Genomic DNA, 49,198 nt, shown 5'->3' with positions numbered 1-49,198 from the left:
CCCGCCGCCACCGGCACCGACACCGGCGGCTCGATCCGCCAGCCGGCGTCGCTGACCGGCATCACCGGCATCAAGCCGACCTATGGCCGCTGCTCGCGCTACGGCATGGTGGCGTTTGCCTCCAGCCTGGACCAGGCCGGCCCAATGGCGCGCAGCGCGCTCGACTGCGCGTTGCTGCTGTCCGCGATGGCCGGACCCGACCCCGACCGCGACTCGACCTCGCTGGACCTGCCCGCCGTGGATTACGCTACTGATTTAATAGCTAAAAACCCAGACGGGACAAGCGGAAAGCCGCTAAAAGGCTTGAGAATCGGTCTGCCCACGCAGTTTTTTGGCGCTGGCTGCGCGCCCGACGTGCTGGCCGCCGTCCGCGCTGCGCTGGCCGAGTTTGAAAAACTGGGCGCCACGCTGGTCGATGTCAGCCTGCCGCTGACGGAATTGTCGATTCCGGTCTACTACGTCATCGCCCCGGCCGAAGCCAGCAGCAACCTGAGCCGTTTTGACGGCGTGCGCTACGGCCACCGCGCGGCGCACTACACCGACCTGACCGACATGTACAAGAAGTCGCGCAGCGAAGGCTTTGGCGACGAGGCCACGCGCCGCATCATGATCGGCACCTATGTGCTGAGCCACGGCTACTACGATGCCTACTACCTGAAGGCGCAAAAGATCCGCCGCCTGATCGCGCAGGACTTCCAGACCGCCTTCACGCAATGCGACGTGATTGCCGGGCCGGTGTCGCCCACCGTGGCCTGGAAGATCGGCGAAAAATCAAGCGACCCGCTGGCCAGCTACCTGGCTGACATCTACACCCTGTCGTCCAGCCTGGCCGGCCTGCCGGGCATGAGCATACCGGCCGGTTTCGGCGCGGGTGGCATGCCCGTCGGTCTGCAGCTGATCGGCAACTATTTCAAGGAAGCGCAGCTGCTGGGCGCGGCGCACCAGTTCCAGCTGGCGACCGACTGGCACCAGAAAGCACCCGGAACCGCAGCATGAGCAAAACCACCCCCTCCCTGCTGGTGCAGGGCTACGAAGTCGTTATCGGCTTTGAAACCCACACCCAGTTGACCACGAAATCCAAGATTTTCAGCCGCGCCTCGACCTCGTTCGGTGCCGAGCCCAACACCAACGCGTCGGCCGTCGATTTCGCCCTGCCCGGCGCGCTGCCGGTGATGAACAAGGGCGCGGTCCAGCGCGCCATCGAGTTTGGCCTGGCCGTGAATGCGCACATTGCCGAAAGCAGCGTGTTCGCCCGCAAGAACTATTTCTACCCCGACCTGCCCAAGGGCTACCAGATCAGCCAGTTCGAGATTCCCGTGGTGCAGGGCGGCGTGGTCGATTTTTTCCTGGATGGCGAAAAGAAATCCGTTCGGCTGGTACGCGCCCACCTCGAAGAAGACGCTGGCAAGTCGCTGCATGAAGACTTCATCGGCCAGAGCGGCATCGACCTGAACCGCGCCGGCACGCCGCTGCTGGAGATCGTCACCGAGCCCGACATGCGCTCGACGGCCGAGGCCGTGGCCTATGCCAAAGAGTTGCACAAGATCGTCACCTGGATCGGCATCTGCGACGGCAACATGCAGGAAGGCAGCTTCCGCTGCGACGCCAACGTATCGGTGCGCAAGCCCGGCGAGCCGCTGGGCACGCGTCGCGAGATCAAGAACCTCAACAGCTTCAAGTTCATGCAGCAGGCCATGGACTACGAAGTGCGCTGGCAGATCGAGCAGATCGAGGACGGCCACGCCATCCAGCAGGCGACCGTGCTGTTCGACCCGGACACCGGCGAGACGCGCAGCATGCGCAGCAAGGAAGACGCCGCCGACTACCGCTATTTCCCCGACCCGGACTTGCCGCCGCTGGTGATTGGCCGGGACTGGGTGGAAAAGACCCGTGCGGAAATGTCGGAACTGCCGCGCGTGATGGCGGCGCGTTTTGTCGCCGACTATGGCCTGAGCGACTACGACGCAGGCCAATTGACGCAGAGCAAGGCGACGGCGGCTTACTTCGAGGCGGTGGCAACGGCCAGCAAGCAGCCGAAGCTGGCCAGCAACTGGGTCATGGGCGAGTTGTCGCGCCGCCTGAATGCAGAAGAAAAGTCGATTGAAGCGTCCAGCGTCAGCGCCGCCCAGCTGGCCGCGCTGATTGGCCGCATTGCCGACGGCACGGTTTCCAACAATGCCGCCCGGCAGGTGTTTGACGCCTTGTGGACCGGCGAAGGCCAGGACGTTGACACGCTGATCGACGCCAAAGGCCTCAAGCAGATGAGCGACACCGGTGAACTCGAAACCATCATCGACGGCGTGCTGGCGGCCAACGCCAAAAACGTCGAAGAGGTGCGCGCCGGCAACGCCAAAGCCTTCAATGCGCTGGTCGGCCAGGCCATGAAGGCGACCAAGGGCAAGGCCAACCCGGCGCAGGTGAATGAATTGCTGAAGAAAAAGCTGGCTTGAGGCCCTGCACTGCATGCATTAAAACGCTATTGAAATAATAGCTACTCATGCACGCCAGCATTGCGCAAACAGGCAATCTGGCTTCAAAAATTGAAGCTGCTCAGCTTGCAGAATGGAGTCCCTTCTTACTCCCTCTCCCTCTGGGAGAGGGCTGGGGTGAGGGCTCCCCGATGGCGTTTTTCGTGACTGACCCCACGCCTGCTGACCCCCATCCCGGCCTCTCCTGGAAGGGAAAGGCGTCATGCGGACTCGCGGCCATCTGTCACGGGAGATAGCTCAAAAGTTGCAAAAACTCAGTTCCTGACGGTCCGGGAACTGCCAGCGCTGCCAGGGGCAGGGGGACTGGCTGCCGGCCACAGCTGCCTGAGCTTGGCCAGCTCTTCATCAAAGCGCTGGTTGACGCGCTTTTTTTCCTGCTGCTGGTCGGCGATGAAGCGTTGCTGCACGGCGACGCTGCCCTCGTTTTCCTCCAGCCTGCGCTTGAGCGAAGCCGGCGCCCTGGACGGGTCCTTGGCATAAAACTCCAGTTCGCCGGCCAGGGACTTGCGCTGGTCAGCCAGCTCGCCGCGCCGCTTGCTTGACGCCTTGATGACTTCATCGATCTGCAGCAGCGCCGCCGAACGTTCGCGCGCATGCACTTCAGGCGTGGGATAGCGCAGCAGCAGCGCCTTGTCGCGGCGCCGCTCTTCGGCTTCGCGGGCACGCAGCTCGGCCGCCCGCCTGTCTTTTTCATCCTGCGCGGTCTGCTCATGTGCGGTCAGTGAGGGACCGATCTGGCGAGTGACGATGCCGGACGGCGACAGCGTGCGCTGGGTGCGGTCGGTGCATTCGGCAATCGGGCGGTCGGCGGTGAGGGTGCGGCCTTTCGCGTCCACGCAGGAGTAGATGTCCTGCGCCGCCGCAGCGCCGCCCAGAAGGAAGGCCAGACCGGCAAGACCGGGCGAGAGCAGTGAGGGCAGGCGCAATTTGGTTTCTTCAGTTGACGCCGTAGCGTTCGCGGTAAGCCAGGACAGCCTGGTAATGTTCCTTCAGGGGCGCTGCATCGGCGCTTTCGCCGCCGGTGGCGTCGCCGCTGTGCAAAGCCAGATACTGCAGCAAGTCGCTCAGGCGCGCAATGGCACAGACCTGCAAGCCAAGTTGCCGCGTGACGTATTGCACGGCGCTGTGGTCCACATCCAGCCCGTTCTCGGTGGCTTTTTCCTGCCGGTCCAGCGCAATCGCCACCGCATGCGGCGTGGCGCCGGCCGCCTGGATCAGCGCTATCGACTCGCGCACGGCGGTGCCGGCGGACATCACGTCATCGACGATCAGCACCCGCCCCTGGAGGGGTGCGCCGACCAGCGTGCCGCCCTCGCCGTGGTCCTTGGCTTCCTTGCGGTTGTAGGCAAACGGCAGGTTGCGCCCCAGCCGCGCGAGCTCGATGGCGACGGCGGCGGCCAGCGGAATGCCCTTGTAGGCCGGGCCGAAGATCATGTCGAAGGCCAGGCCACTGCGCTGCTCTTCGGCCAGCAGCTGGCGCGCATAAAATTGCGCCAGCCGGCCGAGCTTGGCGCCGTCGTCGAACAGGCCGGCGTTGAAAAAGTAGGGGCTCATGCGCCCGGCCTTGGTTTTGAACTGGCCAAAGCGCAGCACCCCCGATTCGACGGCGAACTGCACGAACTCCTGGGCCAGGCTGCCCTCCGGTGGCATGGCCTCGCCTTGATTGCCTGTCTGCCCTGTCGTCATATTCATTGAAAGTCCCATGTTCAAATTAACCAGCCTCAACCTCAACGGCATCCGTTCCGCCGCCACCAAGGGCCTTCAGGAATGGGTTGCCCAGTCGATGCCGGATTGTATTTGTGTCCAGGAACTCAAGGCACAGGCCACCGACATCAGTGGCAGGTTTGAAGAAATCGCCGGAAGCAAAGGCTATTTCCACTTTGCCGAGAAAAAAGGCTACTCGGGCGTGGGCATCTACACCCGCCACGAACCCAGCGACGTGATCGTGGGCTACGGCTCGACGGAGTTCGATGCCGAAGGCCGTTATGTCGAATTGCGCTTTGACCGGCCCGGACGCAGCCACAGCCCGAAACTGTCGATCATCAGTTGCTATTTTCCGAGCGGCTCGTCGGGCGAGGAGCGCCAGGCGGCCAAGTTCCGCTTCCTGGCCGAGATGCAACCGCGTCTGGCGGCGCTGAAGCAGTGCGACGGTACGCCTCGCGAGTTCGTGCTGTGCGGCGACATCAACATCGCACACCAGGAAATCGACTTGAAAAACTTCAAGGGCAACCGCAAGAACAGCGGTTTTCTGCCTGAGGAACGCGCCTGGATGACGGAACTGCTGGGCCAGGCCAGCATGGTCGATGTGTACCGCCGGCTACATCCGGAAACCACCGGCGACGCCTACACCTGGTGGAGCAACCGGGGCCAGGCCTATGCCAAAAACGTGGGCTGGCGGCTGGACTACCAAATAGCGACGCCGGACTTTGGCGCCACCGCCCACTCGGCAGCCATCCACAAGGCGCAGCGTTTCAGCGACCATGCGCCGCTGACGATCGATTACGACTGGAGGCTTTGAGCAGCGCCGACGCAAGCGGCGCATGTCCGCGCATGCTGCGCCGCTGCGCAATGGTCTGCACCAGCGCGTCAACTTCTGCATGGGCAAGCTCCCCGGCAAAGGGCTGACTCAACGGCACTCAGGAAAAGTGCGTGTTCGCCGCATCCGCCACCTTGGTGCGAAAAATCACTTCCCCGTCATGCACACGCACCACGCGCACCTCTTTTTGCACCGGCAATGTAATGCTTTTGGCGGCAATGGCCACGGCCAGCGAACTGTTGTCGTAGAGGTGGTCAAAGTTGATGGCCAGTAACAAATTACTGGCAAGCGTACCGCTGCTTTCAATTTTGTATTTGGGAGTGGACATGAAGAACCCTTGTCTTTAATAGTTATGCGCCTGAGACGTGGCGCCCAGGACTTTATCAGTCACCACTGATACGAAATCAACCAGCTGACACGGGGTGCTGCCACTACAGAAGAGACCGGCCGCCAGACGTGACAATTTTTAGAGAAATAGCCCCGCCGGCACATCCCCTCAACAAGGGATACAACGGCTTTACTTGGCAACAAACTGTAATATTCAACGCCACACCATCACCCGACTCCCTTGAAAAGGTTGCCGTCCGCGCCTTTGGGGAAAATGCATGGCCACCCACTGCGCAGGGGATGCGTGCGTTGTCTGCGTTGCCACGGCGCTGAAATTTTCCGCCTGGCTTCATCCACCGCGCTTTTGGAGATACTGCAGCGCATGCGCAGCGCTAAGGAATAAAACCATGCACATTCTCTGGACCTATCTGCGGCCACACCGCAGGCTCGCCGCCCTCGCCCTGCTGCTGGCCGCCATCAGCCAGGTGCTGGCGCTGGTCGACCCGATCATCTTCGGCCGGATCATCGACGACTACGCCATCGGGCGCGCCGGCAAATCCGAAGCCGAACTCGTGTCGGGCGTGCTGTCGCTGCTCGGGCTGGCGGTGGGGGTGGCCGTGCTGTCGCGGCTGGCCAGGACGCTGCAGGACTATGCGACGCGGCTGCTGGTGCAGAAATTCGGCACGCAGATCTTCAACGACGGGCTGCGCCAGGTGCTGCGGCTGAAATACCAGGAATTCGAGGACCTGCGCAGCGGCGAAACGCTGTCGCTGCTGCAAAAGGTGCGGGCCGACAGCGAGCGCTTCATCAACGCCTTCATCAACACCTTTTTCGCGGCCATCGTGGGCATTGCTTTCCTGAGCTGGTACTCAGTGACCAGGCACTGGATGCTGGTGCCGGTGTTTCTGGTCGGCGTGCTGCTGATGGGCGGGCTGACCGGGCTGCTCAGCCGCGAGATCAAGACGCAGCAGCGTTCCATCGTTCGCGAGACCAACCGCAACTCGGGCTTCATCACCGAGTCGCTGCGCAACATTGAACTGATCAAGAGCCTGGGCCTGACCTTTCCCGAGATACGCCGGCTGCAGGCGCAGACGATGAAGATCTTTGCGCTGGAAATGAAAAAGGTCAGGCGCATCCGCCTGCTGTCCTTCCTGCAGGGAACCACGCTGAGCCTGCTCAAGCTGGCGATCCTGTTTGCCCTGCTGTGGCTGATCTTTCGCGATGTGCTGAGCACCGGCGAGCTGATCGCCATGCAGTTCATCTCGGTGGCGATTTTTGCGCCGTTGCAGGAACTGGGCAATGTGATCGTGGCCTACCGGGAGGTCGAAACGTCGCTGTTGAACTTTGACGCGCTGATGAAAAAACCGGTCGAACGGCGGCCCGAGTCGCCGGTCAAGACCGGGCCGGTGACGTCGGTGCGCTTTAGCGATGTCAGCTTTCGCCACAAGGGGGCCGCCGACAACGCGCTGGAATCGCTGTCGTTTTCCGCCGGGCTGGGCGACACCATTGCGTTCGTGGGCCCGTCGGGCTCGGGCAAGTCCACGCTGGTCAAGCTGCTGGTCGGCCTGTATTCACCGGCCAGCGGCCAGGTGTCCTACAACGGCATTTCGACCCGCGACCTGCGCTACAACGAGGTCCGGCGGCAAATCGGCTTTGTGACGCAGGAAACGCACCTGTTCGCCGGCACGCTGCGCGAGAACCTGCAGTTCGTCAAACCCGACGCAACCGACGACGAAATCATTGCCGCGATGGAGCAGGCCGCGTGCGCCTACCTGCTGGCCAAGTCGCCCGAGGGGCTGGACCTGGTCATTGGCGAGATGGGCATGAAGCTGTCGGGCGGTGAAAAGCAGCGGCTGTCGATTGCCCGGGCCTTGATCCGCCAGCCGCGCCTCTTGATTTTTGACGAAGCCACGTCAGCGCTCGATTCGATCACCGAGGAACAGATCACCCGCACCGTGCGCCAGCTGTCGGCCAGCAGCAGCCGCATCACGCTCCTGATTGCCCACCGCCTCTCGACCATCATGCATGCCAACACCATCTTTGTGCTGGAAAAAGGCAGCATCGTGGAAAGCGGCAGCCATGCCGAACTGCTGGAAGCCAAGGGGCTGTACTACGCCATGTGGCGCCAGCAGATCGGCGAACGGCCGAGCCGGCATGCGCTGACGCTTGCCGCTTGATTGCTGTAGTTTCTGTTCTTGTTCTTGTTCTTGTTCTTTGGCTTTGGCTTTGGTGGGTTCTTCTGTGGATTGAGGGGTGAGCGCCTGCCCGGCGGGGGGTGACTTTCTTTTCTGGCAAAAAAGAAAGTAACCAAAGAAAGTTGCCCTGGGAGCGGGAGCGGATCAGAGCTGAACGCTCTGACGGGCCTTCGCTTCGCTGGGCCCTGGGCACCTGGAGGTTGGGGCTGGTAGCCATGCCAGTAGCTGGCTGGTTCTACCCTTCGTTCGCCAACAGCTTCACGCTCTGCTTGATCGGCTCGTTTGTGTTTCAAAGACTGCTGGTAGTTTCTCGCCCTGTCTGTTTCTTGGTTTGAACCTGCAGACAGCGGACAGGAAAAGGGCAATGGTGGCTCCACACCCGGCAGCTGAGAAACAAAAAATAGCGCAGCCGACAGCAAACATGAAACAGCCCAAAGCGACGCACGTAGCGCAAGCCAAGCAAGCCAAGCAGATAAAGCAGATAAAGCAGAGCGTGAAGCTGTTGGCGAACGAAGGGTAGAACCAGCAAGCTAAGCCATGGAATCCTGTCCAGCGATCAGAGAATCCAGGGCCCAGCGAAGCGATGGCCCGACAGAGCGTTCAGCTCTAACCCGCTCCCGCTCCCAAGGCAACTTTCTTTGGTGACTTTCTTTTTTGCCAGAAAAGAAAGTTACCCCCCGCCGGGAAGGCGCTCACCCCTCAATCCACAGAAGAACCCACCAAACCAAAGAACAGAAAAATAAACCGCAGCCATCAACGCCGGAAACCCCAGCAGTCACTTTTTAGCAATCAAATATGGCTTCCCCGCACATCCCGCAAGCGTAAACAGCTATTGATTCAGTAGCAAAGAGCTATCAGCTGACGTGTGCGCCTGGAAAAAAGCCAGGATGATGCCGCCGCCTCAGGACTGCGCCATGCGCACGCGGCGCGCGGCTTCCTCGGCGCTGGCGTCGTCGATCTCGCGCAGCACGCCGCCCAGGTCCACCGGCCCGGTCTTGCGCCGGAACTGGCCGGTCAGCACCGTGTCGGGGTACAGCACGCCGCGCTGGTACAAATCCCACATCTCGTTGCCGTAGTCGATCTTCAGCAGGTCGGGCGCGAAACGGCCAAAGAAATTGCGCAGGTTGGCTACGTCGCGCAGCAGCATGCGATTGGCGTGATTGTTGCCGGCGGCATCCACCGCCTGCGGCAGGTCGATGATGACCGGGCCGTCTTCGGCCAGCAGGATGTTGAACTCGGACAGGTCGCCGTGGACGACGCCGGCGCACAGCATGCGGATGACTTCGGTGGTCAAGCTGGCATGGTGCCGGCGCGCCTCTTCGGGCGTGAAATCGACATCGTTCAGGCGTGGCGCGGCGTCGCCGTTGGCGTCGGTCACCAGTTCCATCAGCAACACGCCGTCGCAGAAGTTGTACGGCTGCGGCACGCGCACGCCGGCATCGGCCAGCTTGTACAGGGCATCGACCTCGGCGCTTTGCCAGGCGGCTTCGCTGGCCTGCCGGCCAAACTTGGTGCCCTTGGCCATCGCGCGCGCCTGCCGGCTGTTCTTGACCTTGCGGTTTTCGGTGTAATCGACCGCCTGGCGAAAGCTGCGCTGGTCGGCTTCCTTGTAGATCTTGGCGCAACGCGTTTCGTCGCCGCAGCGAACCACATAGACCATCGCCTCCTTGCCACTCATGAGCTGGCGGACGACGGTATCGATCAGGCCCTCTTCAACGAGGGATTGGAGTCTTGGGGGTGCTTTCATGCCCGACATTGTGCCCGGCAACGCGAGCCGCTCATGGACAGCAGAAGACCTTACTAGACGACTGGTCTAATTTAAACGGTAAACTCCAGCCCATGAGCAACGAACACACGGATGTCAAGCAACACATCCTCGACACGGGACGCACCATCATTTTGGGCAAGGGCTTCTCGGCGGTCGGACTGAACGAAATCCTGGCCACGGCCCGCGTGCCCAAGGGCTCGTTCTACCACTACTTCAAATCGAAGGAAGCCTTCGGCGAAGCGCTGGTTGACAGCTACGTCAAGGATTACCTGGCGCATGTTGACCAGCAACTCCGGCCCGACGGAACGCCCGCTGCAGAGCGCCTGATGCGCTACTGGGAAAGCTGGGCCAGCACCGACGATGCGCAGGTCACTGAATGCAATTGTCTGGTGGTGAAGCTGAGCGGTGAGGTGTCTGACATGTCCGAAGCCATGCGCGTCGCCTTGCTGCGCGGCACCAACCTGATCATCGAGCGGCTGGGTCACTGCATTGCAGAAGGCTTGGCCGAGGGTTCGCTGGCCAGCGATTTCGATGCTAACCAGACGGCGCTGTCGCTGTACGAGTTGTGGCTGGGCGCCGCCTTGCTGACCAAAATACGACGAGATCGCAGTGCCATGGATGCTGCCATGACCGCAACTTTGGGCTTGCTGAAACTGCCACAACAGACAGCGGCCTGATCCTTTTTTTTATAACCATCCCGGCCCGCACGGCGCCCACCCTGCGAGCCATTTTTTTCAATAACTATTAGCCGACTGGTCTATTTCAGAAAGAAAGCATGCAGAGTTTTACGTTTTACAACCCCACCCAAATCATTTTCGGACGTGACAAGGTCGCCGAGCTGGCCCATCTGGTACCCGCCAGCGCCAAGGTGCTGATTCTGTACGGTGGCGCCAGTGCCGAGAAGACCGGCACGCTGGCTGAAGTCAGGGCCGCACTGGGCGACCGCGTGGTCCAGGAGTTTGGCGGCATCGAGCCGAACCCGACCTACGAAACACTGATGAAAGCGGTCGAGCAGGTTCAGCGCGAAAAGATCGACTTTTTGCTGGCCGTCGGCGGCGGCTCGGTGATTGATGGCACCAAGTTTGTCGCGGCAGCGGCTTGCTTTGAAGGCGACGCATGGGACATCTTGCTGCAGCACGGCAGCAACGTGACCCGCGCCCTGCCCTTCGGCACGGTGTTGACCTTGCCGGCCACCGGCTCGGAAATGAACAATGGCGCGGTGGTGACGCGCAAGGCGACACACACCAAGCTGGCCTTCATGAGCCGCCACGTGTTTCCGGTGTTCTCGGTGCTGGACCCGACCAAGACCTTCACGCTGCCGCCCAGGCAGATCGCCAATGGCATCGTCGATGCGTTTGTCCACACGGTAGAGCAGTACCTGACCTACCCGGTGCAGGGCCTGGCGCAAGACCGTTTCGCCGAAGGCCTGCTGCAAACGCTGATTGAAATTGCCCCCAAGGCGCTGGCCGAGCCCGAAGACTACGACACCCGCGCCAACCTGATGTGGACCGCCACGCTGGCGCTCAATGGCCTGATTGGCGCCGGTGTGCCGCAGGACTGGGCCTCGCACATGATCGGCCACGAACTGACGGCGCTGTATGGCATCGACCATGCGCGCACGCTGGCCATCGTGCTGCCGTCGCTGCTGAACGCGCAGCGCAACACCAAACGCGCCAAGCTGCTGCAATACGCCGAACGCGTCTGGCACCTCACCAGCGGCAGCGACGACGAGCGGATTGACGCGGCCATCGCCCGCACCCGCGCGTTTTTTGAAAGCCTGGGCATCAGCACCCGCCTGTCGGGCTACGACCTCGGAAGCGAAGCGGTCGATGCGGTGGTCAAGCAACTCGAAACCCACGGCATGACCCGCCTGGGCGAACACCAGGACATCACCCCGCAAGTCAGCCGAACCATTCTGGAAGCGGCGCTGTAAGGCGCGGTCCTATCCGGGGTGCTTGCGGATTCCTGAAGTCCGCAGGCACCCACCGTACGCATTTTTATTCCTCAACCTCAAAGATCCCCATGCTGAAAAAACTCCTCGCGCCCCTGAAGATGGGCCACCAGACCCTGCCCAACCGCGTCATCATGGCGCCGCTGACCCGCTCGCGGGCCGGCCAGCCAGGCGACGTGCCCCAGGCCCTCAACGTGGCGTATTACACCCAGCGCGCAAGCGCCGGCCTGATCGTCACCGAAGCCACGCAGATTTCCCGCCAGGGTCAGGGCTATGCCCTGACGCCCGGCATCTACACCGACGCGCAGGAAGCCGGCTGGAAAAAGGTCGTGCAGGCGGTGCATGCCCAGTACGGTCACATCGCGTTGCAGCTCTGGCATGTCGGCCGCATCTCGCATTCGCTGCTGCAGGAAAACGGCGCCGCACCGGTCGCGCCGTCGGCACTGATCGCCAAAGGCGCCCAGTGCTTCGTGATCCAGCCCGACGGCACCGCTGAAAACGTGCCGACCGAAACACCGCGCGCCCTGGCGACGGAAGAACTGCCGGGCATCGTCGAGCAGTACCGCCAGGCCGCCGTGCGCGGCCAGCGGGCAGGCTTTGACTTTCTGGAACTGCACGCGGCCAACGGCTACCTGCTGCACCAGTTTTTGTCCACCAACAGCAACCAGCGCACGGATGCCTACGGCGGCAGCCTGGAAAACCGTGCGCGCCTGACGCTGGAGGCGCTCGATGCGCTGATCGGCGTGGTGGGTGCGTCGCAGGTCGGCGTTCGCCTGTCGCCGCATTTCATGGCGCACGGCATCAACGACAGCGAAGCCGAAGCCAGCGCCCTGTACATGGCGCGTGCCTTCAGCGAGCGCGGCATTGCTTATTTGCACATCGCCGAACCCGACTGGGCCGGCGGCCCCGAACTGACCGATACCTTCCGGGCGCAGCTGCGCACGTCGTTTGACGGCGTACTGATTTTCTGCGGCGGCTACACGGCGGCCGAGGCCGATGCGCTGATTGCCCAGGGCACGGCGGACGCCGTGGCGTTCGGCCGGCCGTTCATTGCCAATGCCGACCTGGTCGAACGTTTCCGCCAGGGCGCGGAACTCAATACCCCTGACCGCACGACGTTCTACGGCGGCGGTGCGCACGGTTACACCGATTACCCGACACTGGACTTGCAGCCGGCGTAAGGCCCGGACGCTTCATGACGCTATTAAATAGATAGCTGCTTGCGCTCATGGCACTTGCGCAAAAGCACTTTTTCATTGATAAAGAGCAGCCACGCAGCCATTTCGACCACATTAAACGCCCCTCACTGCCCCGGCTGAGGCAGGGACGGTGCATAAAGGACATGACATGAAAATTCTGATGGTTCTTACCTCGCACGACCAGCTCGGCAACACCGGCAAGAAAACCGGGTTCTGGCTGGAAGAATTTGCCGCGCCCTATTACGCGTTCAAGGACGCGGGCGCCGACATCACGCTGGTGTCACCCCAGGGCGGCCAGCCGCCACTCGACCCGAAAAGCGACGAAGCCGACGCGCAGACCGATGCCACCCGCCGTTTCAAGGCCGACCCCGCCGCGCAGGCTGCACTGGCCCATACCGGCAAGCTGTCGGCGGTATCCGGCGATGGCTTTGACGCGCTGTTCTACCCCGGCGGCCACGGCCCGTTGTGGGACCTGGCCGAAGACGCCGATTCCATCAAGCTGATTGAATCCATGGCCGCCGCCGGCAAGACCGTGTCAGCCGTTTGCCATGCGCCCGGCGCGCTGCGCCATGTCAAGGCCGCCGACGGCACACCGCTGGTCAAGGGCAAAAACGTCACCGGCTTTACCAACACCGAAGAAGAAGGCGTGCAGCTGACCGACATCGTGCCCTTCCTGGTCGAAGACATGCTGGTGAAAAACGGCGGCCACTACAGCAAGGGCGCCGACTGGCAGCCGTATGTCGTCATCGACGGCAAGCTGATCACCGGCCAGAATCCGGCCTCGTCAGAACCTGCAGCGCAGGCTGTGCTGCGCCAGCTGAAAGGCGAATAGTCAAGCATTGACCTACGGGCATGCAGCCTGATAGCCGATGGCCAGGCAAGCCGCCCACGGGTCCAATAGTTCATCTGTCAACCGATCAAAAAGGAATTCATGGCCTACCAAAGTACCAATCCCTACAACGGAAAAGTCCTGCAGAAATTCGACGAAATCAGCGACGCGCAGCTTGAGGAAAAACTCAGCCAGGCGTCCAGCTGTTTTGAAACCGAATGGCGCGGCAAAAGCTTCGCCGAGCGGTCCGCTGTGCTGGCGCGCGCCGCCGCCATCCTGCGCGAGCGTCCGCAGGAGTTTGCCGAGCTGATCACGCTGGAAATGGGCAAGCTGCTACCGCAAAGCCTGGGCGAAGTCGCCCTGAGCGCGGCCATTCTTGACTATTACGCCGAGCATGCCGAGCGTTTCCTGGCCCCCGAAAAAATCGCCACCCCACGCGGCGAAGCGATGGTCGAAAGCAGCCCCATCGGCGTGCTGTTCGGCGTCGAGCCGTGGAACTACCCGTACTACCAGATCGCCCGCTTTGCCGCGCCCAACCTGATGGCCGGCAACGTGGTCATGGTCAAGCATGCCTCCAGCGTGCCGCAATGCGCGCTGGCCTGGGAGCGCCTGATGCTCGAAGCCGGCGCACCGGCGGGCGCCTATACCAACCTGTTCATCTCCAAAGACCAGGTGGCGCAGGTGATTGACGATGCGCGCATCCGCGCCGTGGCGCTGACCGGCAGCGAAGCCGCTGGCGCCGTGGTGGCCGCGCGGGCCGGGCAGAACCTGAAAAAGACGACGATGGAACTCGGCGGCAGCGACGCCTTCATCGTGCTTGACGACGCCGACCTGGACAAGGCGGTCAAGCACGCCGTCAGCGGCCGGATGAGCAATTCGGGCCAGGCCTGCACCGCGTCCAAGCGCTTCATCGTGGTTGAATCGATGGCCGACGGTTTCCTGGAGAAATTCCAGGCCGCGCTGGAAAACTTCAAGCCCGGCGACCCGATGGACAAGCAGACCACGCTGGCGCCGCTGTCTTCGGCCGAAGCATTGAAAAACCTGCTGGGCCAGGTGGACGAGGCGGTAGCAGGCGGCGCGCGCGTGCTGACCGGCGGCAAGCGCATTGAAGGCCAGGCTGGCACCTTCATGCAGCCGACCATCCTGACTGACATCGACAAGGGCAACCCGGCCTACATGCAGGAGTTCTTTGGCCCGGTGGCGCTCTTCTTCCGGGTGGCCGACGAGGATGCGGCGGTGGCGCTTGCCAATGATTCACCGTTCGGCCTGGGCGGCTCGGTGTTCACGCAGGACATCGAGCGCGGCAAGCGCGTGGCGCGGCGCATCGACACCGGCATGGTGTTCATCAACTCGGGCGCTTCGTCGTCGCCGGAACTGCCGTTTGGCGGCGTGAAGAATTCAGGCTATGGCCGCGAACTGTCAGGCGCGGGCATCCAGGAATTCGTCAACAAGAAACTGATCCGGGTGAGCTGATGATGCTTTTTTTGCTATTGAATAAATAGCAAATAATGCTTTCAGTGAAAGCGCAGCAGCCATATTTGGCTTAAATTATGGCTGCTGCGCACTTGATTGACCCGAAACCGGTGCCAATGGCACGCTGGGTACCGGTTCGGCGGCACGGCAAAGGGTTCAAGGTTTTCATTCACCGGAAAAAGCTCAACTGGTTTTTCATCCGGGAATGTTTTCGTTCAGGCGTGCCATTGCCATGCGTCTGAAAAATCTCCGCAAACATCGGCACAAGCAACTTGTTGCCATATTCGCTCATATGGTCGTCATCGTGGTACAGCGGCCGGTCATCCCTGGCGCCCTGGCAGCGACCTTCCGGACACAGGTAAGGCAAGGGGTCGAGGATTTTAACGCCGCAGCGGTCATGCGCGGCGTCTTGCGCAGCCCAGACAAGCGCATGGCGCTGTTGATAAGCCGCCAGGGGAATGGAAATGTCTATCTCCTGTCCGAACAACAGCGCCCGTGCCATGGACTTTGGCACATCGGCAGGCATTTCAGGGATGGGGCGGACCAGGTAAACGGTGCGGTTTTTTGCCATGAGGCAGGCCGTGTCAGTGACCTTGGCCGTGAATTCGCGCAGAAATTCTGGCGTGGCCGAATCCTGCAACTGCGAAAAGAAAACCATTGGTACGGCGGCTTTTGAGGCGTCCGGTTCGCCAAAGGCATAAAAGCTCAACCGGTGCACGACAACGAGCGGGACATGCCTGGGAACTGCATCGAGTTGATCCATGACCCATTCCACGAATTCCTCGCACGCGTACCCTTTGTTCGCTTGCGCTTCCTTGAATGCCGGCGATGCCGACACGCCCGGCAAGGCCGGACAGCCGCCGTAAGTCCATTGCATGATGCCATCGGCTGGATCGGGAACAGCAGCCGCCAGCGCGGTCGTGACCGCATCGGCATGGCTGTCGCCGATCACGATGGCTCTCAGATGCTTCCCGCCATACATGCATGAAGGCGACGTGCTGCCGCCCTGGTCAACATGGCATTCGTGCCGGCGCGGATTGATGTTTTTTGATTCCGCGGCCATCGCCTCAATGGCGTTTGAAAACCGTCCGGCAACGCCATCATTCGCCCGAATCCCCAGCACAGGCGCTGCCACGGCCACCACCGCGCCAAGCAAGAACACCCCGCCCCAAGCCCTTCGCAGTTGGCCCAATTGCATCCGGGCGGGCAATTCGACCAGACGATAGGACAGGTCGCCAAGCACCAGCGTCAGCGCCAGACCGGCGGCAATGGCTGGGGCGTCTGCCTCCCATTCGAGGTAATTCAGCGCCACCATGACCGGCCAATGCCACAGGTAAAGCGAATAGGAGCGCGAGCCCAGCCACTGTGCGGCAGCGTGTCCTGTCCAGGACGAGGCAGAACGCACAGCCAGCAGTACAGCCACCGTGCCCAGCACCGGCACCAAGGCACGCCAGCCCGGCCAGGGCGATGCGGTGTCAAAGCCGGCCATGGCGCCGATCACCAGCGCCAGCCCGGCTGCTTCGAGTACGGTGCGCTGGCGCGCCGTGAGGTTGACGCGGTGCGCCAGCAGGCAGGCCAGCCCACCGGCCAGCATTTCCCAGGCGCGCGTAGGCAGCAGGTAAAAAGCCGCCGTCGGGCGCAGCAGTGTTGTCACCACCGACAAGGCGAGCGAAATGAGCAGCACCACGGTCAGGGCCATGCCCAGCGGACGGCGACCCGGGCGCCACTTCCACACGGCCATCAGCAGCAGGGGCAGCAGCAGGTAAAACTGCCACTCCACCGCCAGCGACCAGGTGTGCAGCAACCATTTTTCATGCGACGCGGCGTCAAAATAACCAGCCTCGCGCCAGAACTTGACGTTGGAGAGAAAAACCAGGCTGAGCACCGCATGGGCACCCAGCGCCGAATACTCGACCGGCGGCAGCGTCCACCAGCCCAGCACCAGCAGGACCGTACACAGCACGATCAGGGCCGGCATGATGCGCCGCGCCCTGGCCAGGTAAAAAGTAAACAGCGAAAAATGCCCGCGCTCCAGGCTGGTGGCCACCATGCCAGTCATCAAAAAGCCTGAAATCACAAAAAACACATCGACGCCGACAAAACCGCCGCTGAACCCAGAAATGCCAAAGTGATAAAAAATCACCGCGGCAACGGCCCAGGCACGCAAGCCATTGATGTCACTTCGAAAACCGGATGCCACGGGGGAGTTCTGGAACAAACAAATCTCTCAGTGCGTTGGGTTTGGGATTGTGGGACCTGCGCCCCGACCTGGTTAGTGGCCGAACAGTGCCTTTTTACGGCGCGGTGGCGTCAACATCCATCGTTTTGAACACCCAGCAGGATGTTGTGATCCGCGCTGCACAGCAAGCCGTAAAAGGCGTCGTCAAGGTCAGTTTGAATTTGCAGGACATCCATGTGGGACAGCGACAAGCCCAATGCCTGGGATCAACAGGGTTTCAGTAGGATTTCAGTCAGTAAGATTCGCGCACTATTGAGTGCTTCAGCAGTTCGCCATAACGGCTGGTCAACAAAACCTTTTTCCCGAAATAAATAGCGCCATACTTGGTCAAATGCACTCTGTCCGTACTGATGGGAAGACCCATTTCGTCGGTAATTGGTATATAACCGTCCTTCACGACACCGGACATTAAAGACAGATAATTTTCGAAGGGAATTTCGGCCAACATTTCCTGTTCGAGCTTGATTGTTTCATCAAGCACCGGATTGAATTGATTTGCCTGTTTTTCAGGTGCCAGCCTGATTATCCAGTTAAGATTTTGTCCAAACCCTTTTGGGCCGGAATAAAATAGTTCAAAGCCATTTTTTTTGGAATATTCGACATCTTTTTTTATACATTCCTTTCGGTAGCCACTTGCAAAAACAACAATGTCAGCATTTTCAACAAGATTTTTATAAGTATCGTTTTTAAAAGGAATCATGCAATCACTGAAGTCATCGTGATAAATCATTTCAACATTTGACATGTCAAATGTCTCTGATGTCATATTAACAAAATCTCTGCCGGTGCTATTGCCCAATACCAGAATGTTAATTTTTGACAGATCAGAAAATCTATTTTTTTTAAAGTCAAAAACCCGCTCGTTATAAATTCTCTTGTCCAGATCGCCCAGCAACACACTGGCAGGAAAAACCCTCACAGGCATGCCGTAACTGTTGTTCAAATAAAATCCAGCGGCTAAAAATGCTGCAGAACATAGCGCAGAACCATAAAATATGGTTTTTTTGGAAAATATTGATTTATCCCGGAAAGGAGTCTCGATGAATTTCCAGCTGAGGTATGCGATGAATAAAGTCAAGCCGATCAGGACTGCTGCAATGTTCCTGCCTGGTGGATTCACAAAATAGATACGGGAGAAGCTGAAAAGGGGTTGATGCCACAAGTAAGCGCTGTAGCTAATCAACCCCAAACCAACCACAAACCGGTTTCCCAATAGTTTTCCGGCAAAGGTATTTTCAGATGAATAGGCAATGACCAGAACTGAACCTATCGTGGGAACAAGTATATAAATTCCAGGTGCCGGTTGATTTCGACCAAATGTAAAAATAGATATCAATATCAGGAGCAGGCCAGCCAAACTCAGCAAATCGCTACTGGCCGGATCACCGGTAACAGGTGCCTTGTTGCTCAAATAAAATGCAGTCAATGAGCCGAGCAGTATTTCCCATGCCCTTGTCGGCAAAAGATAAAACGCAAGATCCGGCGACTTGGCAACACCCCATGTTGCCAGCAAAAAACTTGCCAAAGCAATAAAAAAAACAGTTGCCCGCAGGTACTTCCGAAAGTATTTCCATCCAATTATCAGGATAAAAGGAAATATAATATAGTACTGCTCTTCAACACCCAGACTCCACGTATGAAGCAGCGGCTTGTATTCGCTTGCCAAAGCCCAATAGCCAGAAGTAAGTGCCAGTAATATATTGTTTGAAAAAATCGTTGTTGCAAAAATTGACTGGCCTAAATTTTTGAATTCGTCCGGCATCATCCAGAAGTAACCCAAAAAAATACTCGTCAGCATCACCAGATACAGGCACGGCAGGATTCTTCGAGCCCTTCGTTCATAAAATTTTGAGATTGAAAATCTGCCAGCCTGCAGATCCGCATAAATGATTGTAGTTATCAGATATCCACTAATCACAAAAAATATATCTACGCCAACAAAGCCACCACTGAAAGAATCAAATCCAGCATGAAACATGATTACTGGAATGACGGCCAATGCTCTGAGGCCATCTATTTCCCTTCTGTATTTCATAGTCAATCCCTGCTTTTATCAAAAATCCCTACCTGAAAAACATGCGAGCACTTGATATGCGAGGCTTGCTTGTAGACTGGTGAGGGCTCAACGTGCAAGGAATCAAATTCCACGCGTTTGGTTACTTGGAAATTTCAACAGGTTTTGATGAAATTCAAAGCGTGCCCGCGCAAGACGGATGCGCTGCATTGCCTACTTCCAGTCATCGAACTGCGCCAGCGCTTGCAAACCGACAAGCGCCGCACACTGCAACATCTGGCGAATATTCAAAAACTGCATGTTTTCCTGCTATGGCGTATAACGGGATTTCTTGGCGCGTTTGCACTACTGACTTCTTGCAATTTCATTTTTTACCAAATTGACTACGAAATCGACCGTCAATAAGCAGTACTGTCTTTAAAGACAAGGCGGATTGTTTTGACAATAATGATCATGTCGAGCAGCAGTGACCATTTGCGCAAATAATCCAGATCAAAATCGATACGTGCCTGCATTTTTTCCAGCTTGTCGGTTTCACCGCGCAAGCCATTCACCTGCGCCCAACCGGTGATGCCAGGCCGAACCTTGTGCCTGACCATATAACCCTTGATCAATGTGCGGTACATCTCATTGTGGGCAACTGCATGGGGCCGTGGCCCCACGATACTCATGCGGCCCTGCAATACATTGATGAATTGCGGTAGTTCATCGAGTGACGTCCTGCGCAAAAATGCACCCAGCGGGGTAATTCGCAAGTCATTTTTCGTGGCTTGCTGAATCGTGCTGCCATCTTCGATGACCGCCATGGAGCGAAACTTGTAAATCACAATCTGTTCGCCATCCAGGCCATACCGTCTTTGCCGGAAAATGACAGGACCTGGCGAAGTTGATTTAACCATCAGCGCGATCAACAGCAGCAGGGGAAAAATGAGCATCAATATGAAGGTTGAAAAAACTATGTCGCTTGCGCGCTTCAGGAAACTCCTGAAACCCCTGAACGGGGTGTCACAGACAGAGATGACATCGACGCCGCATACGGACTGGCTGCGTCCCTGAATCAAGTCTGTGATGAACATGTCTGGAACGAAATAAATGGAGCATGTCGTATCCTTGAGGCTATCAAGAATTTCCAGTATTCTTGGCTGCGCCGTCATGGGCAATGACAGGTAAACTGACTGGACCCGATGCTTTTTGACATAGGCTGCCAGGCTCTCGATCTTTCCCAGCACCCGGTATCGGTCTTCCCTGCTGATGCGATCCATTCCCCGGTCTTCGAAAAACCCCATGAATTCCGTGTCAGCATAAGGCGCGAACTCGACTTTTCTTGCAAGTGCGATTCCTTGCCTGTTCATGCCGACAACGACCATCCTGCGAGATGCAACTTGCTCTTTGAATAAACCGGGAAAAACCCCGCGAAGAACAAGATGCGCTCCGATTTGGGAAGCTGGTGCAACCCATAGCCACGTATAGATGACCTCTTTTGAAAAATACCGGGTGAAGTGCGCTGAAAAATCGCTCAGCCTGAAAATCAAAGCAATGCAACACCAGAATATTGCAATATTTAATGAATTTTCCAACATCGATAGCTTGAATTGCATTGCACCCCATGCAGACAGGGTGAAGACCACGATAGAGAGGACAAGGTAGGCCGGGCGCAACACATGCTCGAAATGAAATGCAAGCGTCCAAAGCGACAACACCAGAACCAGTCCGATAAAAATTCCTTCAGCTATTCCAGCAAGATAATTCCTTGCAGGAACGACCAATGCGGGGTCCTGATCTATTTTGAAAGCAATGCGTTTTGTCAACATAATGGTGCATTCAGCGGTTTGAACAAAATTTTAGAAAACAAATTCTGGCGTTTTAATTGACTCTCCGTAAGTTGGGCGCCAGATGACAAAAATAATGCTCCTGGCAGTGCTTCAATGCATCTTGATATAGATGGGCATCGCATGCCTGAAAAAATATTTCATGAAAAATCTGGTCCACGAGCTTGTTCAATGCTGTTCATGTCCATGATCAGGATGCGGCTGCCTGTCAGGATGACCCGGTTTGACTCCTGGGCCACCTGTCTGTGAATATCAGCTTTTGTATTCATGTAAACGAGCAACAGGCTCGAACAGTGCAATCACCGTTTCCAGTGCAACTTGAAACAGCCAGTCAATGCCCGTCCAGGCTTGAGCAGCAAAGACATTGGCATGGTCGGCATGCCAAGGCAGGTAGTGTCATGCGCTACAACTGCTCGACAGCGCCTTCAGGCATGTCTGTCAGGGTTTTCTCAAACCGTTGCAACACGGATTCACGGTCTATCTGGTGCAGCGCGTGGTTCCTTCCTGCCTGGCCAAGCTGCTCACGCCATGATCCATTGGCTGCCAGTGCAAGAACTGCACAGGTCATGGCAGCCGGGTCTTCAGGCGGCACCACAATGCCGCACATCTGAACGACGTTGGCAAGTTCCGAACCAGCAAGCGCTGTGGCCACCACCGGTCTTGCGCTGGCAAGCATTCCGGTCAGCTTGCTGGGCATGACCAGGTCAGCCGCGCCTGCTCGCTGTGGCATGAGATGAATGTCGGCCATTGCCAACAGATCGGGCAGCCGCGCTGCAGGCTGCAAGTCCAGAAAAAGAATATTCGAAATGCCTTCGCATAAGGCCAGCAGGTCTGCCCTGCCCACGCCATTGCCACAAAAGACAAACCACAGCCGGTCGCTGCCATGCCGCTGTTCTGCGCACGATTTAGCCACCTGGGCCATGATTTCCAGGCCCTGCTTGCGCCCCATATTGCCGGAATACAGCGCCACCACAGCACCTGGCGGAATGCCCAGCTCATTGCGGTAAGCCTGTCCGCTGGCAGAAATGAACGAGCCCACATCGACCCAGTTGGGAAACGACACCAGCCGATGGGCACTGACGCCTTTGGACAGCGCTCGCTCCAGCATCCGCTGTGAAATCGTGGAAACCACGTCAAAGCGGCGCATCAGCCAATTTTCGGCGGCAAGCACCACGCGCTTGAGCGTTTTGCCTTTGAGCAGGCCCAGGTCGAATGCGGCATCGACTTCGTAGTCAGAGATGTGCAGCCAGGCGCGTGCACCCGACAGCCGGGCCACAGCCCAGGCCGTGGGAGCGCAAAACAGCGGCGGCTCGACGACCCACACGGCATCAGGCAGCCACAACAGTTGCCGCAACATCACCGGCAGGCTGCTGAGCGCAAAGCTAGCCAGGTGCAGCACGCGTTTGATTCCCCCTGGCCGTGCCGGCACCCACAAAGGGCATCGCCAGACTTGCGCTCCTTGCCACTGCTCGCGGCGCCAGGACACGCCCGAATGGCCAACGCCTACCTTCCAGTCCGGGTAATACGGTGGCGCCGTCACCACCCGCACATCATGCCCGCGTGCAGCAAGCCATGCGGCCATCTCGCCGGTGTACTTGCCGATGCCTGTGAGTTCAGGTGCGAAATTGATGCAATAGATCAGTATTTTCACGGGCGTAGGCGGCCATTGCCGCAGTTGGGTGGAAGGGCTTCAGGAAAAGAGCAAATGCCAGCATCACAAAATGAGCGGATCCTTCAACCCGGAACAACAGCCTGGGGCGCTTTTTCCTTCAAGCCAGGCTCTAGCGCCTGCATCTCGCGTACCTTGAGAACAATCATGTATTCATAAATCGAGCGCAACAACGCATAAGTGAAGCCGGCCCGGCCATCAAGGAATCCCCGCTTGAAGACATAAAGCAGCATGAACATCAGCAGCGGCCGCATCGGCGCCCGGTAATACATTTCCTTTTGGTGAAACCGTCGTTCATTGATGCTTTTTGAAAAGAAGGCTTTCCAGACGCTGAAGTCGGCGCGCTTGCTTCGGTTCAGGACAATCTGCGCGGCTTCCGAAGAGCTGTACCGGTTGTGACGGTCAAACCAGTTGCTCATGCCCTTGCTGAAAGGGAAATGGTTGAAATGCTCATTGATTTCACCCACCGGGCCGTTGACCACCGTGACCGGATTGATCAGGCGCTCGTAATGCACCTTGGCACGCATAAACAGGCGGATGTTGAAAGGTGAGGGGGTGACGTGCTTGATCCAGGTGCCCAGAAAGTGGTCGTGCCGCTGAATCCGAAAGGCAACATGGTTGCCAGGCGACGCCACCGCTGCTTCAACCGCCTTGACCAGTTCGGGCGTCATGCGTTCATCGGCATCGATGTGAAATATCCAGGGATGCTTGAAGGTGATGGTTTGCAACGCCCAGTTCCGGTGCCCCGCCTCGTCGCCGCCATAAGGCAGCTTGATGTCGCCATAGTCGCGTTCAATGACATGGGCGCCAAACTGCCTGGCAATGGTTGCCGTTGCATCGGTGCTTCCAGAGTCGAAGACATGGATGTCGTCCGACCAGGCAACGCTTTGCAGGCAGGCCAGGATGTCAAGCTGTTCATTCTTGGTATGAACAAGGATGGATATTGCGGGCATTGAAAACTCCTGCGGTGATAAGTTCGCTGGCTCAGTTTGCGCAGCAGAAGGCTTGAGGATGTGAGCCGGATGACTTCCCCCGGCCCATGCCGCCGCCTTTGAATATCGGCTACGGATTTGTTGCAGCCAGTCAAAGGCTTTTTGGGGTGTCAGTTATGACTTTTGCGCATACATGGCGGGCGTAAGCGGCTATGAATTGAATAGCGAAAGTCTGCTTAGGGCAGTGCGCGCCTGTCATGTGCAGGCTCGGGACAATTTCGCTTTAATTCGGAGTGCGGGAAGAAAAGACTTTAGGCTGTCAGCACAGGTCATTCCAGCTGATCAGGGAAATATCCCGCTTGCCTGCTTCAACCGCAAAAGCAAGGCAGGCTAGCCGCTCATTATTTCGCCAGATATCCTCATGCAGCGGGCTTCCAGGATGAAATCCCACTTCGAGAACGCCGTGCAAGGGACGCGCCAGTATTTTCTGTATCCACTGCGAATCGTTGGCGTTGGTACCCATGAAAAAGTGCGGTGTGGTCACGAAATTGTTCATGATGCGTCGCCGCCAAAATGCGCCCATCCAGTAGGTCGGACTTTTAAACGGCATGACTGTGTATTGGTTCTGAACATTTCTGACTTTTGAAATGCCGTATCTGGGAAGCGTTTTGGCCAATGCCTGAACAAAGGGCTTGAACTTGTGCAGATGGCCATGCGAATCAACATGGCTGACCGGTATGCCGCTGTCGACGATGCGCTCGATCTGGGCCGCGATTTCAATGCAAAGCTGATTGACCGGCAGCTTGCCTTGCAATGCCATCAGCCGCAGTTCGTTGGACGGGTGAAAGGCGCCGTTTTCGTTTAGCAGTGCAGGAATGAGGTGGGGATCGGCAACGGGGGATTCCACCGTGTCACAGACGAAGGTCAAATGAACACCATAGGCATGCTGCGGATTTTCGCGGGCAAACTTGACGGCCATTTGAGTTGCGGGCATTTTTGGCATGATGGTGGCGCTGGTAAGCGCGCCTGCGTTGAAGCAATCAACAGTCGCCAGGGTGCTGTCCTCGTCATGGCCAAAATCATCGGCGTTTGTAATTATTTTTTGCGGTTTTTTTAAATCGACAGCTTGCATATCTGTTTCCAAGTCAAGCATCAAGGCGTGTAAAGCTATTCGGGCTGCATGGTTCTTTTGCATCGATACAGGCAGGGATTTCCAGCATGTATCGACCACGGGTCAGTGATGCTTTTGGGTACCACGGACATTGCACCCACTACGACGCCATCAGCAATTGACACTCCGGGGGCAACAAAGACACCGGCAGCGATCCAGCATTCGCTGCCAATCGTGATCGGAAAATAGGTCAATGGCATTTCCGGCAATCTGTAATTATGCGAGCCCGTGCATAAAAAACAATTTTGGGAAACTACCGTCATCGCTTCTATTTTTACAGGCGCAAAATTGTATACATTTACCATTTCTCCCAACACCACGTAATCGGAAATTATCAAATTCCATGGCATCAGAACTTTTACGCCTGGCATTATCAGGCATCGTTTTCCGATAGATGCCCCCATCAAACGCAGCATAGCCACACGCACCGGACTGGCGAACTTGGGCAACCACCGGACAAGCGGCTCCAGAATATAGGTCCACACCCCTCTTTTCAGCTTAAGGGACATCGACCAGTAAGTCCTGCTTTTTGAAAGATTAATTCTTGTTTGCACGATATCTCAGGATTTTGTAGATGCCAGGCATTTTCAAGTTGATGAAAGTTGAAAGCCGATAAGCCAATTGATTGAACAGTCTTTTGCCCAGTGGCAGTTTGAGCGTGTTTTTTTGAACAATCCAGTTCTCATGACGGCCTTTTTTGCGGTTTTTATTTGATGCACCTTTCAAATCAAATACACACAAAGGCTTCGAAATTTTGATGATCTGATCTGTTTTATTTAAAAACCGGGCAGTAAAATCATAATCTCCGGCAATATTGAATTCGGTGTTGTAGCGCATGTCGCCTATTACTTTTCGCGCATAGTACATTGCCTGATGGCAACCGAACATGCCATATGAAATACTTTCTTTCTGACGTGCAGGTTTGTATTTATAAGAATTTCCAGAATATTTTTCGAAACTGTCTCCATAAACAAAAGAGATGTTTTCTTTGTCCAAAAACGGGGCAACCAGCGACAAGGTGGAGGTTTCCGGGAAAATATCGCCGGCATTCAGGAAAAGAACAAACTTGCCTGTTGCCAGATTCAATCCCTTGTTCATTGCATCATAGATTCCCTTGTCCGGCTCACTGATTGCCCGGGCATACGAAGACGCGATCGCCAATACATCTTCAGCAGTGCCATCGGCCGACGCTCCATCGATAATCAGCCACTCAAAATCGTTAAACTGCTGGCATTCAATGCTGGCCCGTGTGACGGCCAAACCCTGTCGGTCGTTTCTCACAATGGTCACAATAGTAATGAGCGTCGTCATATGATTTTTTATTTCATAAACCCAAGGAACTTGGCGTTTTCCTGGTATTAACTGATTTGCACGGGGATGCGTGAGGGGCAATGCTGGATCCGGATTCGGTCAAAATTTCCACCAGCTGTTCGGCTGCACGTCCGATATGAAAGCGGTTAGCAAAGCATTGACGGGCCCGCTCTGTCATTTCCAGATAGGCTTTGGCATCGAGCGCCAGCCAGCGCTGAAGGCAGCGCCTGGTCCCTGCCACGGTGTCTTCGTCAATAAAGCCTGCACCATCCGACTCGATCTCCCGCCAGATGTTGACTTTGTTGCTGATCAAGACCGGCTTTGCGCAAGCAAGCGCTTCAGCCACCACAATGCCGAAGTTTTCTTGGTGCGAAGGCAGGCAAAACACTTCAGCAGCGTAAAACGCCCCCCATTTACGCTCGCCCTGCAGCATGCCTAACCAGCTGATACGGTGGGCAATTCCAAGCCGCTGAGCTTGTGATTTCAGGCTGACAGCCCAGCCTGTCTGGTCTGGTCCGGCCATGACCAGATGCAAATGCGGATCAAGCCCTGCAACCTGGGCAAATGCCTCCAGTAACAGGTCGCAGCCTTTTTTTTCATGAATCCGGCTCAGAAACAGCACGATGCGTTTTCCCTGCAATTGCGGATGATCTGCTAAAAAGCGTTGCGCTAGTTCCTGACCATTGCATGGCGGACTGGAGGTGCCAAAGGCGGTGACAGTCTCTTTGGCACGGTATAACCAAAATGACTGCCGGGCCAGTAACCGCTCTTCTTCACATGTAAAGATCACCGCCTGCGCATCCCGCAAAACCCGGTATTCGCCCCATGGCCAATACAACCATTTTTTTATATGTTTCAGCGGATAGGTGTGTTTAAACCAGGGGTCCAGCATTCCATGAGAAAAAACAAAATATGGCACCTTGCTGCCCGACAAAGCCTGATGTACCGCAAGTCCGTTGTATTGCCAAAGGCCGTTAACGATAACCGCATCAAAGCGGGTGGCATTTTGTTGTATCCAGGGCGCAAGACGTGGTGTGTAGGCATACCCCAGGTATGACGGCCCGAGGGCATGAACTGGCGGCAGTGTGTCGGCGTAGTTGCCAATTTGGCCGGGGTCATCGCAGCTGGCAATTTCAACCGACACCCCCAAATCGTTCAAGGGAGCACACAACTGCTTGACGCATTCGATTGGGCCGCCGCCCTGGGGATTGATGGAGGAAATGACTTGAAGTATTTTCATCGGAAAGCCTGTCAGGTCAGTGGCTTGAGGTATTCCCAGCCAGATGATTCAGTCTGTATAAATCTGTTTTGCCGCAAAAAATAACGGATTTCATCTGCAGGACGGGCAAAAACTCCGTGATGGACTAAAAACGTAATGGCTGGCCAGGTTGATCGCCGGCAGGCAGAACGATATTGCCGCGGACCTCGCTGCAGCACTGGACCAAGGAAAAGCCGTATCGGGTCAGACCTGAGGCTTGCTGCTTGCCAGCGCCTGCTGGTAAGCATGCTCGTAGGCATTCAGGGTTTGTTCTGCGTCGAACTGTGCAATCTGCAAAAACCCCAATTCCCGCCGGCTGCGCACTTCATCCGGCGTGAGCTGAAGTAATTTTGAAATACTTGCACCGGCCAGAGCAGCCCATTCCCCCGAATTTCCCAGCGACTTGGGCGAGATGTAAAAGGCGGCATCACCCCCGACTTCCGTCATCGGCGCCTCGCCGGTGGTCAACACCAGACAGCCGCTGGCCATTGCTTCGGCAATCGGCCAGCCGAAGCCTTCGGCCAGACTGGGAAACACCATCAATCGTGCCGCCGAATACGCAGCGCAAACCTGTTTGTTGGACAGCCCGGAAATAAAGCGTACTTTGCCTTTAGGCGTTATGCGCTGGGCCTGTTCTTTCAAAGCAATTGAGGGCTCTGTTCCAACCATCCACAGTGGCAAGGGATTTTGTGTTTGCTGCGCGTAGGCTTCATAAATCTCAAGGAGGCCCTGGCGATTTTTGTACCATTCGTTCCCGCCGACATGAAGCAAAAATCCCTCTGGTGGAGGGGTCAGTCCGGCAGGCAGCAGTTCAGCCATGGATTCCGCCGCACTCATAGGCCGGAACGGATAGTTCAGTCCGTTGTAGATCACCTCCGACACGGCAGGCTTTTGCTGCAAAAACCGCTGCAACTGCTGGCGTGTATTTTCAGAAACCGATAAAAAGATTTTTCCCCGGTTGAAACCGCGCCGTATGAGCCACTGATATTTCTTTCCTGTCCAGCTGGTTGGGTTTTGCCCATACTCGCCCAAGGCCGAGCGCAAGGCCATCAGGTCATGCACATGGATGACATGCGGCCTGTGTGCCACCAACGGAACCCAGGGACCGAGCGCCTGATCGGAAAAAATGAAAAGCGTGTTGGCTTGAAGGTGCCGAAGCCGCCAATATACTTTCAGTGGAAAAAAAATAAACTGATCAATATAACCCAGCCACTTTTTCAAGCGTACCGGCGCTGGAATGCTGTAAGCCAGGGGACTGGCTGTCCAGGTATCAACAAGATGACCACGGGCACGCATGCCTTCAGAAATCATCAAGGCAAATCGCGGCATGCTGTTGGAGTTGAAGAAATCAGGATGTACAAACTGGACAATATGCATGAATGTTTTATCCGGCTAAACAGATGATGACATGAGGAAAACCAATGGTCAGCGCCATGGCCGGGAACAAGCCTGCGATGAGATCCTTGCAATGAGCTTGAAAATTAACTGCCTGCTCTTTGCAAGTACAACTTCATCGACGATGCAAAACGGTATTCATCAAATATTTGATACTGAGAATCAGTACCAAAAGAATCAGGGTACTTCTAGCCAAACTCCAATACTGGGCCATTGAATTCTCGATGTTGAGAATAACAGTCAACACGCTAAACATCGTGAAATAAGAAAACCATCCTATGTTTGATTTCTTGACTAGAAACAAAAGGCACTTCAAGAATACAAGTACAAATACAGGAAACAAAAGCAAACCAATCCATCCAAAATCAACGATTCCGGCAGTAAGAATAGTATTTGCCTCATCATTGACAGGAAGACCGATTTTCGGGTGAATCAGCTCCTCATCAACCAGAAAATGTTTCATGCCGATAAAAGCGGAGGGAACGGTGATCAGCAAGGTTGCATAAACCGCTTTGCCGGAAAACCAGTTACCAAAGTTTATTTTATCTATGATTTGCGCAAGGTAGCGCAAAACAAAAGGTCGATCCAGCGAATTTTCGGCCAGCAAATAGTCAAAATCGTACTTCCCTGGATTGCTGAAAATATCAAGACCAATCTTGAACAGCTGAAAAAAGTCATTGGTGTCAGGAGGCAGTTCCCATGTTGCGATCCTGATTGCATAAAATAATTTGACCCCTAAATAAGCAATTGGAATTACTGCTGCCGAGAAGAGAACTTTTTTTCTCCATAGTGGTCGTCTCGAGCCATCAAAGGAATAAAAAATCAAATACAGAAATACCATGTACACAAGCATGCGCCTGGCTTGGCTGAAGGTAATAAGCCAGAGCACGATCGCCAGTGCATACAACAACCGTCGGTTAAAGTGGCTTATATCATGGCCTCCGGACGCCAGAAAGATAGCCAGTATTCCCGCAGGGACGATTGAGCTATAAACCATTGATGCAAACGGCGATATTGATTGATTGCTACCATTGATAAAAATAATACCTTGAAACTGCATCAATCCGGTAGCAATGCAGTAAATAGCCGATCCAGTCACAAAAATAATCATCCACAAACCTTCCCGAATCTGCTTTTGACTCAAGACGGGAAGTTCGATTTTTGCAGGAAACAACTTACTCAGGAAGAACAGGACAGCCGACGCAAAAGCAACACTGGCCAGAGCAACTGAAAGCGAGTACTGGTTAAGGCTAAAGTAATGCGCCACATCGATTGATTTCAGCGAGTAGACCTTTACTTGCGTAGTCAGGCTGCTGAGTGCATAGGCGAGCAGAAGAGATGTTGCAAAAAAATCAAAAAGACATATATCGGCAGGATTTTTTACATATTTATAAACGTTATAGATTGCAACCACGCTCATAAGGACCGAAGCGAAAAAAAATACTATGGCGCTCTCACCACCGGCCAGCAGAATCAGACCTGAATACATGATCACGAAAAAGACGATTGAAAGGTATTTCATATGCTGCCTGGATATAAATCTTAATCAGCTGATTTAATATGATTATTATTGCTTTTAACAATTTCCCCGAACAGAAAACTGGTGGTTATATTGTATTCAGGCAGTTTCAGTTTGAAGACCGGATAAGCTGCAATACTTGAAGAGGCTGAAACACCAAGAGGCAAATTCCTCCAGGTTGAGGAAGCCAAAGTAAAGCGGCCCCTGCAAATCTGACGGACAAACCGTGAAAATCGGGGTGAAAATACATGAATTGTCCAGTGGCGCCTAAGTACTTGAAGCAGCGATGGATCCACCTCTTTGGCAATAATTTCAAGTATTGAGTTGACCTGTGGATCAATTCGATTTGTTTGGCTGCTTACACTCGAATCCTGCATTTCATGGATACGTTCAAAAACCAGTTCTTCGTTCTGCAGCCAAATCCCGAAAGTTTTCGCCACACGCTGCCAGCCTTCATAATCACCAGCGGATGGATATTTAAGATCGAATCCCCCGGCCTGCATGACCAACTTTGGGCGGCAGGCAGCCCGACAGATATTTCCCACAAAGTTGCCGAAGGTGGCAAATGCAAGTATTGCCGCAGCGGGCTCAAGCCTTGAGGGCAACCGGCTTTCCCACTGCAATATCCCGATTTTTGAATACCGGATTTCGTCACCTTGAGCCCAGCAGCGACTCACGGCGCAGTCCGGCCGCTCCTCCATGAATCGGGCAGTGCGCTCCAGCCCTCCTTTAAGCAGCATGTCGTCGTGGCCCAGGATCTTCGCGATGGGCGCGCGGGCCTGGGTCAACAGAAAATTAAGGTTTCCCATGATTCCGAGATTCACGGGCTGTTCGTATACCCGGATACGCGGATCAGACAAGGTTCTCAGATAATCGCGCGTGCCATCCTTTGACCCGTTGTCACTGATCACCAGTTCCCAATCCTGCAAATCCTGAGACAGTACTGATTCAATCGCTTCAGCGATGTAAAGGATTCCGTTGTAAACAGGTATGAGTACTGAAATTCGCATGATTCTTGGCTCCGAAAAGGTGAAATATTCAGCTTTTAATACCCACTGCCTTGTTTAGCTGTTTTCGCAATAGCCGAGGCACAAATCGAACAGCTTGCGCCGACGCGCTCTGCCGTGCAATAGACGGTAGTTGTGACCAATATGCGATCAGTACAAAAACCTGGCTGATCAATGCAAACACAAGGCACAAGCCTGCATACGTTTGAAAACTGGTGATGGCAGCCATACCGACAGCGGCAACAACAAGTGATAACGAGGCATTGACAAAGGCCGAAGTCGGCCACCGCATCCCAACACCTGAAAGCCATTTCCGTGCGGACTGAACATAGAAAAACAGGCTGATGCTTTCTCCAAGCAGCAGGGCCAGTGCCGCACCCCTGACACCCGTCAGTGGAACCAATAAATAGATTCCAGCAACCGTGATAAACGTGGCAATCGTCGAAATCAGGACTTGCTCTCGAACCAGGTTGTTACCGGTCACCACGGCGATGGCCGGTTGTGCCAGTGCATACACCAGGACAGCCAACGAGAGCAAGGCAAACAGAACCGGATCAAATTCGATCTTCCCTTGAGTCCACATGGGAAAAAGTACGGGTGCGGCGTATTGAAGCACCAGAACTGCGGGCACCAGCACAACGCACAGCATCAACCAGATGACCGAAAATGCGCTTTCTGTTCGTGGCTGGTCGCGGTTTCCCAAAAAGGCCATCAGTTCGGGCATCAAGGGTCCGGTGATAGTTCCCACGCCCTGCAAGGCGAGATTCGCACCGGTTCGCATGGTTGAAAATGCAATCATCTGGGTCATTCCCGACAAAGGCAGCAAAATGAAACGCACGCCTTGCTGGCGCAGTATTTCAAGTCCCGATTGAACACCAAGTGCTAGCGATGCAAAAAATCTTGAAAATCCCTTCGCTAAATCGAGCTTTCTGGATATCAAATTTTCTTGCCGTGCTATTCGAAAAAGTATGATGCTTAACGTGCTATGGCATAAGAAGGTAACAATGCATGTGACCACGGTGGTTGCTACCAGGCCAGCTCCAAAATAAACAGCGGCTACGGATGCGGCCGTTGAAAAGATGGCAAACAGAACTCCGCTCCAGGCTGACAAGGGAAAATAACCAAACGGATTCAACGCGCGGCCAAGCAGACCGGTAAATGTGATGGTAAGAACCCAGGTGCCGCAGGTCAGTAAAAGCGACGTTTCAAATGGATGGATGCTTGCCTTCTCCATTCCTACCCAGTGGCTGATGGTTCCTGAAAAGGTCAGTGCGCAGATCACCAGAAAGGTGACGATTGACACGAGGAACGCAACGACGATTCCGGTTGAAAAAACCTCACCGATTACTTCCCTCTTTTGTTTTCCTATTTTCAGGAATTCGTTGCCAAGATAATTGTGGTGGGCAATGTCAAATATCGTCAAAAAGCTGACAATGCTCTGCACCAGAATCCATGCGCCATAGGTTTCAATAGACCAGTAATGCAGGTAAACAGGTACGGCAATAACTTGGCTGAAAATTGTGACTGCAATCCGCATCCATGATGCCAGACTTCCGGATACAACTCTTTTGACGGCTGATTCCGTTTTCATTGCAATATACGATCGTGTGTGAAACCGAAATCAGTGTTTTCGCATGGCAATAAAAAATAATCGTATACCGGATTGAAATGAAAATGAAACAACATGAGCACTTTCATTGATTACTGAAACAGCCTGATAGATTGAGTGTCAACCTGGACAAATATCAAACTATTTAACTATTGAAAGTTTTTATTAAAATCCGGATTTTCGACATGACCAGTCGACGTTGTACCTCTCGGGAAACCAATCAGGGATTGCCTGCCTGCGAAGCATGGATGCCGGCCGCATGATTGTTCGGTGCAGTCATCGAGGTGACCTCCCTTAACCAGGGATTGGTAAATTCACTGATCGATTGCTTGTTTTCTTTCACCACAATCGAAACCGGAAGGCTTGATTCAGTTTTGCAGTAATCAGCGTAAGCCAGCGCCAAACCTGCTTCCAGGTCCACCTTGGGATGCCAGCCCAGGTTTCTGAGTTTCGATGAGTCCAGCAGTTTGCGAGGCGGGCCATCGGGCTTGCTTTTGTCAAAACTGATCGTGCCGCCATAGCCCACGACCTTCGCCACTGCAAATGCCAGGCCGGCTATGTCAATGTCACTGCCAAATCCGACGTTGATGTGGCTTTGCGAGGGTTTGGTATGCGCGTCATAGGTGGCTTTGTCAATATCCATGATGTGCACGCTGGCGGCGGCCATGTCGCCAACATAGAGGAACTCGCGCATCGGTGTGCCTGAACCCCATATGGCCACGACAGGGGTCTGGTGGACCTTGGCTTCATGAAAGCGGCGAATCATCGCGGGAATGACGTGGCTATTTTCAGGGTGGTAGTTGTCGCCGGGACCGTACAGGTTGGTCGGCATGACGCTGCGGTAGTCAGTGCCATGGCTCTTGCCGTATTGGCGGTTGTAACTTTCGCAAAGCTTGATGCCTGCGATTTTGGCAATCGCGTAGGGTTCATTGGTGGGCTCCAGCTGGCCGCTCAGCAAGACGTTTTCTGTCATGGGTTGCGGTGCCAGCCGGGGATAGATACAACTGCTGCCCATGAACAGCATTTTTTGTACGCCGGCATGCCAGGCTTCGTGGATCACATTGGCTTCCATCATCAGGTTTTGATAGATGAATTGGGCAGGATAGGTGTCATTGGCATGAATTCCACCTACTTTGCCTGCGGCAAAGTAAACCTGATCAATCTTTTCCCTGGCAAAAAAATCGCGGACGGCTTGTTGCTGGGTCAGGTCAAGTTCAGCCTTGGTGCGGGTCACGATATTTTTTCGTCCCTTGGCCAGCAGGCAGCGCACGACAGCGCCGCCAACCATGCCGCGATGGCCTGCCACGAAAATCCGGGGTTCATTGAGCATGCTGGTTTACTCCGCGCTGACGGTCATTGGATAGCCGTGCGTTTTCAGCAGCGCATGGCGACGGGCATGGTCCAGGTCGTGGGCCACCATTTCTTCAATCAACTGGTCCAGGGTGATTTCAGGCACCCATCCGAGGGAATTCCTGGCCTTGCCGGGGTCACCCAGCAGGGTTTCGACTTCGGTCGGCCGGAAATAGCGCGGGTCGATCTTGACGATGACGTCGCCCACGGCCAGCGCCGGCGCGTTGTCGCCGCTGATGGCCTGGACCATGCCGACCTCTTCAATCCCATGCCCTTCAAAGCCCAGGGTAATGCCCAGCTGCGCTGCACTGCGCGTGATGAAGTCGCGCACGCTGACCTGTTGCCCCGTGGCAATCACGAAGTCTTCCGGGTGGTCCTGCTGAAGCATGAGCCATTGCATGCGAACGTAGTCGCGGGCATGGCCCCAGTCGCGCAGTGAGTCGATGTTGCCCATGTAGAGGCAGTTCTCCAGCCCCAGTGCAATGTTGGCCAGGCTGCGCGTGACTTTTCGGGTGACGAAGGTCTCGCCACGGCGCGGGCTTTCATGGTTAAAGAGAATGCCGTTGCAGGCGTAGATGCCATAGGCTTCGCGGTAATTGATGGTGATCCAGTAGGCGTACAGCTTGGCCACTGCGTAGGGGCTGCGCGGGTAGAACGGCGTGGTTTCCTTCTGCGGCGTTTCCTGCACTAGACCGTACAACTCGGAGGTGGATGCCTGGTAGAAGCGGGTTTTTTTCTCCAGTCCCAAAATGCGGATGGCTTCGAGCAGCCGAAGCGTGCCCAGGGCATCGACATCGGCGGTGTATTCGGGCAACTCGAAGCTCACGGCCACATGGCTCTGGGCGCCCAGGTTGTAGATTTCGTCTGGCTGGGTTTGCTGAACAATCCTGATCAGGTTGGTGCTGTCGCTCAGGTCGCCGTAATGCAAGACAAAATTACGATTGTTAATGCACGGGTCCTGGTAGATATGGTCGATGCGCGTGGTGTTGAACAAGCTGGAGCGCCGCTTGATTCCATGCACCACATAGCCTTTGGACAGCAGGAATTCAGCCAGATAGGAGCCATCCTGGCCGGTGATGCCGGTGATCAGGGCGACTTTTTGGGTGTTGTTTTTGTTCATGTGGGTGGCAGTGTGAGTGGGCAGGCATCAAGCCCGTTTCTTGTTCAGTTCAACCGGAATCACGCGTCCGTAGTTGTCTTCATAACGCTCGATGTCGTCTTCACCCAGATAGCTTCCGGATTGCACTTCAATCATTTCCAGGTGTGTCTTGCCCGGGTTGTGCAGCCGGTGAAGCTCGCCGATGGGAATGTAAGTGGACTGGTTTTCAGTGAGCAGAAAGGTTTCATCGCCACGGGTCACTTTTGCGGTGCCCTTGACGACGATCCAGTGCTCGGCCCGGTGGTAGTGCTTTTGCAGGCTCAGGGTTCCGCCAGGCTTGACGACAATTCGTTTGACTTGAAACCTTTCACCCATGTCGATGCTGTCGTACGAGCCCCAGGGACGCGAGACCTTGCGATGGATGGCGGCTTGCGGCGTCCGGCGGGCTTCGAGTTCGGCCACCACGATCTTCACGCTTTCGGCATGGCTGGAGGTGGCGACCAGCACCGCATCGGGCGTGTCGATGATGAGCAGGTCATGCGTGCCCAGCGCCACCACCGGGCGGTAGGGGGCATGGATATAGGTCTTGGTTGCCTCGATGGCCAGGCCCTGGCCATCGACCCGGTTGCCATTTCCATCCGCCAGGGTCATGTCGGCCACCGCGTTCCAGCTGCCGACGTCGCTCCAGGCACCGGCAAAGGGAACCACGGCAATGTTCGTGTGGTGTTCCATCACCGCGTAATCGATGCTTTCCGAACGGCATGCGGTAAAGGCCTGCGTCTGGGGGCGAATGAACGGTTCATCGCAAACGGCTGCGTCCATCGCCTTGCGGCAACTGGCCAGAATGTCGGGCGCATGCTGGCCGAGTGCTTCGAGCAAGGTGCTGGCCTTGCACAGGAAAATACCCGCATTCCACAACACATTGCCTTGCAGGATCAGATCCTGGGCCTTTTCCACCAGAGGTTTTTCAATAAAGCGTGCCACCGAGTAGCTGTTGTCCGAGCGGAGCTCGCCCTGCTCGATGTAGCCGTAAGCCGTGCTGGGGTAGCTCGGCTTGACGCCAAAGGAAACGATGGCGCCCTGCTCTGCTGCCAACTTGCCTTGCTCCACCATGGCGGCAAAGGCCAGTGCATCGGGAATGTGGTGGTCTGCCGGGCAAAACAGCAGCCATTGGCCGGGTTGCGCCTTCAATGCCGCCAGTGCCATGGCTGCCGCCGTGTTGCGTGCCACGGGCTCCAGAATCACCGAGCCACTGACCCTGGCGGCCTGCATGGCCTCAAGCACCAGGTAACGGTGTTCTTCAGCGGCCACGCAAAGTACCTCGACGGCGGTGGCGCCGCCAAGTTGGGCCACACGCTCAAGCGTCAGTTGCAAAAGGCTTTTGTCGCCAATCAGGGGCACAAACTGCTTGGGAAATGATTTTCGTGACAGTGGCCAGAGGCGCGTGCCGGACCCGCCGCAAAGAATGACCGGCTGCACCACATGGTGATCGGCGGGCAATCCGCTGAAATAATCGCTTGACAGTTCAGGGGCTTGAAACATGGTGCGCACCTCAGTACTGGTTGCTGGCATAACGGTGATCGTTGAAGGCATAGCCCCGGCTGTAGCGGCTCTTGCTGAGGGTGAGGCCGTTGAAAATCACGCCCTTGACCTGGGCACCGTTTTGCGACAGCCGCTTGCCGGATTCGTGAAGTTCGCCCAGGCTGGTGACCTCGGCGTGGGCCACCAGGAACACGCCCCCCACCATGGGCGCCAGGATCGCCGCGTCAGACACCGCCAGCACAGGCGCCGAGCACACGATGACCATGTCGTAATACTTGGCGGCAAGCTGCAGCAACTGCTGGGTGGCACCCGTCATCAGAAGTTCTGCCGGATTGGGCGGGATGGATCCTGCCGCCAGGAAATCCACATTGGGTGCAATCTTGCGGTGCAGCGCGTCTTCGAGCTTCACATTGCCACTGAGCACGTCGCTGAACCCGCTGCCCTGTTCCAGCCCAAAATAATGATGCAGGTGGCCCTTGCGGAGGTCGGCGTCAATGAGCAGGACTTTCTTGTTGGCCGCGCCCAGCACCGCCGCAAAGTTGCTGCTGATGAAGGACTTTCCGGTGCCTGCGGTCGGGCCGGTCACCAGCACGATAGGGCTTGTGGCATCGACCATGGCGAACTGCAGCGAAGTGCGCAGGCTGCGCAGGTTTTCAATGGCCGGATCATCCGGAGACGTGATGGCCAGAATGTGCTGGCCGGTGGTCTTGCCGCCAATCCGGAGCAACTGCCTGGCTTGTACCTTGCTGAACGGAATGGTTGAAAACACGCGCAGGCCTGCCCGCTGCTCGATGTCCGTCGGGTGCTGGATGCCGTCGCGCATGCTGTTGCGCAAAAACGCCAACAGCAGGCCGGTCAGCAGGCCCAGCATCCCGGCGATGGTCGTGATGTTCATGGGCAGTGGCCTGATGGGAATCTGGGGAACCGCCGCCACATCGACGATGCGTACGTTGCCGACCTTGCCTTCCGTGACCAGCTGGAGTTGCTGCGAACTGTTGAGCAAGCTTGCGTACAGTTCCGTGTCGACCTTCATGTCACGTGTCATGCGCAAATAATCCTGTTCAACCGCGGGGAATGATTTCATTCGGTTGTTGATCATGTTCAGTTCATTGGTCAGGCCCCTGATCTGCACATCAATGGTTTGAATGTTGGGATGTTGTGGACCGAAACGCGCGTCCAGGTCTGACCGCTTTTGCTGCAAATCGAGCAATGACGTCTGAAGCTTGATCGATTGGTCAAGCACCACCTTGGATTCGGTTGTCAGGTCAAAAGAGCCGTTGCGGTTGCGAAACTGGTTGAACCTGCTTTCAGACTGCTCAATCTTTGCGCGCAACTGTGGCAAATTGGTTTTAAGAAAAGCCAGCATTTTTTCTGCTTCCGCCACTTTGCGCGCCACGTTCTGGCGTACATACATCGAACCGATTTCGTTCAGGGTCTGCGCAATGATTTCAGGATTAGTGCCGGTCAGGCTGGTAAGGATCACGCCCGACTGGCGGCCCTGCTCAACGATCAGGAGAGACTGTTGCAGCCTTTCAATGACGGCAAGTTGCGGAAACCGCATGAGGTTGAATTCAGCCCCGGGCTTTCCGACGGCCGAGCTGACGAGCATCTGCCCCTTTTGACCACCTACCGTGAACGCAAGAGGTGTTCCAAACCGGCCATTGGCAAGGGTGTCGCCGTCAGGTGACACCAGCGCGTAGCCATCGCCGTCGAGGCGAACCAGAAAGCGCTTTGTCTCGAATTTGGGCGGAATGACAAAACTCTCCACTTTCAGCGATTCGTTGCCGGTGACGTAACCCTTCATTCCCAGAAAACCGGGCTCCGAGGGCGATGTAGCCCCACGAGCCAGCCACTTGCCGACGACGGGAATGTATTTGGGCCAGACCGCCAAATCCAGCTGAAGACTTTGCACTGCCTGTCCGACGACCAGGCGTGAGCGAAGAATTTCCATCTCGGCCGATGCGGGCGACCTGATTTCAAACAGGTTGGCCGCCGCCCCCAGTGCAGTGGCCGTGGTGCCTGTGTTTTCCTTGGTTTCCTCAACCTGTATGAGAGAGTTGGCTTCATACACGGGCGTTGTCAGGACCGCATAAGCGCCTCCGAGCAGCACTGCCAATGCGGTCACGCCTGCGATCAGCCAACGGTTGTCCGCCACCACGCCCACCAGGTCGAGCAGATTGGTTTCCGGGTCCTGGCGCAAGACGGACGGGGGCGCTGGAAGATTAAGTTGCTGGATGTACATGACGAACCTCGCTTTTTGAATCGGGCAGTGTTGGCCCAGTTACAGTAAAAACAGAATTTGCTTGATCACGCAGGAAAAGTGCAAATTGGCCAAAGGTGAAGACACCTCAGCCATTCGCAACAAGGAAATAACACGTTCAGACCTGCAGTAAATAATCCACGGCCAATTTTTAAAGCCAGTGGAGATGAATACATGCACTACATTTTTTAAATGAATTTAAAAAATTGATTAATCCGGGCACCAGATATTTGGCTGACCTGAAAAATTAACCGGGAGTCGCAAACTGTTGGAGGACTAAAAAAATGGGTAGGTACAGCAGCATTCAAGAGAACTTGAATTGACGGTTTTTTATTTGACCCGATTACCCGATATTCAGTGAGTTTCAGCCTGCTTTTTTTGACTAAAAACCGAAAGTGGATGGCTACCGCAGTGTTTTTGGCTTTTAAGGCTCAAAAACACTGTTTTTCTTATTCCTTTACTCCCGCTCAACCAACTTCAATCCATCCAGCCTGTCAACGCAAATAGCAGAGTCCAGACGACGCTGTCCCCGCTCTCTTTTTAAACGCAATGTTTATTGATCCAGCAGTTCTACCTGGTGGTGTTCGAGTTGAAGTTTTTTCTCTCGTCCCAACAGCTGGATCAGCAAGGTGACTCGTTTGCTGGAAACCGAATGAACCAGACCTTCAAGACCATTCAAGCCGCAATTTTGCAGACGCACCCTGAGTCCGGGCTGAAAAGGGCTGGTTTCACCCACATCGACCTGGTTTTGCGCACTTTCCAATGCCTTGATCATGCGGAGTTCTTCTGGTTTCAGCAGGGCAGGAATCAAGCCGAACCGAAGGACGAAGGAAATACCGCGTGTGGAACGCACCACTGAAATAGATTGTCCGGCATGTGTGGGCCTGAAAAATATATAACGGGGAAACATCGGCTGCAACACCGCCATCAAGCCATCCGGCGATTTCTTGAATGTTTTATATTGGCAAAGGTACGCCTCGAAACCCTGAAGCGTCAAATTGATCTGGGCAAGCTGCTCGCGCTGGGGCTGGGTATAGGCAACATACCAGCCTTGCTCGTCCGATTCACCTTTGGAGGGCTCGGACGGTTCAACACGCGACAGCGCAATATTCATTCCCTCAACTCCCTTGTTCCATTATTTTCTGATTTAAACCAGGAAACTTCATGTGCTGCAGCAAACCATGCAATGTTTATTGATCAAACGCTCGCCTGTATTTTTATTATTCAATTGCCTGGCATTCCTGGCCCCGGACATGCGTTTTTTTTGCGCTTGCCTCGGAACCCTGTTGATTAAATTCTGCCACTGGAAACGTACAACTGCACAATTTTTATCTTGTGGCTGGGTATATAAGAAGTAGTTAACTTGTTTGCGCGGATTTGAGCCTTGCGCATGTGGTTTTCAGAAGGGCAGGACAATTGCCAAAGTTCAAAGCTGAGCTTTAAAATAATTGTTGCCATGTATCTAAGTCGTTACCTTATGTAAACAGATGATTTGGGTTTACGTTTTGTGTGACTTGGGGGCCGCAGATGACGGCAGCAAGCACCCTGCCAGGCGTCCCGTCGTAGGTTTTTTTAAGCGTGCAGCGCAGAAAAAGGGGGGTGCAATGGAAAGCGAATGGCGCCTTGCAAACCACGAAATTTGTGAATTTCTGGTGGAGCCGCCAGGCGCTGATGGCCAAATACTTTTCCACCATGCCTGGCATCAGTCCGGCCGCAAAAATGCGGGCTCCTTGCAGGGCGCCTTGGCGATTACCGACTTGAGTCCGAATGTGACTTTTGGAAAATGCCTTGCAAGCCTTGGTCCAGGTGACGCAAGCGTTCAGGGCGCGCCGCAACCCTGCGTAAACACGGCGCTTCCAGCTGTTGGCTAGCTGCGTGCGCGCTGGTACAGGCCCTGCACCTTGGGCACATTGGACTGGAGTTCCTGGATGCGTTGCGGTCCCGAAGGATGGGTTGACAAGAAACTCGGCCCGCTGGAGCCACCGCCAGCCTGCGCCATTTTTTGCCACAGGCTGACGGCGGCCTGCGGGTTGTAACCGCCGCGTGCGGCCAGTTCAAGTCCGACCAGGTCGGCATCGCTTTCGTCGTCGCGGCTGAAACGCAGCGTAAGCAGTTCGGTGCCGACATTGGCCGCCACGTTGCCCAACTCGCCCAGCCCCAGCAATTGCGCGCCCAGTGACAGCAATGTGCCGGTGCCCTGGCTTTTGGCAATGCGGGCACGGGCATGCTCGCGCAGGGCGTGGGCCATCTCGTGGCCCATGATCATGGCCGCTTCATCGTCGGTGAGCTTTAACTGATCGAGGATGCCGGTGTAAAAAGCGATCTTTCCGCCGGGCATGCAAAACGCATTGACCTGCTTGCTGCCAATCAGGTTGATTTCCCAGCGCCATTGTTTCGCGCGTTCGTTCCATTGGGCCGCGTGCGGAATCAGCCGCCTGGAAATGGTGGTCAGCCGCTGAAGCTGTGCATTGCCCGGCGGCGCCAGTGCGCCTTGAGACTTGGCTTCGGCCAGGAGCTTTGCATATTGCTGGACAGAGGCGGCTTCAAGCTCTTCGGCAGGCACCAGGTTGCGCAGGCTCGACGACTGGCCCACGTCCACCTGGGCCAGCAAAGGCGCGGAAACCAGCGTGGCCGCTGATCCGGCAGCCGCCAGTAAAAAGCCGCGCCGACCCGGCCAGGAAGAGTGTTTGACATCGCATAGAAAGCACATGCAGGAATAATAGCCACAAACTGCAATCCACATGTCAGACAAAACCTTTTCACCTCCTCTCTCCACGTCGCCATCTTCTGCAACGGCCAGCCCTGCGCAAAGCGCGCCTGCCCCCGTCCCCAAGCCCAGCTGGCGCGAGGTCTGGCGGGTCTATTCGGAAGCGGCCACGCTGCGCATGCTGCTGCTGGGTTTTTCAGCCGGGCTGCCGCTGCTGCTGGTGTTTGGCACACTGAGCTTCTGGCTGCGCGAAGCGGGCATCGATCGCACCACGATTGGCTACCTGAGCTGGGTCGGCCTGGCTTACGGCTTCAAATGGGCCTGGGCGCCGCTGGTGGACCGCCTGCCGATTCCGCTGCTGACCCGCTGGCTGGGCCGGCGGCGCAGCTGGCTGCTGCTGTCGCAGGCGGTCATCATGACGGCGCTGGTCTGCATGGCGCTGACCGACCCCAAGCTGGCGCTGCTGCCGGTGGTGTGGTGCGCACTGGCCGTGGCCTTTGGCTCGGCCACGCAGGACATTGCGCTGGACGCCTACCGCATCGAATCGGCCGACACCCAGCGCCAGGCCGCACTGGCTGCCGCCTACCAGACCGGCTACCGGCTGGCGATGATCTGGTCGGGCGCGGGCGCGCTGTGGATCGCCGCGCGGGCAGAGATCGTCGGCGTGACGACCTACCAGCACGGCGCCTGGCAGGCGGCTTACCTGGTCATGGCCGCGTCGATGCTGCTGGGCATGGTCACGGTGCTGTTCTCGCCCGAACCCCAGCGCCGCGAGCTGCCGCCCAGCAAGAACGCCGCCGACTGGCTCAAGGGCGCGCTGATCGAGCCGTTTGCCGACTTCCTGCGCCGCTACGGCAAGCAGGCGCTGCTGATCCTGGGCCTGATTGCCATCTACCGCATCAGCGATGTGGTGATGGGCATCATGGCCAATCCGTTTTATGTTGACATGGGCTACACCAAGGACGAGGTGGCCACCGTCACCAAGATTTACGGCGTCATCATGACGCTGGTTGGCGCCTTTTTGGGCGGCGGGCTGGCGATGCGTTTTGGCGTGATGAAGGTGCTGATGCTGGGCGCGGTGCTGAGCGCCGCCAGCAATCTGCTGTTCGCTTGGCTTGGCACGCGCGGCCACGACGTGACGTCACTGATCTTTGTGATTTCGGCCGACAACCTGTCCAGCGGCATCGCCTCGGCCGCCTTCATTGCCTATTTGTCGAGCCTGACCAACATCAACTATTCGGCCACGCAGTACGCGCTGTTCAGCTCGATGATGCTGCTGCTGCCCAAGGCGCTGGCGGGTTATTCGGGGGCGTATGTGGATGCGTTCGGCTACAGCAATTTCTTTACCGCCACCGCACTGCTCGGTGTGCCGGTGTTGTTGCTGATTGCCCTGGCTTCACGGTCAAAAACGGCTCCTGCGCAATAGCAGCATGCACAAGCAGCTACTGATTACATAGCAAACCGAACCTTTTGTTTACCGCATCTTTACGACGGCTTAAAGTTCAATTGTTGCGCCTGGCGCACCATGAATCCCATGGCGACAGCCTTTCCGGCGAGCACGCCTTTCCAACTTGAGGACCGGCCCATGACCCAACAGCTTTTGATGATCGAAGACGACACCCGCCTGGCCAGCATGGTGGGTGAATACTTGCGCCAGTCCGGCTATGGCTTTACGCATGCCGCCACCGGTGCCGGCGGCCTGGAAGCGCTGCAGGCCAGCCCGACCGACCTGGTGATCCTGGACCTGATGCTGCCCGACATGGATGGGCTGGAGGTGTGCCGCCGGATCAAGGGCCAGGGCGGCGACGCGGGCCGCACCGCCGTGCTCATGCTGACGGCCAAGGGCGACCCGATGGACCGCATCGTCGGCCTCGAAATCGGCGCCGACGACTACCTGCCCAAGCCGTTTGAGCCGCGCGAGTTGCTGGCGCGCATCCGCGCCGTGCTGCGCCGGGGCGGCGACAGCGCCGGCGGCAGCAGCGTTTCGGCGGGCAGCCACAAGGTGATGCGCTTCGGTTCGCTGGAGATTGACCGCGATGCGCGATCGGTGTCGGTGTCGGGCAACCTGTGCGAGCTGACCTCGTACCAGTTCGACCTGCTGGTGGCCCTGAGCGAGCGCGCCGGCCGCGTGCTGAGCCGGGACCAGATCATGGAAGCCGTGCGCGGCCGCGAACTCGAAGCCTTTGACCGTTCGATCGATGTCCACATGGGCCGCATCCGCAGCGCCATCGAGCTTGACGCCAAGGACCCCAAGCGCATCCTGACGGTGCGCGGCGTCGGCTACGTGTTTGCCAAACAGCAAGACTGAGCGTCGCGTGAGATCGCAGATCTGGTCCCGGTTCACGTCGCACCTTTATGTGCGCATCTGGCTGGCCGTCGTGGCCACGGTGGTGGTGCTGACCTTCCTGGTTGCTGCGGCCTGGCATTTCAGCACCGATCCGCCGCAACTCCCGATCCGTGAAGTGCTGGTGCACAACGCCGCCGGCGAAGTCATCGGCACGGCACAGACCAAGCCCGACCGCCAGCGGGGCGACGACATTGAATTTAATATGGTGACCACCGACGGCCAAACGCTGAAGCTGTTGCTGCCCCGGCCCCAGAGCCCGCCTGGCAACGCCTGGAACCGGCCGCCATTTGGTTTCAGCTTTGGCTGGATGATCGGTCTGGTGGGGCTGGCCGTGGCCGTGGGCGCTTACCCGGTGATGCGGCGCCTGACGCTGCGGCTCGAAGCCCTGCAGCGCGGCGTCGAACGCTGGGGCGCGGGCGACCTGTCGGCGCGCATCAACACCGAAGGCAGCGACGAAGTGGCTTTCCTGGCACGGCGCTTCAACCACGCTGCCGAGCGCATCGAGACGCTGATGGAATCGCACAAGTCGCTGCTCGCCAATGCCTCCCACGAACTGCGCTCGCCACTGGCGCGCATTCGCATGGGGCTGGAATTGATGGGTGTGGACAAGGCGTCGCCCCAGCGCATGGAAATAGCGCGCAGCATCACCGAGCTGGACCAGTTGATCGATGAAATCCTGCTGGCCAGCCGGCTGGACACCAGGCAGGCAGACGCCGAACCGTTCGAGACCCTGGACCTGACCGGGCTGGCCGCCGAGGAATGCGCACGCGTCAATGCCGAGCTGATGGCCGAGCTGCAAACCGGGCCGGACGCCGACCATAGCCTGACGCTGCAGGGTTCGCCCCGGCTGCTGCGCCGCCTGATCCGCAATCTGCTGGAAAACGCCCGGCGCTACACCCACGGCGACATCACGCTGGAGCTGGCCCAGACCGGCGCGGGCAAGCAGCAAAAAGCCATCATTCGCGTGCATGACCGGGGGCCGGGTGTACCGGCAGACCAGCGCGAGCGGATTTTCGAGCCGTTTTACCGACTGCCCGGTGCCAGCGAGCGCGAAGGCGGCGTGGGTCTGGGGCTGGCGCTGGTGAAATCGATTGCCGAGCGCCACGGCGGCACTGTTCGCTGCGAAGCCCGACCGGGCGGTGGTGCTTCATTCATTGTCGAGTTGCCCGTGGGGAGACCTGACCGTGAACTGGTTCACGAAACTGGAAGTTTCAACTAAAAATGTGAATATCCCCTTTTTTGGGGATGTTCAGAACACCCAAGCTGAAGCACAGTAGGGGTGTTGCTGTCACAACATTGGAAACCAGAAAAAGTTAATAAAAATTCGGCCAAGCTGTCAATCCCTAAAGATGCAGCGCTTTCCTGAACAAGATTTTTCTGAGAGGACTTTTACAAGGCCACCGCAAGGTGGCCTTTTTTTTGCCCACTGATTGCATCAATGCGTGCAATGCTCTTTCACACCAGCATTCCCGTCAGCTGGAATGCAACGCCGTCAGCACCCGCTCTGCGCCAATGTCATTCAGGCAGCGCGTATGCCCGAGCGGACACTCGCGCGCAAAGCATGGGGCGCAGTCCAGCGGCGGCTGGTAGGCGGGGTCAGCCTTCAGCCAGAGCACGCGGGCACGGTCGTTCAGGGGCGGCGTGTGCAACGGGCTGGACGAGCCAAAAATTGCCACCTGCGGCACGCCCAGCGCGGCGGCGACGTGCATCAGGCCGGAGTCGTTGCTGATGGTGCTGCGGCTGGCAGCAATCAGCGCCAAGGCCTGCGGCAGCGAGGTCTTGCCGGCCAGGTTCAGGCATTTTCCCGCTTGCACGGCATTCACCGGCGCGGCAATTTCTTCGCACAGCGCCGCTTCCTTGCCGGAGCCGAGCAGTACCACCGTGGCGTCCAGCTTCGCGGCCAGTTCCGAAAAATGGCGCGCCGGCCAGCGCTTGGCCGGGCCGAATTCGGCACCCGGCGCAAACACCACATAAGCGCCGCGTAGCAAGCCCAGTTGGTGCAGCGCGGCCTCAACCTGCGCCGCATCCATGTGCAATTCAGGCCGGTCGCCGTCCAGGCCGGTTTCCCCGCTCAAGGCCGAATAGAACGCCACCATGGGCAGTTTGTTTTTCGGGTTTTTCAGCCGGTGCGTCAGCAGGCCGATGCGCGCCTCGCCCAGGTAACCAATACGCTCGGGAATACTCGCCAGAAACGGCAGCAGCGCGCTCTTGAGCGAATTCGGCAGCACGTAGGCCTTGTCGAACTGGCCGGCAAGGCGCCTGGCAATGCTGCGGCGCGCCTTGAACTGCAGGCCGCCATGGGCAAACGGGAATTCGATGACATCAGCCACCTGCGGCATGGCGCGGTACACCGGCGCCACCCACGGCAGCGCACCCACCGTGAGGTGCTCGCCGCGTGCCTGCAGCCGGCGCAACAGCGGCTCGGTCATGACCGCGTCGCCGATCCACTGCGGGGCGATGATGAGGGTGTGGGTCATTCAGGATTCAAACAACAAACCAGCGACGAAGCCTAGAAGTATCCCTCCACCCCAGCAGGGGCCAAGGAACCGGCTTTGCCGGGCCGCAGGCGCAGCGCCCCCTCGGGGGGGCAGCGCAGTACGCGAAGCGATAAGCGTGGGGGCACCTCCAACCAGCAAGGGCCGCGGGACTGGCTTTGCCAGACCGCAGGCGCAGCGGCCACCTCGGGGGGCAGCGACCCGCGCAGCGGCGGAGCGTGGGGGCTTATTTATTTCAGTGCCCGCCGCCAAAGTGTTCGCCCGCCTTGAGCTGGTACACGGTGCCGCAGTAGGAGCACTTGGCTTCGCCGGTGCGCGCCACATCCAGATAGATCCGGGGGTGGTTGTTCCACAGCTTCATGTCGGCCCTGGGGCTGGGGCAGGTGATGCAGCCCTGCTCGTTGAGGTCGCTGGCCAGCAGTTCGATGGGGGATGATTTGCGCATGGTTTCAGACTTGCCTTGTTGTTGTTTTGACGGGAGCGCTCAGACCCGGGTCAGCCAGGAAGCGTACTTGGGGTTGCGGCCATTGACGATGTCGAAAAACGCCGCCTGGATTTTTTCGGTGACCGGGCCGCGCGAGCCGCTGCCGATCTCGATGCGATCGAGTTCCCGGATCGGCGTCACCTCAGCGGCTGTGCCCGAGAAGAACGCTTCGTCCGAAATGTAGATTTCATCGCGGGTGATCGGCTTTTCCTTGATGGTCAGCCCCAAGTCCTCACAGATGCTGAAAATCGTGTTGCGCGTGATGCCGTTCAGTGCGCCGGCGCTCGAATCGGGCGTGTAAACAACGCCCTTGCGCACGATGAACAGGTTCTCGCCCGCGCCTTCAGAGGCAAAGCCCTGCGGGTCGAGCAGCAGCGCCTCGTCATAGCCTTCGTCGGTGGCTTCCATATTGGCCAAAATGGAGTTGGTGTAGTTGCTCACCGCCTTGGCGTGGATCATGGTGATGTTGACGTGGTGGCGCGTGAAGCTGCTGGTCTTGACGCGGATGCCACGCTTCATGCCTTCCTCGCCCAGGTAGGCGCCCCAGGTCCAGGCGGCCACCATCAGGTGAATCGTGTTGCCCTTGGGGCTGACGCCGAGTTTTTCGGAGCCGATCCAGGTCAGTGGCCGGATATAGCCGCTTTCCAGTTTGTTCTCACGCACCACGGCAAGCTGGGCGTCCATGACCTCTTGCGGCGTGAACGGAATTTTCATTCGCAGGATCTTGGCACTGTTGAACAGCCGCTCGGTGTGCTCCTCCAGCCGGAAAATTGCCGTGCCGCCATCGGGCATCCTGTAGGCACGAACGCCTTCAAACGCGCCGCAACCATAGTGCAGGGTATGGCTCAGCACATGGATCTTGGCATCGCGCCACTCGACCATCTGGCCGTCCATCCAGATTTTTCCGTCACGATTTTCCATGGAGGGGGCTGCTGGGGACATGCTGATGATCCTGTGGTGAGTAAAAGGTGTGGGCCTGAACGAGGGCCTGGCCCGTTGCCAGCCTGGTGCTTCATAAAAAAACAGCCGGCGCAGGCGGTGCCAAAGCCCGAAACAATGATTCTACGGCGCGGGCGGCAACTCGTTTTCAGCGGGCCTGAACAACTCGTGATGCGCCAGCTTGCCGCCGACAAACGTGCAGGTGACATGCGAGCCGGTGCCGTCGGTCCAGCGAAAGATTTCGGGCTGCACGTCTTTTTCGGACTGCAGCTTGCCCAGCGCGCGCGTCATGGCAATCACATGCATCAAATTCACGCCCGGCTTGAGCTTGGCGTTGAGCATGACGGCACTGCCGACATAGCCTATCGGCCGGTTGGCCGCGCGCTTGAGGACGGTCATCATTCGGGTGAAATGCAGCAGCATCCACATCACCAGACCGGTGACGACCGCCGCCACGCCAAGCCAGCTGTACTGCCGGTAAGCCAGCGCGACCGCCGCGATGCCGGCGACAGGAATAAAGATTTTCTGGAAGTTCATGGCCATATTTTCGCAGCCCCGACGGGCCCCCGGGCTGCGGGGAATGCGTAGCGGCAAGGGTTGTTCTTTGCAGGGCATATGTGTTGCGCAGGAACGCCCCGGTTCGTCGCCTTGGTCCCTCGCCTTGGCTGACGCAGCCGCAGGGCAGCAGCCGCCACCCGGCGGGTAATTCCCCGGGATTGCGCCTGCGGGCTGCGCGGCCGGTTTACGATGCGGGCGATGGACGAACTCAACCAGCTCGCAACTTTAGGACTTGTCCTGCCCAGCCCGGCCTACCTGGCGGGTGCCATCCTGTTCGGCATCATTGGCTATGTGGCCTTCAGGCGGGGCCGCAGGACATCGACCGCATCACTGACCTGGACCGGCGTGGCGTTGATGCTCTACCCGTATGCCGTGTCACAAACCTGGCTGCTCTGGGCTGTCGGCGCGGGTTTGTGCGCATGGCTTTACATCAGGTGGAACTGAGCCGGGGCAGGCAAGCTGACGGCACTTTCTGACAGGTGCGCAAGCCGGACAGGCTCCATTGCTTTTTCAAGCTTTTCAAGCCTTTTGCGCACAGCCAGCCTGTACAAGAAGCTATTATTTTGATAGCAATCGAGCATCCTGCGCTTTAAAGCAAGGCGCAGCGCAGGGCTGATGGCACGCAGTTGTGCCACTTCACTGCAGGCTGCGCACCAGGTCCAGCGCCTCCTCGATGCGCTCGACGGCGTGAATCGTC

At 57.0% G+C, this 49,198-nt stretch carries 42 protein-coding genes (1 of these 42 running past the window's edge); 14 read left to right on the top strand and 28 right to left on the bottom strand.

The window, feature by feature from the left end:
- Both GZ092_RS02460 and gatB read left to right on the top strand, forming a co-directional pair.
- A partial coding sequence (locus GZ092_RS02460) for an amidase family protein (RefSeq protein WP_293634133.1) occupies nucleotides 1-996 on the top strand: 996 nt, incomplete at its 5' end.
- Nucleotides 993-2,450, top strand: a complete 1,458-nt coding sequence (gatB, locus tag GZ092_RS02455) for an Asp-tRNA(Asn)/Glu-tRNA(Gln) amidotransferase subunit GatB (RefSeq protein WP_293634132.1) — start codon at nucleotides 993-995, stop codon at nucleotides 2,448-2,450. The genes GZ092_RS02460 and gatB, both read left to right, overlap by 4 nt.
- 293 nt (nucleotides 2,451-2,743) lie before the next feature.
- On the opposite strand, the gene GZ092_RS02450 is transcribed toward gatB, so the two are convergent.
- Together GZ092_RS02450 and pyrE are read right to left on the bottom strand one after the other, a co-directional pair.
- Nucleotides 2,744-3,415 (bottom strand): DUF4124 domain-containing protein, encoded by a 672-nt coding sequence (locus GZ092_RS02450; protein WP_293634131.1) that lies wholly within the window; start codon nucleotides 3,413-3,415, stop codon nucleotides 2,744-2,746.
- A 10-nt stretch (nucleotides 3,416-3,425) separates the two neighbouring features.
- Nucleotides 3,426-4,139 (bottom strand): orotate phosphoribosyltransferase, encoded by a 714-nt coding sequence (pyrE, locus tag GZ092_RS02445; protein WP_293634138.1) that lies wholly within the window; start codon nucleotides 4,137-4,139, stop codon nucleotides 3,426-3,428.
- Nucleotides 4,140-4,191: 52 nt separating this feature from the next.
- Between pyrE and GZ092_RS02440 the strand changes: the two genes are divergently transcribed.
- On the top strand, nucleotides 4,192-5,007 hold the full coding sequence (locus GZ092_RS02440) for an exodeoxyribonuclease III (RefSeq protein ID WP_293634130.1): 816 nt from the start codon (nucleotides 4,192-4,194) through the stop codon (nucleotides 5,005-5,007).
- Nucleotides 5,008-5,125: 118 nt separating this feature from the next.
- Here the strand turns inward: GZ092_RS02440 and GZ092_RS02435 are convergent, their stop codons facing one another.
- Complete coding sequence (locus GZ092_RS02435; protein WP_293634129.1) at nucleotides 5,126-5,353, bottom strand: hypothetical protein; 228 nt, start codon at nucleotides 5,351-5,353, stop codon at nucleotides 5,126-5,128.
- 406 nt (nucleotides 5,354-5,759) lie between these two features.
- On the opposite strand from GZ092_RS02435, the gene GZ092_RS02430 reads away from it, so the two are divergent.
- Entirely contained in the window at nucleotides 5,760-7,529 is a 1,770-nt protein-coding gene (locus GZ092_RS02430) for an ABC transporter ATP-binding protein (protein WP_293634128.1), read from the top strand.
- Between the two features lie 919 nt (nucleotides 7,530-8,448).
- On the opposite strand, the gene GZ092_RS02425 is transcribed toward GZ092_RS02430, so the two are convergent.
- Nucleotides 8,449-9,294, bottom strand: coding sequence for a PA4780 family RIO1-like protein kinase (locus GZ092_RS02425; protein WP_293634127.1), 846 nt, complete (start codon nucleotides 9,292-9,294; stop codon nucleotides 8,449-8,451).
- 92 nt (nucleotides 9,295-9,386) lie between these two features.
- Here GZ092_RS02425 and GZ092_RS02420 point away from each other — a divergent pair, with 92 nt between their 5' ends.
- The 5 genes from GZ092_RS02420 to GZ092_RS02400 all read left to right on the top strand — a co-directional run bounded on the left by GZ092_RS02420 (nucleotide 9,387) and on the right by GZ092_RS02400 (nucleotide 14,767).
- Nucleotides 9,387-9,992, top strand: a complete 606-nt coding sequence (locus GZ092_RS02420) for a TetR/AcrR family transcriptional regulator (protein ID WP_293634126.1) — start codon at nucleotides 9,387-9,389, stop codon at nucleotides 9,990-9,992.
- 98 nt (nucleotides 9,993-10,090) lie between these two features.
- Nucleotides 10,091-11,248 carry an iron-containing alcohol dehydrogenase gene (locus GZ092_RS02415; RefSeq protein ID WP_293634125.1) on the top strand — a complete coding sequence of 386 codons (1,158 nt, stop codon included), beginning with the start codon at nucleotides 10,091-10,093 and terminating at the stop codon, nucleotides 11,246-11,248.
- Between the two features lie 89 nt (nucleotides 11,249-11,337).
- Complete coding sequence (locus GZ092_RS02410) at nucleotides 11,338-12,447, top strand: alkene reductase (protein ID WP_293634124.1); 1,110 nt, start codon at nucleotides 11,338-11,340, stop codon at nucleotides 12,445-12,447.
- Between the two features lie 166 nt (nucleotides 12,448-12,613).
- On the top strand, nucleotides 12,614-13,297 hold the full coding sequence (locus tag GZ092_RS02405) for a type 1 glutamine amidotransferase domain-containing protein (RefSeq protein WP_293634123.1): 684 nt from the start codon (nucleotides 12,614-12,616) through the stop codon (nucleotides 13,295-13,297).
- A gap of 99 nt (nucleotides 13,298-13,396) precedes the next feature.
- Nucleotides 13,397-14,767, top strand: a complete 1,371-nt coding sequence (locus GZ092_RS02400) for an NAD-dependent succinate-semialdehyde dehydrogenase (RefSeq protein ID WP_293634122.1) — start codon at nucleotides 13,397-13,399, stop codon at nucleotides 14,765-14,767.
- 169 nt (nucleotides 14,768-14,936) lie between these two features.
- On the opposite strand, the gene GZ092_RS02395 is transcribed toward GZ092_RS02400, so the two are convergent.
- The gene (locus GZ092_RS02395; protein WP_293634121.1) at nucleotides 14,937-16,985 is read right to left on the bottom strand and encodes an acyltransferase family protein; all 2,049 of its coding nucleotides are present in this window, start codon (nucleotides 16,983-16,985) and stop codon (nucleotides 14,937-14,939) included.
- Nucleotides 16,986-17,238: 253 nt separating this feature from the next.
- Nucleotides 17,239-19,041, bottom strand: a complete 1,803-nt coding sequence (locus tag GZ092_RS02390) for an acyltransferase (protein WP_293634120.1) — start codon at nucleotides 19,039-19,041, stop codon at nucleotides 17,239-17,241.
- A gap of 147 nt (nucleotides 19,042-19,188) precedes the next feature.
- On the opposite strand from GZ092_RS02390, the gene GZ092_RS02385 reads away from it, so the two are divergent.
- A complete protein-coding gene (locus tag GZ092_RS02385) occupies nucleotides 19,189-19,425 on the top strand; it encodes a hypothetical protein (RefSeq protein WP_293634119.1) in 237 nt (78 codons plus the stop codon).
- Here the strand turns inward: GZ092_RS02385 and GZ092_RS02380 are convergent.
- From GZ092_RS02380 to GZ092_RS02300, 17 genes are all read right to left on the bottom strand, one after another.
- Entirely contained in the window at nucleotides 19,419-20,831 is a 1,413-nt protein-coding gene (locus GZ092_RS02380) for an undecaprenyl-phosphate glucose phosphotransferase (RefSeq protein WP_293634118.1), read from the bottom strand. The genes GZ092_RS02385 and GZ092_RS02380 overlap by 7 nt on opposite strands.
- A gap of 421 nt (nucleotides 20,832-21,252) precedes the next feature.
- Nucleotides 21,253-22,500 (bottom strand): glycosyltransferase WbuB, encoded by a 1,248-nt coding sequence (locus tag GZ092_RS02375; protein ID WP_293634117.1) that lies wholly within the window; start codon nucleotides 22,498-22,500, stop codon nucleotides 21,253-21,255.
- Nucleotides 22,501-22,583: 83 nt separating this feature from the next.
- Nucleotides 22,584-23,471 (bottom strand): glycosyltransferase family 2 protein, encoded by an 888-nt coding sequence (locus GZ092_RS02370; protein WP_293634116.1) that lies wholly within the window; start codon nucleotides 23,469-23,471, stop codon nucleotides 22,584-22,586.
- Between the two features lie 298 nt (nucleotides 23,472-23,769).
- Nucleotides 23,770-24,582 carry a ChbG/HpnK family deacetylase gene (locus GZ092_RS02365; RefSeq protein WP_293634115.1) on the bottom strand — a complete coding sequence of 271 codons (813 nt, stop codon included), beginning with the start codon at nucleotides 24,580-24,582 and terminating at the stop codon, nucleotides 23,770-23,772.
- A 35-nt stretch (nucleotides 24,583-24,617) separates the two neighbouring features.
- Nucleotides 24,618-25,175, bottom strand: coding sequence for a putative colanic acid biosynthesis acetyltransferase (locus tag GZ092_RS02360; protein WP_293634114.1), 558 nt, complete (start codon nucleotides 25,173-25,175; stop codon nucleotides 24,618-24,620).
- On the bottom strand, nucleotides 25,159-25,932 hold the full coding sequence (locus GZ092_RS02355; RefSeq protein ID WP_293634113.1) for a glycosyltransferase family 2 protein: 774 nt from the start codon (nucleotides 25,930-25,932) through the stop codon (nucleotides 25,159-25,161). Before GZ092_RS02355 ends, GZ092_RS02360 begins: the two co-directional genes overlap by 17 nt.
- Before the next feature lie 13 nt (nucleotides 25,933-25,945).
- Nucleotides 25,946-27,172, bottom strand: coding sequence for a glycosyltransferase (locus GZ092_RS02350; protein ID WP_293634112.1), 1,227 nt, complete (start codon nucleotides 27,170-27,172; stop codon nucleotides 25,946-25,948).
- Between the two features lie 222 nt (nucleotides 27,173-27,394).
- Nucleotides 27,395-28,567, bottom strand: a complete 1,173-nt coding sequence (locus GZ092_RS02345) for a glycosyltransferase (protein ID WP_293634111.1) — start codon at nucleotides 28,565-28,567, stop codon at nucleotides 27,395-27,397.
- Nucleotides 28,568-28,700: 133 nt separating this feature from the next.
- Entirely contained in the window at nucleotides 28,701-30,107 is a 1,407-nt protein-coding gene (locus GZ092_RS02340; RefSeq protein ID WP_293634110.1) for a hypothetical protein, read from the bottom strand.
- A 20-nt stretch (nucleotides 30,108-30,127) separates the two neighbouring features.
- On the bottom strand, nucleotides 30,128-31,114 hold the full coding sequence (locus GZ092_RS02335) for a glycosyltransferase family 2 protein (protein WP_293634109.1): 987 nt from the start codon (nucleotides 31,112-31,114) through the stop codon (nucleotides 30,128-30,130).
- Nucleotides 31,115-31,142: 28 nt separating this feature from the next.
- Complete coding sequence (locus GZ092_RS02330; RefSeq protein WP_293634108.1) at nucleotides 31,143-32,702, bottom strand: hypothetical protein; 1,560 nt, start codon at nucleotides 32,700-32,702, stop codon at nucleotides 31,143-31,145.
- Nucleotides 32,703-32,940: 238 nt separating this feature from the next.
- Nucleotides 32,941-34,050 carry a GDP-L-fucose synthase gene (locus GZ092_RS02325; protein ID WP_293634107.1) on the bottom strand — a complete coding sequence of 370 codons (1,110 nt, stop codon included), beginning with the start codon at nucleotides 34,048-34,050 and terminating at the stop codon, nucleotides 32,941-32,943.
- A 6-nt stretch (nucleotides 34,051-34,056) separates the two neighbouring features.
- A complete protein-coding gene (gene gmd, locus GZ092_RS02320; protein ID WP_293634106.1) occupies nucleotides 34,057-35,190 on the bottom strand; it encodes a GDP-mannose 4,6-dehydratase in 1,134 nt (377 codons plus the stop codon).
- A 27-nt stretch (nucleotides 35,191-35,217) separates the two neighbouring features.
- Complete coding sequence (locus tag GZ092_RS02315; RefSeq protein ID WP_293634105.1) at nucleotides 35,218-36,711, bottom strand: mannose-1-phosphate guanylyltransferase/mannose-6-phosphate isomerase; 1,494 nt, start codon at nucleotides 36,709-36,711, stop codon at nucleotides 35,218-35,220.
- A gap of 10 nt (nucleotides 36,712-36,721) precedes the next feature.
- Nucleotides 36,722-38,953, bottom strand: a complete 2,232-nt coding sequence (locus GZ092_RS02310) for a polysaccharide biosynthesis tyrosine autokinase (protein WP_293634104.1) — start codon at nucleotides 38,951-38,953, stop codon at nucleotides 36,722-36,724.
- A 571-nt stretch (nucleotides 38,954-39,524) separates the two neighbouring features.
- Nucleotides 39,525-40,085, bottom strand: coding sequence for a transcription termination/antitermination NusG family protein (locus tag GZ092_RS02305; RefSeq protein ID WP_293634103.1), 561 nt, complete (start codon nucleotides 40,083-40,085; stop codon nucleotides 39,525-39,527).
- 753 nt (nucleotides 40,086-40,838) lie between these two features.
- Nucleotides 40,839-41,681, bottom strand: a complete 843-nt coding sequence (locus GZ092_RS02300; protein ID WP_293634102.1) for a M48 family metallopeptidase — start codon at nucleotides 41,679-41,681, stop codon at nucleotides 40,839-40,841.
- A 31-nt stretch (nucleotides 41,682-41,712) separates the two neighbouring features.
- On the opposite strand from GZ092_RS02300, the gene GZ092_RS02295 reads away from it, so the two are divergent.
- The 3 genes from GZ092_RS02295 (at nucleotide 41,713) to GZ092_RS02285 (ending at nucleotide 45,244) form a co-directional block, all read left to right on the top strand.
- Nucleotides 41,713-43,104, top strand: a complete 1,392-nt coding sequence (locus tag GZ092_RS02295; RefSeq protein ID WP_293634101.1) for an AmpG family muropeptide MFS transporter — start codon at nucleotides 41,713-41,715, stop codon at nucleotides 43,102-43,104.
- 159 nt (nucleotides 43,105-43,263) lie between these two features.
- Nucleotides 43,264-43,986: a response regulator transcription factor gene (locus GZ092_RS02290; RefSeq protein ID WP_293634100.1), complete on the top strand. Its 723-nt coding sequence runs from the start codon at nucleotides 43,264-43,266 to the stop codon at nucleotides 43,984-43,986.
- Nucleotides 43,987-43,993: 7 nt separating this feature from the next.
- A complete protein-coding gene (locus tag GZ092_RS02285; protein ID WP_293634099.1) occupies nucleotides 43,994-45,244 on the top strand; it encodes an ATP-binding protein in 1,251 nt (416 codons plus the stop codon).
- A 253-nt stretch (nucleotides 45,245-45,497) separates the two neighbouring features.
- Here GZ092_RS02285 and waaF read toward each other — a convergent pair whose 3' ends face one another.
- The 4 genes from waaF to GZ092_RS02265 all read right to left on the bottom strand — a co-directional run bounded on the left by waaF (nucleotide 45,498) and on the right by GZ092_RS02265 (nucleotide 48,480).
- Nucleotides 45,498-46,502 carry a lipopolysaccharide heptosyltransferase II gene (gene waaF, locus GZ092_RS02280; protein WP_293634098.1) on the bottom strand — a complete coding sequence of 335 codons (1,005 nt, stop codon included), beginning with the start codon at nucleotides 46,500-46,502 and terminating at the stop codon, nucleotides 45,498-45,500.
- Nucleotides 46,503-46,755: 253 nt separating this feature from the next.
- A complete protein-coding gene (locus GZ092_RS02275; RefSeq protein WP_293634097.1) occupies nucleotides 46,756-46,965 on the bottom strand; it encodes a zinc-finger domain-containing protein in 210 nt (69 codons plus the stop codon).
- 39 nt (nucleotides 46,966-47,004) lie between these two features.
- Nucleotides 47,005-47,946, bottom strand: a complete 942-nt coding sequence (locus tag GZ092_RS02270) for a branched-chain amino acid transaminase (protein ID WP_293634096.1) — start codon at nucleotides 47,944-47,946, stop codon at nucleotides 47,005-47,007.
- A gap of 120 nt (nucleotides 47,947-48,066) precedes the next feature.
- Complete coding sequence (locus tag GZ092_RS02265; RefSeq protein ID WP_293634095.1) at nucleotides 48,067-48,480, bottom strand: glycerate kinase; 414 nt, start codon at nucleotides 48,478-48,480, stop codon at nucleotides 48,067-48,069.
- Between the two features lie 219 nt (nucleotides 48,481-48,699).
- Here GZ092_RS02265 and GZ092_RS02260 point away from each other — a divergent pair, with 219 nt between their 5' ends.
- Nucleotides 48,700-48,945, top strand: a complete 246-nt coding sequence (locus tag GZ092_RS02260) for a hypothetical protein (RefSeq protein ID WP_293634094.1) — start codon at nucleotides 48,700-48,702, stop codon at nucleotides 48,943-48,945.
- Between the two features lie 192 nt (nucleotides 48,946-49,137).
- Here the strand turns inward: GZ092_RS02260 and radA are convergent, their stop codons facing one another.
- Nucleotides 49,138-49,198, bottom strand: partial view of a DNA repair protein RadA gene (radA, locus tag GZ092_RS02255; RefSeq protein ID WP_293634093.1) — the 3' portion only. 1,319 nt of this gene lie beyond the right edge of the window; the window shows 61 of its 1,380 coding nt (coding positions 1,320-1,380); its start codon lies beyond the right edge, outside the window; it ends in the stop codon at nucleotides 49,138-49,140.

The sequence above is a fragment of the Polaromonas sp. genome (assembly GCF_010365105.1).
GTDB lineage: Bacteria > Pseudomonadota > Gammaproteobacteria > Burkholderiales > Burkholderiaceae_C > Polaromonas.
This window is presented reverse-complemented; position numbering and strand designations above follow the sequence as displayed.

What these genes read in the sequence shown, in the direction of transcription:
- GZ092_RS02330 (WP_293634108.1), bottom strand. Translation starts at nt 32,702, where the DNA reads ATGAAAACGGAATCAGCCGTCAAAAGAGTTGTATCCGGAAGTCTGGCA.
- GZ092_RS02340 (WP_293634110.1), bottom strand. Translation starts at nt 30,107, where the DNA reads ATGAAATACCTTTCAATCGTCTTTTTCGTGATCATGTATTCAGGTCTG.
- GZ092_RS02260 (WP_293634094.1), top strand. Translation starts at nt 48,700, where the DNA reads ATGGACGAACTCAACCAGCTCGCAACTTTAGGACTTGTCCTGCCCAGC.
- gmd (WP_293634106.1), bottom strand. Translation starts at nt 35,190, where the DNA reads ATGAACAAAAACAACACCCAAAAAGTCGCCCTGATCACCGGCATCACC.
- GZ092_RS02345 (WP_293634111.1), bottom strand. Translation starts at nt 28,567, where the DNA reads ATGCATATTGTCCAGTTTGTACATCCTGATTTCTTCAACTCCAACAGC.
- GZ092_RS02420 (WP_293634126.1), top strand. Translation starts at nt 9,387, where the DNA reads ATGAGCAACGAACACACGGATGTCAAGCAACACATCCTCGACACGGGA.
- GZ092_RS02265 (WP_293634095.1), bottom strand. Translation starts at nt 48,480, where the DNA reads ATGAACTTCCAGAAAATCTTTATTCCTGTCGCCGGCATCGCGGCGGTC.
- GZ092_RS02410 (WP_293634124.1), top strand. Translation starts at nt 11,338, where the DNA reads ATGCTGAAAAAACTCCTCGCGCCCCTGAAGATGGGCCACCAGACCCTG.
- GZ092_RS02415 (WP_293634125.1), top strand. Translation starts at nt 10,091, where the DNA reads ATGCAGAGTTTTACGTTTTACAACCCCACCCAAATCATTTTCGGACGT.
- GZ092_RS02385 (WP_293634119.1), top strand. Translation starts at nt 19,189, where the DNA reads ATGAAATTCAAAGCGTGCCCGCGCAAGACGGATGCGCTGCATTGCCTA.
- GZ092_RS02335 (WP_293634109.1), bottom strand. Translation starts at nt 31,114, where the DNA reads ATGCGAATTTCAGTACTCATACCTGTTTACAACGGAATCCTTTACATC.
- GZ092_RS02440 (WP_293634130.1), top strand. Translation starts at nt 4,192, where the DNA reads ATGTTCAAATTAACCAGCCTCAACCTCAACGGCATCCGTTCCGCCGCC.
- GZ092_RS02290 (WP_293634100.1), top strand. Translation starts at nt 43,264, where the DNA reads ATGACCCAACAGCTTTTGATGATCGAAGACGACACCCGCCTGGCCAGC.
- GZ092_RS02350 (WP_293634112.1), bottom strand. Translation starts at nt 27,172, where the DNA reads ATGAAAATACTTCAAGTCATTTCCTCCATCAATCCCCAGGGCGGCGGC.
- GZ092_RS02275 (WP_293634097.1), bottom strand. Translation starts at nt 46,965, where the DNA reads ATGCGCAAATCATCCCCCATCGAACTGCTGGCCAGCGACCTCAACGAG.
- GZ092_RS02425 (WP_293634127.1), bottom strand. Translation starts at nt 9,294, where the DNA reads ATGAAAGCACCCCCAAGACTCCAATCCCTCGTTGAAGAGGGCCTGATC.
- GZ092_RS02365 (WP_293634115.1), bottom strand. Translation starts at nt 24,582, where the DNA reads ATGCAAGCTGTCGATTTAAAAAAACCGCAAAAAATAATTACAAACGCC.
- GZ092_RS02305 (WP_293634103.1), bottom strand. Translation starts at nt 40,085, where the DNA reads ATGAATATTGCGCTGTCGCGTGTTGAACCGTCCGAGCCCTCCAAAGGT.
- GZ092_RS02405 (WP_293634123.1), top strand. Translation starts at nt 12,614, where the DNA reads ATGAAAATTCTGATGGTTCTTACCTCGCACGACCAGCTCGGCAACACC.
- GZ092_RS02270 (WP_293634096.1), bottom strand. Translation starts at nt 47,946, where the DNA reads ATGTCCCCAGCAGCCCCCTCCATGGAAAATCGTGACGGAAAAATCTGG.
- GZ092_RS02400 (WP_293634122.1), top strand. Translation starts at nt 13,397, where the DNA reads ATGGCCTACCAAAGTACCAATCCCTACAACGGAAAAGTCCTGCAGAAA.
- pyrE (WP_293634138.1), bottom strand. Translation starts at nt 4,139, where the DNA reads ATGCCACCGGAGGGCAGCCTGGCCCAGGAGTTCGTGCAGTTCGCCGTC.
- GZ092_RS02325 (WP_293634107.1), bottom strand. Translation starts at nt 34,050, where the DNA reads ATGCTCAATGAACCCCGGATTTTCGTGGCAGGCCATCGCGGCATGGTT.
- GZ092_RS02295 (WP_293634101.1), top strand. Translation starts at nt 41,713, where the DNA reads ATGTCAGACAAAACCTTTTCACCTCCTCTCTCCACGTCGCCATCTTCT.
- GZ092_RS02435 (WP_293634129.1), bottom strand. Translation starts at nt 5,353, where the DNA reads ATGTCCACTCCCAAATACAAAATTGAAAGCAGCGGTACGCTTGCCAGT.
- GZ092_RS02315 (WP_293634105.1), bottom strand. Translation starts at nt 36,711, where the DNA reads ATGTTTCAAGCCCCTGAACTGTCAAGCGATTATTTCAGCGGATTGCCC.
- GZ092_RS02300 (WP_293634102.1), bottom strand. Translation starts at nt 41,681, where the DNA reads ATGTGCTTTCTATGCGATGTCAAACACTCTTCCTGGCCGGGTCGGCGC.
- gatB (WP_293634132.1), top strand. Translation starts at nt 993, where the DNA reads ATGAGCAAAACCACCCCCTCCCTGCTGGTGCAGGGCTACGAAGTCGTT.
- GZ092_RS02380 (WP_293634118.1), bottom strand. Translation starts at nt 20,831, where the DNA reads ATGTTGACAAAACGCATTGCTTTCAAAATAGATCAGGACCCCGCATTG.
- GZ092_RS02430 (WP_293634128.1), top strand. Translation starts at nt 5,760, where the DNA reads ATGCACATTCTCTGGACCTATCTGCGGCCACACCGCAGGCTCGCCGCC.
- GZ092_RS02355 (WP_293634113.1), bottom strand. Translation starts at nt 25,932, where the DNA reads ATGACGACGCTCATTACTATTGTGACCATTGTGAGAAACGACCGACAG.
- GZ092_RS02370 (WP_293634116.1), bottom strand. Translation starts at nt 23,471, where the DNA reads ATGCCCGCAATATCCATCCTTGTTCATACCAAGAATGAACAGCTTGAC.
- GZ092_RS02310 (WP_293634104.1), bottom strand. Translation starts at nt 38,953, where the DNA reads ATGTACATCCAGCAACTTAATCTTCCAGCGCCCCCGTCCGTCTTGCGC.
- waaF (WP_293634098.1), bottom strand. Translation starts at nt 46,502, where the DNA reads ATGACCCACACCCTCATCATCGCCCCGCAGTGGATCGGCGACGCGGTC.
- GZ092_RS02390 (WP_293634120.1), bottom strand. Translation starts at nt 19,041, where the DNA reads ATGAAATACAGAAGGGAAATAGATGGCCTCAGAGCATTGGCCGTCATT.